General features: G+C 37.3%; 42 protein-coding genes and 1 pseudogene (1 of these 43 cut by a window edge). 21 read left to right on the top strand and 22 right to left on the bottom strand.

Annotated features, from left to right (window positions below; genetic code table 11):
* Both F6K23_RS03625 and F6K23_RS03620 read left to right on the top strand, forming a co-directional pair.
* A protein-coding gene (locus F6K23_RS03625) for a tetratricopeptide repeat protein (RefSeq protein ID WP_293150670.1) crosses the window boundary here: on the top strand, nt 1-260 show its end. The gene continues 1,858 nt to the left of window position 1, outside the view; the window shows 260 of its 2,118 coding nt (coding positions 1,859-2,118); the start codon falls outside the window, past its left edge; its stop codon occupies nt 258-260.
* Between the two features lie 743 nt (nt 261-1,003).
* Nucleotides 1,004-1,690, top strand: coding sequence for a response regulator transcription factor (locus tag F6K23_RS03620; protein ID WP_293150667.1), 687 nt, complete (start codon nt 1,004-1,006; stop codon nt 1,688-1,690).
* A gap of 492 nt (nt 1,691-2,182) precedes the next feature.
* Here the strand turns inward: F6K23_RS03620 and hemG are convergent, their stop codons facing one another.
* From hemG to F6K23_RS03605, 3 genes are all read right to left on the bottom strand, one after another.
* Entirely contained in the window at nt 2,183-3,619 is a 1,437-nt protein-coding gene (gene hemG, locus F6K23_RS03615; protein ID WP_293150664.1) for a protoporphyrinogen oxidase, read from the bottom strand.
* Nucleotides 3,620-3,971: 352 nt separating this feature from the next.
* Nucleotides 3,972-4,208: a DUF2811 domain-containing protein gene (locus tag F6K23_RS03610; protein ID WP_287273163.1), complete on the bottom strand. Its 237-nt coding sequence runs from the start codon at nt 4,206-4,208 to the stop codon at nt 3,972-3,974.
* A gap of 863 nt (nt 4,209-5,071) precedes the next feature.
* Entirely contained in the window at nt 5,072-6,607 is a 1,536-nt protein-coding gene (locus F6K23_RS03605) for a cryptochrome/photolyase family protein (RefSeq protein ID WP_293150659.1), read from the bottom strand.
* Nucleotides 6,608-7,490: 883 nt separating this feature from the next.
* Here F6K23_RS03605 and F6K23_RS03600 point away from each other — a divergent pair.
* On the top strand, nt 7,491-9,554 hold the full coding sequence (locus tag F6K23_RS03600; RefSeq protein ID WP_293150657.1) for an ATP-binding protein: 2,064 nt from the start codon (nt 7,491-7,493) through the stop codon (nt 9,552-9,554).
* A gap of 750 nt (nt 9,555-10,304) precedes the next feature.
* Here F6K23_RS03600 and F6K23_RS03595 read toward each other — a convergent pair.
* The 4 genes from F6K23_RS03595 to F6K23_RS03580 form a co-directional block, all read right to left on the bottom strand.
* On the bottom strand, nt 10,305-11,321 hold the full coding sequence (locus F6K23_RS03595) for a Gfo/Idh/MocA family protein (RefSeq protein ID WP_293150655.1): 1,017 nt from the start codon (nt 11,319-11,321) through the stop codon (nt 10,305-10,307).
* Between the two features lie 1,001 nt (nt 11,322-12,322).
* Nucleotides 12,323-13,810 (bottom strand): SulP family inorganic anion transporter, encoded by a 1,488-nt coding sequence (locus F6K23_RS03590; protein ID WP_293150653.1) that lies wholly within the window; start codon nt 13,808-13,810, stop codon nt 12,323-12,325.
* A 228-nt stretch (nt 13,811-14,038) separates the two neighbouring features.
* Nucleotides 14,039-14,194, bottom strand: a complete 156-nt coding sequence (locus F6K23_RS03585) for a hypothetical protein (protein ID WP_293150651.1) — start codon at nt 14,192-14,194, stop codon at nt 14,039-14,041.
* Between the two features lie 126 nt (nt 14,195-14,320).
* On the bottom strand, nt 14,321-14,662 hold the full coding sequence (locus F6K23_RS03580) for a CU044_2847 family protein (RefSeq protein WP_293150649.1): 342 nt from the start codon (nt 14,660-14,662) through the stop codon (nt 14,321-14,323).
* A 335-nt stretch (nt 14,663-14,997) separates the two neighbouring features.
* Here F6K23_RS03580 and F6K23_RS03575 point away from each other — a divergent pair, with 335 nt between their 5' ends.
* Nucleotides 14,998-15,129, top strand: coding sequence for a hypothetical protein (locus tag F6K23_RS03575; protein WP_293150648.1), 132 nt, complete (start codon nt 14,998-15,000; stop codon nt 15,127-15,129).
* A gap of 198 nt (nt 15,130-15,327) precedes the next feature.
* Here the strand turns inward: F6K23_RS03575 and sufU are convergent, their stop codons facing one another.
* From sufU to F6K23_RS03540, 7 genes are all read right to left on the bottom strand, one after another.
* Nucleotides 15,328-15,768 (bottom strand): Fe-S cluster assembly sulfur transfer protein SufU, encoded by a 441-nt coding sequence (gene sufU, locus F6K23_RS03570; protein ID WP_293150646.1) that lies wholly within the window; start codon nt 15,766-15,768, stop codon nt 15,328-15,330.
* 515 nt (nt 15,769-16,283) lie between these two features.
* A complete protein-coding gene (locus tag F6K23_RS03565; RefSeq protein ID WP_293150644.1) occupies nt 16,284-16,877 on the bottom strand; it encodes a nucleotidyltransferase family protein in 594 nt (197 codons plus the stop codon).
* A complete protein-coding gene (locus F6K23_RS03560) occupies nt 16,870-17,964 on the bottom strand; it encodes an XdhC family protein (RefSeq protein WP_293150642.1) in 1,095 nt (364 codons plus the stop codon). The genes F6K23_RS03565 and F6K23_RS03560 overlap by 8 nt, the downstream gene beginning before the upstream one ends.
* A 710-nt stretch (nt 17,965-18,674) precedes the next feature.
* Nucleotides 18,675-19,244: a hypothetical protein gene (locus F6K23_RS03555; RefSeq protein WP_293150640.1), complete on the bottom strand. Its 570-nt coding sequence runs from the start codon at nt 19,242-19,244 to the stop codon at nt 18,675-18,677.
* 807 nt (nt 19,245-20,051) lie between these two features.
* A complete protein-coding gene (locus tag F6K23_RS03550) occupies nt 20,052-22,259 on the bottom strand; it encodes a xanthine dehydrogenase family protein molybdopterin-binding subunit (protein ID WP_293150637.1) in 2,208 nt (735 codons plus the stop codon).
* A 528-nt stretch (nt 22,260-22,787) separates the two neighbouring features.
* Complete coding sequence (locus tag F6K23_RS03545; RefSeq protein ID WP_293150634.1) at nt 22,788-23,825, bottom strand: xanthine dehydrogenase family protein subunit M; 1,038 nt, start codon at nt 23,823-23,825, stop codon at nt 22,788-22,790.
* Nucleotides 23,812-24,306, bottom strand: coding sequence for a (2Fe-2S)-binding protein (locus F6K23_RS03540; RefSeq protein ID WP_293150631.1), 495 nt, complete (start codon nt 24,304-24,306; stop codon nt 23,812-23,814). The genes F6K23_RS03545 and F6K23_RS03540 overlap by 14 nt, the downstream gene beginning before the upstream one ends.
* A 383-nt stretch (nt 24,307-24,689) precedes the next feature.
* Between F6K23_RS03540 and F6K23_RS03535 the strand changes: the two genes are divergently transcribed.
* On the top strand, nt 24,690-25,019 hold the full coding sequence (locus F6K23_RS03535) for a hypothetical protein (RefSeq protein WP_293150628.1): 330 nt from the start codon (nt 24,690-24,692) through the stop codon (nt 25,017-25,019).
* Between the two features lie 401 nt (nt 25,020-25,420).
* Nucleotides 25,421-26,206 (top strand): type IV pilin-like G/H family protein, encoded by a 786-nt coding sequence (locus tag F6K23_RS03530; RefSeq protein WP_293150625.1) that lies wholly within the window; start codon nt 25,421-25,423, stop codon nt 26,204-26,206.
* 933 nt (nt 26,207-27,139) lie between these two features.
* Here F6K23_RS03530 and F6K23_RS03525 read toward each other — a convergent pair.
* A complete protein-coding gene (locus tag F6K23_RS03525; protein ID WP_293150622.1) occupies nt 27,140-27,352 on the bottom strand; it encodes a hypothetical protein in 213 nt (70 codons plus the stop codon).
* Entirely contained in the window at nt 27,345-28,988 is a 1,644-nt protein-coding gene (gene dacB, locus F6K23_RS03520; protein ID WP_293150619.1) for a D-alanyl-D-alanine carboxypeptidase/D-alanyl-D-alanine-endopeptidase, read from the bottom strand. The genes F6K23_RS03525 and dacB overlap by 8 nt, the downstream gene beginning before the upstream one ends.
* A 280-nt stretch (nt 28,989-29,268) precedes the next feature.
* Between dacB and F6K23_RS03515 the strand changes: the two genes are divergently transcribed.
* The 3 genes from F6K23_RS03515 to F6K23_RS03505 all read left to right on the top strand — a co-directional run bounded on the left by F6K23_RS03515 (nt 29,269) and on the right by F6K23_RS03505 (nt 31,654).
* Nucleotides 29,269-29,415: a hypothetical protein gene (locus F6K23_RS03515; protein ID WP_293150616.1), complete on the top strand. Its 147-nt coding sequence runs from the start codon at nt 29,269-29,271 to the stop codon at nt 29,413-29,415.
* A 140-nt stretch (nt 29,416-29,555) separates the two neighbouring features.
* Nucleotides 29,556-29,747 (top strand): Uma2 family endonuclease, encoded by a 192-nt coding sequence (locus F6K23_RS03510; protein ID WP_293151035.1) that lies wholly within the window; start codon nt 29,556-29,558, stop codon nt 29,745-29,747.
* Nucleotides 29,748-30,673: 926 nt separating this feature from the next.
* Nucleotides 30,674-31,654 carry an aldo/keto reductase gene (locus F6K23_RS03505; protein ID WP_293150613.1) on the top strand — a complete coding sequence of 327 codons (981 nt, stop codon included), beginning with the start codon at nt 30,674-30,676 and terminating at the stop codon, nt 31,652-31,654.
* A gap of 270 nt (nt 31,655-31,924) precedes the next feature.
* Here F6K23_RS03505 and F6K23_RS03500 read toward each other — a convergent pair whose 3' ends face one another.
* Nucleotides 31,925-33,187 carry a hypothetical protein gene (locus tag F6K23_RS03500; protein ID WP_293150611.1) on the bottom strand — a complete coding sequence of 421 codons (1,263 nt, stop codon included), beginning with the start codon at nt 33,185-33,187 and terminating at the stop codon, nt 31,925-31,927.
* Nucleotides 33,188-33,278: 91 nt separating this feature from the next.
* Nucleotides 33,279-33,545 (bottom strand): annotated as a pseudogene (locus tag F6K23_RS03495) (photosystem II q(b) protein); the annotation flags it as partial.
* A gap of 163 nt (nt 33,546-33,708) precedes the next feature.
* On the opposite strand from F6K23_RS03495, the gene F6K23_RS03490 reads away from it, so the two are divergent.
* Together F6K23_RS03490 and F6K23_RS03485 are read left to right on the top strand one after the other, a co-directional pair.
* Nucleotides 33,709-33,840, top strand: a complete 132-nt coding sequence (locus F6K23_RS03490; protein WP_293150608.1) for a hypothetical protein — start codon at nt 33,709-33,711, stop codon at nt 33,838-33,840.
* A gap of 336 nt (nt 33,841-34,176) precedes the next feature.
* Nucleotides 34,177-34,311, top strand: coding sequence for a hypothetical protein (locus F6K23_RS03485; protein ID WP_293150606.1), 135 nt, complete (start codon nt 34,177-34,179; stop codon nt 34,309-34,311).
* Nucleotides 34,312-34,417: 106 nt separating this feature from the next.
* Here F6K23_RS03485 and F6K23_RS03480 read toward each other — a convergent pair whose 3' ends face one another.
* Together F6K23_RS03480 and F6K23_RS03475 are read right to left on the bottom strand one after the other, a co-directional pair.
* The gene (locus F6K23_RS03480) at nt 34,418-34,621 is read right to left on the bottom strand and encodes a hypothetical protein (RefSeq protein ID WP_293150603.1); all 204 of its coding nucleotides are present in this window, start codon (nt 34,619-34,621) and stop codon (nt 34,418-34,420) included.
* 1 nt (nt 34,622) lies between these two features.
* Nucleotides 34,623-44,822, bottom strand: a complete 10,200-nt coding sequence (locus F6K23_RS03475; protein WP_375340729.1) for a CHAT domain-containing protein — start codon at nt 44,820-44,822, stop codon at nt 34,623-34,625.
* A gap of 372 nt (nt 44,823-45,194) precedes the next feature.
* On the opposite strand from F6K23_RS03475, the gene F6K23_RS03470 reads away from it, so the two are divergent.
* From F6K23_RS03470 to F6K23_RS03455, 4 genes are all read left to right on the top strand, one after another.
* Nucleotides 45,195-45,437 carry a hypothetical protein gene (locus tag F6K23_RS03470; protein ID WP_293150598.1) on the top strand — a complete coding sequence of 81 codons (243 nt, stop codon included), beginning with the start codon at nt 45,195-45,197 and terminating at the stop codon, nt 45,435-45,437.
* A 170-nt stretch (nt 45,438-45,607) separates the two neighbouring features.
* Nucleotides 45,608-46,477, top strand: a complete 870-nt coding sequence (locus F6K23_RS03465; RefSeq protein WP_367267603.1) for a caspase domain-containing protein — start codon at nt 45,608-45,610, stop codon at nt 46,475-46,477.
* Nucleotides 46,478-46,523: 46 nt separating this feature from the next.
* A complete protein-coding gene (locus F6K23_RS03460; protein ID WP_293150595.1) occupies nt 46,524-46,862 on the top strand; it encodes a tetratricopeptide repeat protein in 339 nt (112 codons plus the stop codon).
* Nucleotides 46,859-47,113, top strand: coding sequence for a hypothetical protein (locus F6K23_RS03455; RefSeq protein ID WP_293150592.1), 255 nt, complete (start codon nt 46,859-46,861; stop codon nt 47,111-47,113). The genes F6K23_RS03460 and F6K23_RS03455 overlap by 4 nt, the downstream gene beginning before the upstream one ends.
* Before the next feature lie 493 nt (nt 47,114-47,606).
* Here F6K23_RS03455 and F6K23_RS03450 read toward each other — a convergent pair whose 3' ends face one another.
* Nucleotides 47,607-48,428, bottom strand: a complete 822-nt coding sequence (locus F6K23_RS03450; RefSeq protein ID WP_293150589.1) for a Uma2 family endonuclease — start codon at nt 48,426-48,428, stop codon at nt 47,607-47,609.
* A gap of 177 nt (nt 48,429-48,605) precedes the next feature.
* A complete protein-coding gene (locus F6K23_RS03445; RefSeq protein ID WP_293150586.1) occupies nt 48,606-49,190 on the bottom strand; it encodes a Uma2 family endonuclease in 585 nt (194 codons plus the stop codon).
* Nucleotides 49,191-49,812: 622 nt separating this feature from the next.
* Between F6K23_RS03445 and F6K23_RS03440 the strand changes: the two genes are divergently transcribed.
* From F6K23_RS03440 to F6K23_RS03415, 6 genes are all read left to right on the top strand, one after another.
* Nucleotides 49,813-50,364, top strand: a complete 552-nt coding sequence (locus F6K23_RS03440; protein ID WP_293150583.1) for a hypothetical protein — start codon at nt 49,813-49,815, stop codon at nt 50,362-50,364.
* A 331-nt stretch (nt 50,365-50,695) separates the two neighbouring features.
* Complete coding sequence (locus F6K23_RS03435; protein ID WP_293150580.1) at nt 50,696-51,649, top strand: DUF1822 family protein; 954 nt, start codon at nt 50,696-50,698, stop codon at nt 51,647-51,649.
* Nucleotides 51,650-51,877: 228 nt separating this feature from the next.
* Nucleotides 51,878-52,027, top strand: a complete 150-nt coding sequence (locus tag F6K23_RS03430; RefSeq protein WP_293150577.1) for a hypothetical protein — start codon at nt 51,878-51,880, stop codon at nt 52,025-52,027.
* A 75-nt stretch (nt 52,028-52,102) separates the two neighbouring features.
* Nucleotides 52,103-52,318, top strand: a complete 216-nt coding sequence (locus F6K23_RS03425) for a DUF1036 domain-containing protein (protein ID WP_293150574.1) — start codon at nt 52,103-52,105, stop codon at nt 52,316-52,318.
* A 744-nt stretch (nt 52,319-53,062) separates the two neighbouring features.
* Nucleotides 53,063-53,584 (top strand): hypothetical protein, encoded by a 522-nt coding sequence (locus tag F6K23_RS03420; protein ID WP_293150571.1) that lies wholly within the window; start codon nt 53,063-53,065, stop codon nt 53,582-53,584.
* A gap of 1,187 nt (nt 53,585-54,771) precedes the next feature.
* Nucleotides 54,772-57,671 (top strand): peroxidase family protein (locus F6K23_RS03415; RefSeq protein ID WP_293150568.1); only part of this gene is annotated, 2,900 nt, incomplete at its 3' end.

Below are 57,671 nucleotides of genomic sequence, written 5' to 3'. Positions count from 1 at the left end.
AAATAGTTATAGAAGCCAAAATCACATCAGACAAAGATAGTCAAATGAGTAATTTAGAATCAGCTTTGGATTATCACTTACTGGCTTATACTCGTTGGCAACAAACTAATATTGACGCAGTACAAGGAAAGGAAACTACTGTGAATCATATTGTCAGAACTATTCGTACATTTTACAATAAGTATGGAATACAAAGGCAAAATTTAGCTCTTGCCAAGATTCCTAGCCATTTGTTACCTAAAATTTTAACTATGTTGTAACCCAAAAGACATAAATTATAGTATTATTATTGTATAGGGATGAAATCTACAGATTAGTTCTCGTTGTGCTCAACTCTAATTGAGACTTTGTTTAAGTAAACTACAGTCACTATGATAGAATAGTATAGATATATCTAGTTATAGGTATAAGTAGTTGAGTTATGCTATTACTATAGTTAATAACTAACTATTAACCAAATTTTAACTTCTCGAAAATATATCTAAAAAAAATTGTCTAAAGAAAAAATGTTTAATTTTGTTCTTGATTAGATTAAATAAATGAGTATAATAAACTAATTTACTAATTTAGGGTGTAACTGATTGTTTATCTCAACGTTGGTTGAAGACCCGCGCTCTCCCGAAGGGGAGCTAGGGCATGAATGCGAGCGCATTCCGGAGGAAAAACCAATCAATTTTGAGGCGCATGTCAATAGTATGTTAGAGTTAAAATTTGGCTGCTGGGCTAGCAGTGTCAGTCTGTGGAGCGACCGTAAGACCGAAAAGAGGCTCGACCTTGGAGGCTGGTGCATTGAAGCAGAAAGACCTAATAGCGCGATGGTTAGGAATCCTGCGCTTTCTCGTAGAGCAGCGTCGGGAGGATGTCAATAATAAGCAATCATCAAAACCATGCTTTAGTTTGAAATATAGAACAACCTTTCCACTTTTTTTGAAAATATTGCTAATTCTTAATTGAAAACAGCAATTTAGTTATATCGTACTTAGTTTATCCTGATATTTATGTCATGGCCCCTGTAAAGATCCTTGCGGTTGATGACGACCCAGCCATCCGAACTTTAATTCATCGGTATTTGAGCCAACAAAACTATCAAGTAGAGTCTGCTGGAGATGGTAAAACAGCTCTAGAATTGTTCAATAAATTTTCACCAGACCTAGTAGTGTTAGATGTAAACTTGCCTGATACAACAGGCTTTCAACTTTGCAAAAAAATGCAAAGTAATACAAATGTATTTGTGCTAATGCTAACAAGTCTTGCAGATGAGGATAGTAAATTACACGGTTTTAAAGAGGGTGCAGATGATTACATCACAAAACCTTTTGGTTTAGTAGAATTAGGCGCTCGTGTCGGAGCCATATTAAAACGTCAAAGATTAGTTTCCAACTCACAGCCAGAAGGTCTACAATTAGGAAATCTGACAATTGACCCTCACAGTAGAGAGGTTAAAGTTAATGGAGAATTAATTGCTTTGACGGCCTTGGAATTTGATATATTACACTGCCTAGCAGGTAAACCTGGCCGTGCTTGGAAGCGATCAGATTTAATCCAAGAAGTCTGGGATTATGAATATATGGGAGATGAGCGAGTCGTTGACGTGCATATTGGCCAAATACGCAAAAAACTAGAGAATAATAATGAAAATCCTCCCAAGATCAAAACTGTTAGAGGTATTGGCTATAAGCTTGATGTTTGATTTTGATAGTTATACATACATAGTTCTAGAATCAGTGGAATATTGTCAAGGAAAAAGATAGATTTGAACAAATAATTTCACCAGAGGTAAGGGTGTGAGGGATGCCAAGGTTTCCTTATCATCCCTCAACCATTGAATCAGCGATTCAGTAAATGATAGAGAATTTTGTCAGGGAAGTCACTCCGCATCTATGAACCCACCATCAAAACGAACCACGCGCTTTTCCATCAAAAGTTTAAAACTCAGACAACGTAATATATTTCTTCCTTTGTTTCTTCCTTTTTACTTCTGGTTATATATAAATAAAATAATCATTCAATTCTAGTATTTACAAACAGAAAAAATTAGGATTATAGCAGTCGAAGCAAAGAACTAGTTTCATCGAAATTAAAACTCTAGGTAGTGGTGCATTGTAATTTTTTCGGTAACGGTATAGCAAGCATTTCAGCCGCCATTCACCATTACTATACAGGACTACCAAACTCTAGAATATCAAGTCTGCAAACCTTGATAAATCTCAGTCGCTACTTCTGTGCCACGGCGAACACAATCTCCCAAAGCTATACCACCAATATAATTACTGCACAGATATAGACCAGGCAAAGATTTTAAGCCATTATTAATACCCTCCAATCTAGAATTATGGCCTAAATTATATTGAGGAATAGCACGAGACCATAAATGCACCGCAAGAACTTTTGGTTGTTCAGCATCCTGTTTTAACAGAGTTTGACAAAGATCTTGATGTACCTGTTGCACTATCGCTTCACTATCTAACTGAGCAATTTCCGGGTCTGTTGCACCCCCAATAAAATTAGTAAAAATTTGCCATCCTGGAGGTGTCCTACCAGAAAATAAAGTAGAAGACCAAATAGTACCAAGAGTCCGGATACCTTGACCTCTAGGAATCAAATTACCAAAGCCATCTGTCTTAACCTTGATAGAAGTAACAGGATATGCCAAGACTACACAGGCAACAGTAGGATAATAAAACTCATTGAAGATAGAAGCAATTTCAGGCTGCAAAGTTTTGAATAATTCTGCACAAACACTGGCAGGAGTAGAAAGGGAAATAGTACGAGTTTCTATTTGCTCAGGACCATTAGGAGTAGAAAATTCTGCTATATAAGTTTGTCGTTCAGTCTGACGAATATTAGTAAGATGCCAATTTAATTTAACTGCTTCTCCTAAATAAGAGGCGATCGCTTTTGGTAATGCCTCCAAACCACCTCGAAAAGAACCCAACTCTCCAGTTTTAGTCTTAGGAATATTAGGGTCAGGAGCAACCTTGAACTTACGATTTTTTTTAGCAGACAGCAAAGCACCAGCTAAAAGTCCACCACCCAAGTCAGCCATTCGAGCCACTTTAGCAAAAGCAGCAGTAGCACTCAGTTGACTAGGGTCTCCTGCATAAACACCAGAAACGAAAGGTTCCACCAGTCGCTGCATTACTTCAGGACCAAGATGTCTCTGGAAAAATTGGGATACAGTTTCTTCTCCCCCTTGCTCTGACAGATCGCCAATAGCAGGTGATACAAAACCCAAAGCACCAACCAAGGCGCGTAGCTTACCACCATCACTCAGTAATTTAGACTGTAGCATAGCTGTTGGACTCATTGGCACTGGTAATAATTGACCATTCCAATAAACATAGCGAGGCAGTTTGCGATCGGCAAAGATTAAATCCTCCTTCAGGCCAACATCTACAGCCAACTTTAAAAAATCCGGTGTGGGAGAAAAACTATTCGGCCCTTCTTCCCAAAGAAAGTCTCCTAAAGAAACTGTTGTGATATTTCCCCCTACTCGATTTTGGCTTTCAGCAACTAAAATCTTTAAGGGCGAATTATTACCTAATTTTGTCAGTGCATGGGCTAAACTTAACCCACTAATACCTGCGCCAACAACTAAGACATCTAAAACTTCAGTCATTTTTTCCTAAAAATTTAGTTCTAGTATAGTTTCAAGTTTTAGTATTTCACCATAGCTTTGTCATTTAAACTACTTTAGTTTCAAAGTGTGATACTTTTAGCTCAATTCTGATTTAACTAAGGTAGTGGGAAAATGTTTCAGACTTGCATTAGTTGAAAATAGTACAAACTTATTTCATCTTCCTACTACTCTACATCCCTATTACCTTCCTATTACCTTCGTATTTCAAAATTATTCTCCGTATCGAACTTTGAAATAGCTCTACTCTAAAGCAGAGCTTAAGCCATATAACAATTTAGTAATTTAGAATACATTAGTATCAGCACTAAAGATAGGTTCAATATATGCACCACTAAATGCTGCTTATATCATGATGTTGGAAAAGAGTTTCTAGGTAAACCCTAGCAGCTTGCCGATAACAAAGGGACGTTTCTGGTGTACTGCTATCTCCATTCTGTAACAAGAATAGTGACAAAGCGGCTGAAAATACACGGTCTTGATCCCAGTCAGGGTGGGTTTCTAAGTAGGTTTTAAGAGATTCATGGAGTGCTTCAGGAATTTCGGCCAGAATACTAACGCTTAGGTTCATGTTTAAGTAAGATTCTCTCTATATTTTTTCTTCTTCATAGTCCTTAGTTGTGGCCACAAACCACTGACTTTGAACTACCAATGTCGCACTATTGTGTACTAAGGGGGGGTATGGTTGTCAATGTAGAGAAATGTTACAGCAAACTTTCAAAAAATAAAAGATTTACGAAGTAATCAGTATTTCGTGCCACTTTTTGTTATAAAACTTTATAAAAACTGGCTAATATGAAGCTGTTTACTACCCACTGAACAAAATCCCCAATTCATTTGTAAGAGTATGATGATGTCGTTGAAGTCTGTGGAAAAACCTGTTTAATCTGTGGAAAACATTGAACTTGCTTGTGGAAATGCTGTGGAATCTATGTGGAAAATTATGGCAAAAAATAAGAATTCTGAACTCTTTGCTAAGGTCAAATTTCAAAAGTCAAAAGTCATATATAGCAGGGAACAGGGAACAGTTCATTAATAGATAATGGATAATTGATAATTACCTTGGGTTTTAACTGTTACGGAATTGAATATAGGGAAATATTATTTCTTCTCTTGGTCTCATAGATATAGTTAGGAAACCCATCCATCCCATCCTAGGTCATGCTGCGCAAACGACCGCTTTTTTCCCCTTAAAAGGGGATAATAAAGAAAAATTTTCATCTCTTTGTCAATCCTCTTCTTTCAAGGAGAGGTAATTATTCATTATTCATTATTCATTATTCATTATTAATTGTTGAATCCTACCCCTTCGCTCATTCCCATTTCTCCTGTCTCCTGTCTCCTGTCTCCTGTCTCCTGTCTCCTGACTCCTACCTCAACAAAAAGACTTTTTCAGCAAACCCTAATTATTAATTGTTGAACTATTCCCTGACTTCAGCAAGAAGTCTTTTGAGAATGCCATTTTTCTGCTTTTAGACGAATATTGTCTAATGTCTCAGAATCCATTTTATCCAAGTTAGCCAAAACAAAGTTCATACGACCCTGGGATTTAAGTTTATCTCGATGCCTGGCCAGAAAATCCCAATAGAAATAATTAAATGGACAAGCTAGTGAATTATTGCCCTGGCCTTGAGGTGATGTAACTCGAACTTTCCAGTCGTAAGTACAGTCTTTACAATAATCGCTCATTTTGTTGATGTAATTTGCAGAAGCAGCATAAGGTTTTGATGCCAGAATACCTCCATCAGCAAATAATCCCATTCCCAGAACATTAGTTTGCATGACCCAATCATAAGCATCAATAAATGCTGCATGAAACCAATTTTCTACCTCTTGAGGAGAAATACCAGAAATCAAAGCAAAATTACTCAAGACCATTAAACGCTGAATATGATGAGCATAACCTGTATTTTGTACTTGAATTAGAACTTGATGTAAACAATTCATATCTGTTTTATTAGCATCCCAGAAAAACTCTGGAAGTGGGTGATTATGGTTAAACCAATTAGATTGAGAATATTCATCATCCATGACAAGATAAACACCCCGCATATATTCTCGCCAACCTAAAACTTGCCGAATAAAACCTTCTACACTATTTAGTTTTAATTGTTGATTGTGATAAGCTGACTCTACTTTTTTAATTACTTCTAAAGGATGTAACAAACCAAGATTAATATATGGAGAAAGTAGAGAATGCCATAAGGTTTCTTCTCCTGTTACCATAGCATCTTGATAATCACCAAAATTAGGTAAGCTATATTGAATAAAATTTTCTAGTACTTGCAGTGCTTGTTGACGAGTTACCGCCCAACGAAAAGGCTCTATTTCTCCATATTTAGTAAAGTTCAAATCTTTAACTTGATTAATAACTTCTCTAGTAATTTCATCTGGTTTAAACCATAAAGTTTCTGGTGTATTTAATTTGCCTTTGGGGTATTTGCGGTTTTCTTTGTCAAAATTCCATTTTTCTCCTACAGGTTTATTTTGATTCATTAAAATTTTCAAACGTTTACGTCCTTCTCGATAAAAATCTTCCATTAATAAGCGCTTTCTTTTTCTCGCCCATGCTTGAAATTCTGTTTCATGCCAAATAAACAAATTATTAGGAATTATTTTAATACTGCAGGGAACTTGAAGATTTTTAATGACTTCAAGAAAAGGTTTATCATTGGGTTTCATTACCCGTAGTTCAGTAATTTGATTAGTTTCGATCCAGTGTTTAAGTGGTGTTTCAAAATCTGTGGATATTGCGTGTTTCACTTTCCAACCTGCTTGACGCAACTCAACAACAAAATGACGCATAGCTGACCAAATTAATACCAATTTTTGCTGATGATATGGTCGAACTTGGATATATTCTAAGGATTCAATCATAATCACAAAAATGTTATCTTTTTCAGTACAGCTTTGAAGAGCTGCTTGATTAATATTGATTTGGTCTCCTAAGACCCAGATTCCTATATTCATAAGTAGAGTTTGTTGAATTTTAAATTTTGAGAGATGTTTTTCACTAAATTCAAGATTATGACTATAAACTATATTTATTTAACAATTCATCAAAATACTTGTGATGATAAACAAATTTCATTGACGAGGAATTTAAAGTCAAAAAAAATGATTTGTTTCAGAGTATAAGATTAACTATCAAAAACAAATCTACAAAAAACAAATTAAAAGTGTATCCATAGAGGTGACAGAACAAATCTTATTTATACATATTTATCTCATTATTTCTCTTTCTTTTATTCTTCGTTATTTACTTCTTAGCTTTACTATTGTGGTATTGTTTTTTTGAATTGGTATAATATGGCAGTCACCAAATATATCTTTTATAATTAAGGAGAACTACATATAAAAAAAAAATCGTAAGCATTCAGCCGTCAGCTATCAGCCATCAGCTATTGCTTTTTTTAGTTCTAGATCAAAGCTTTACTAATTGAGTGAGAATTAAGTTTTACGCCTAAAAGCTGTCTTTAAAGTCTATATATTAAAATCCCCTCATTAAGAGCTGAGAGCTGACAGCTAATAGCTGAATGCTTACAAAAAATCTATGAACAATATCTAGCATATATAATTTGAAATGTAAGTAGTTATGCGATTAAAGTTAATTTGTATTAATGGCAAAATATCAAATGTTTTTGAGTTTATAACTTTTATATTACCTAGGCAATATTATCAAATGCGGTATACCATAGAAGAGTTAATATATAAAAAACTAAAATCAAATTAACTGAATTCTGATAAATTCTATATTCATAGATAATAATTATAGTTTTCGGAGATTCTCAGAAGTAAAAACACAAATAATTGTCAAAATTACTGCAAGTTGCAGCTTAAGTAAAAAAATCTTATGATTAAGCAAGTTCAATCCTCCTTTCGTAGGATTCTGCTGTCGCGAATTTTACTACTTACTGTACCAGTATTAATACTAGGACAGTATATCATCTACAGAAAAGCACGTTCTACACTTTTAGACACTGCTCGTCAAAATCTGAAAGAAAGCGCAGACAGAAAGGCCGAAGATATTCAACTTTGGGCTAAATCTTTAGAATCTAATCTAATTAATGCTAGCGAAAGTTATGTATTTCAATCTGGTCAAACTCAAGAGTATCAAAAATATATTGAGCAGTTATACCAAATGTTACCGACTCAGGTAAGATGCGTTCAATTGAGTAACTTACAAACTTCTGAGATTATAGCTAATACTTGTGATGATGAATCAATAAATTCCCCATCACTAAATATATGGCCTGCGCAGCAGAGACAGCTAATTAGAGAGAAGTCTAATGTTGATATAAGTTATATATGGCCAGAACAGTTAAACTCGGATAGTTTCTCAAGTGATGATAGGGTTGCTCAGAAAAAACAAGTTAGCTTAGGTTTGAGTGTACCAGTATATGTTGCTGAAGGTAGTGAAAGACAATTGCGTTATGCCTTAAGCATTAAGTCAGATTTACCAATGCAAACAAATCGCACAAGAGGTTCACTGACAGGTTCAACTGTAGTGCTCGACTATCAAGGTACAATATTAGCTAGTCCAGATTCTGATAGAGTAGGGCGCAATATTTCTGATGGACCAGATGCAGAAAGGCTAAAACATATTATCAGAAATGCACAGGAAGGTAGAAAAGATTTTATCCACATATTCTCTTTTGAAGAAATAGATATTTCAAAAAAGAGTAATAGTAATCCTCTGAGAGAATTTATTGATGAATTTAAAAAGATATTGCCTGAATTATTGGGACTCAAATTATCAGCAGATGATGAATTTTTAGTAGGATATGCACCAACTTCTAGTCCTGTAGACCGTGATGATGATCAAAAGTGGATTGTTTTAGCTATTACACCTATAGACTTTGCTTTATCTGGTCTTAGACAAGTTCAAAAAGTTCTAATTATTCTGATTTTTGGTTTAGTTGGTGCTAGTGTTATCGCAACTATTTATTTGGCTCGCGATTTAGCTCGTCCTTTGGAAAAACTTAGAGATTATGCTCTTGCTGTCAATGATTTAGACTCTCCCAATAAAGTGCCTAGAAGTCTAATAATTCGTGAATTTAATCAATTAGCAATTGCATTAGAGAGTATGGTATATAGGCTTAAAAGATGGGCAGATCAATTAGAAATAACTTCTAAAGAGGCTCAAGTTGCTAACCAGTTAAAAAGCGAATTTTTGGCTAATATTTCTCATGAATTAAGAACTCCGCTCAATGGAATCATTGGCTCTATTCAATTGATTTATGATGGATTTTGTGACACGAAAGAAGAAGAAATGGAATTTTTGAAACAAGCTAATGATTCTGCTATTCATTTACTAAGAATTATTGATGATATCCTAGATATTCGTAAAATTGATTCAGGAACTTTATCGATATATTTGAAGGATGTCGATATTATCAAATTATTACACGAAACAATAGATTCATTTAGAGAAGACATTGAACAAAAATCTTTATTATTGAAACTAAATATTCCTGAACAAGCAATAATTGTTAACGCTGACCAAGAAAAGTTGAAGCAAGTGTTTGAAAATGTGATCAGCAATGCAATTAAGTTTACGGAAAAAGGAAGTATTAATATTTATCTTGGCCAAGAATACAATAATTCAATTGTTGCTGAAAGTACAAATAATTTATCTGATAATTATGGTGGGAAAGAAGACCAGGTTTTAGTTAAGATTGAAGATACCGGAATTGGTATTAATCCAGAACAACAAGATAAACTATTTCAGGCTTTTGTGATGGTAGACGGAACAAAAACCCGTAAGTTTGGAGGAAATGGATTAGGATTAGCTATTTCTCGCAGTCTGATGGAAATGATGAATGGCAGTATTAATCTCTATAGTGAGGGAGTAAACCGAGGAACTACAGTTGATATTATTCTGCCAATTAAAGAAAAACAAGGTATTCAAACTTAAATTCAATTAAATTCTCAGAGTGAATTATACCAGTTTGAAAAAAGAATGCTATAAAAAGTACATCTCGATCAGATCTGCTTAAAAATAACTTCTCCAGTTAATTTTAGATGGTTATATCTCTCGTTTTCCCTTTTTTTTTCAATATTTATTCCTTCTTCCTTCTTGCTTCTTCCTTCTTTCGTACGGACGTTGCATGCAACGTCTCTACTATTTGTAACAAACGTTGATCAAATTGGTATTAAAGGTTGCAAAAAATACAAGAAATTACGGCGTTGGTAAAGCGCGTGTATGATATTAATCTTAATTACTTAGGAGTCAGGAGTCAGGAGTCAGGAGTCAGGAGAGAAGAAAGAAGAAGAAAGAGGAATAGAAGGAGAAAGTTTTTTGCTAGGGTAAAGGTCACGGAGTTCTATAGCGCTCTTCTCCGGACATGATATCATACCTCAAATTACCAATGCCGAAATTACTAAAGCAGTAAAAAAATCAGGGGTTGCTGAGTGAGTGTATGATATTAATCTTAAATTATTTAGGAGTCAGGAGTCAGGGGTCAGGGGTCAGGGGTCAGGGGTCAGGGGTCAGGAGTCAGGAGGGCAGAAATAAGAAGAAAGAGTAGTAGAAGAGAAAGTTTTTTATTAGCACTCTTATCCAAACATCATATCATACCTCAAGTCACCAACACCAAAAATCATTCACTTAATCTATTTTTTTGTTATCCAGTTTCTTTAGTTTGAATAGTCAAAATTTAAGATTTTAAGAACGATTGCATTGGACTATTTTTCCTCCTTGCTCAAGAGAATTATTTAAAGCGCATAAAATTCCCACTAATTCAGCACCCACCCAACCAGAAGAAATTTGTGAAGCAGTATTCTGACGAATACAATTTAAAAATTCATTGCATACTTGAGCTAAAGGTTCAGCTTTGGCGATCGCTAGAACTTCCCTACTGACATCTACTGCTTTCCAGCGATTATTTTGCTCTTCTAAATGACCATGCTGAATAACTAAAGGTGCATCTGCTGACATTTCATCAAAAATCAATGTTCCTTGAGTACCTACTACTCCTAAACGACGTTGTTTATCAGGATTTAGCCAACATAAATGTAAAAAAGCTTGAAAACCACTAGGATAAGTCAGTTTAGCCATAACTAAATCTGATTGTGGGGGTTGTTGGGGTAGCCAAACCGTACCATTTGCTTGTACCTCCACAGGTTTTTGGTTTAGCCAACTGTTCAAAATACAGATATCGTGAATTGCTAAATCCCAGAGAGCATCTACATCTGGACGCACAGGTTCAATATGAGTGCGTGTAGCATACCCATAGCGTAACTCTCCTAATTTACCTTCTGCTACAATAGCTTGACCACTTTGGACAACTGGATTAAATAAATAAGTATGATCGATAAAAAGTTGACGTTGTTGTTGTTCAGCTAATTTGCATAATTCCACTGACTCTGAATATTCAAGAGTCAAAGGTTTTTCCGAAAGAACATGATAGCTTTTTTTGAGAGCAGCACTAATAATTTCGTAGTGGGTAGAAGCAGGAGTAGCGATCGCCACTGCTTCTATTCCTGGTAACTCTAAAGCTTCTGTCCAATCTTCTAATAATGCGATATCTTGGTCCAATTGCAAGCGTTTTTGAACTGCTTGTAACTGTTCTAGGTTAGGGTCTACTATGGCAATAACACGAGATTGAGGATGATTGCAGAAGTTACGAATTAGGTGAGTTCCCCAACGACCTGCACCAAATATAGCAATTCCTATTTCCATTGGTTTTGATGTAAAAATATAGCTGATTTAATCGGAGTTTCTCCACCCTATCATATTCAGGCTAATATGGCAATTATAGCGCTGTGCGCAGGCAACAGCTCCGGAAGGCAACAGCTCATTTGGGGGAATAAATTGCCGTTTGCGCAGCATCTCCGTTGGAATAATATAAGACTTTTAGCGATTGGGCACCTCCTGCAATTTGTAAATATACCAGCGCACACTGCTATATAGCAATTCCCATGTTGATGAGGTACGGGTATTCCTTGGTTTTAGGGAACAGGGAAAAGGGAAAAGGGAATAGAATACAAGTTAAAGATAGGTGTACCTCATTAGGCTGAGAAACACTATAGCGTTCAATTAACAGGTTATATCAAATCCGGTTATATCAAATCCGGTAGCATCAGTGTTATTCAGTATTTAAAGATAAGAGTCCATATTGTAGGGGCGAATGGCATTCGCCCCTAACCATTGTATGACGACGACAGAGTTATATTACTCCGAAGAAAAAGCTATGTCATCCGCTTGGATCAAAGCAGAAGTCATCTTTAGATGACTAAAGATAGCTCATTTATTATGGCTAATTAATGAGGTTTAATATTATATCATGTCCGCTCAGGTTCGGTCTAAAAAAATATTCCATCTTTGCGCCATTGCCAAATCTTTCTCGATCTCTTCATCTCTCCACGTTCCCCTACTCCCTCTTTTCCAGAGATATAGCAATGTGTGCTGGCATATTTACAAATTACAGGAACTGTCCAATAGCTAAAAGTTTGGGGTTGCACATTATGGAATGATATTGCCAAAAATTAGTTTAGACTTTGACTAAAAATAACCATTAATTAATCATTCTAGCAATTGATTAATCCACAATCCAATTCAATCAAAAATCTCAAATCATTCGTCGCTGTGCAACGCCAAAAGTTTTATCTGATCAGCTTTTTATTCCCCCTGTTGCCTGTTGCCTGTTGCCTATTGCCTGTTGCCTGCGCACAGCGCTATATCTAATGAATAACCCGTCCCTCTTTAAAAATTGTTTGTTTACTAGAATGAGTAGTCAAACGGTCTAATAAAGTTGCACTCGCCTCATTCAAACCAATTAAATGTACTTTAATACCCCGTCTGCGAAAACGTAATACAACCTTATCTACTGCATCTACAGCAGATTGATCCCATAAATGAGCATGAGTTAGGTCAATAGTCACAGATTCTATATGTTCGCGAAAATCAAAGGTGTTGAGAAAATTTTCCACAGACACAAAAAATACTTGACCATTAACGCTGTAAATACGCTCCACACCATTTTCTTTTAAATAAGAGTCAACGAAAATCAGCGCAGCAATTTTACGACTGAAGAAAATTGCACTCAACGCCACCCCAACAACTACTCCAATAGCTAAGTTATGAGTTAAAACTGTCATAAACACAGTTGTCATCATCACCGCTGTTTCACTCTTGGGAACTCGACGAAGATTGCGAATAGAATCCCAATGGAAGGTGCTTATAGACACCATAATCATTACTGCAACTAAAGCCGCCATTGGAATACGCGCCACCCAATTATTGAGCAGAATAATACAAACAAACAGAAAAATGCCTGCACTCAGAGACGAGAGTCGCGTCCGTCCACCAGACCCAATATTAATCATCGACTGACCGATCATCGCACATCCCGCCATTCCACCAAAACATCCGGCGACAATATTAGCAATTCCTTGTCCTACTGCTTCCTGATTTTTATCACTAGAAGTATCGGTGAGGTCATCAATAACATTAGCTGTTAAGAATGATTCTAGTAACCCCACTAAAGAAAGTGCTAAAGCATAAGGCAGAATAATATCGAGGGTTTCAAAGTTGAGCGGTACTATTGGTAGGGCAAAACTAGGTAGAGCATCAGGCAATGTTCCCATGTCTCCTACAGTGGGTATGTCTAATCCCGTAGTTAGTGCGAACCCAGTGATAACAACAATAGCAACTAAAGGAGAAGGTATTGCCTTAGTGATGCGAGGCAACCCGTAAATAATGCCTAATCCTGCTGCCACCATTATATAAACCCAGATAGAAGCATCTTCAAACTGAGTTAGTTGAGCATCAAAAATTAATATTGCCAGAGCATTGACAAATCCTAACATGACTGCTCTAGGAACAAATCTCATTTGATTTCCTAACTTAATCCATCCTAGAAAAATTTGCAGGATACCTGTGAGAATAGTGGTTGCGAATAGATAATTTAAACCATAATCTTTAACTAAGTTTGTCATCAGCAACGCCATAGCTCCGGTTGCTGCGGAAATCATTCCCGGTCGCCCACCCAAAAAAGCTGTCACAATAGCAATACAAAATGAAGCATACAACCCTACTTTCGGATCGACACCAGCAATAATAGAAAAACCAATGGCTTCAGGAATTAAGGCTAAAGCGACTACAGCGCCTGCTAATAAATCTTTTTGGACATTGGAAAACCAGGCTTGTTTTGTTAGTATATCTTTCATTTTCCCCATTTCTAGCACAATAATAGTTAATACTTTTCCCTGGAAGTCAGAGGCACATTTTGCTCCGCGAAGAGTCTACAGTTAGGCGTGGTATCTCAACATGATTCATCATATCCCTAAGTAAATTAGGTAAAGTAATCAAATTAGACAGATTTATGGGGAAATATTTGCTATTAATGACTTTTCTAATGTGGCAATGATATTAACTTTTATCTTGTTATAGCCTTGTTATAGCAAGGGAATATTCGAGGGAATATTATTTACCAATACATTCTCTTTTCTACCCACATTTTCAACAACATGGGCAAAAGTTAGAAAATCAGTATAATTTTGCTCCCGATAAAAAGGAAACCCAGTACCAATAACATTTGCTTTATTTGTCAATAGTACTGGTAACTAAAACAATAGATTGTTCTAAATCCTTCTATGATAGTAGAGTAAAAATTGCATAGAAATAAATGTCTAAAGTAGCCAATATAGCCCTTTATTTGTTGAATTATTCTTAGCTTTTTAATCTACTTTTTTAAGAGAGATTTGGTATGATTTTTTCGGTTTAAGCACTAATTTAACTTTTAAATTTGTACCAGTTGTTCCTTTTGGAATATATAGATTACCTTCCCCTTCAAAGTTAAGATTAACTTCCACCTCAGCTTGTTCAATTTCCATATCTTTGTTAATTTCTTGCCAAGCCTCAGTAATTGGGCGACTAATATTTATTAATATAGGTTTAACTTTAGCAAAACTAGATTTAACTTTTTTAATAACATTAGTAGAAATTGGTTTAGCTTCATTGTCTGGAACTTCTGCTTCAACTAAAATCCCATCTTCTAGTTTAATTAATCTGGTGGCCATATATGTTTATTACTAGATTTAGTTGCTATTCTATTGTAAGCATTCAGCCGTCAGCTATCAGCTAGCCTCCTCCGGAGGAACTGCGAACTTCAGCTATTGCTTTTAATTTAGGATAAAAGCTTTATTAATTGTCTTACTACAAAAATTGGCTCCCTTGCCTTTAAAGTCAGTTGTTAATTTAAACACTGTCCTTAAAGGAGAGAGTCTTGTTGCTGATAGCTAACAGCTAATAGTTGTTTGCGCAGCATTCCGTAGGAAATGCTTACATTCTATTCAAGCACATTTTAGGGATTTTCAGAATAATACCGATTTAAAAAAAGGTGGTGGTGCTAGTAATGGTAAAGGAAGTGTGGGGAGATGGGGACCCACCCGCGCACCCCTCCGGTGGAGGGGAATGTGGGGAGATCGGGAGTGTGGGAAAAATTAAAAAATATATATCCTCACCATTACCATGCAGGACTACCTAAAAAAATAATGTTATTAATAATAAGGGCAATGAAAAGAATCTACAGAAAATGTTCTTTTAACTAAAAAGATAAATTACGACCTAAAAAATTGGATCAAAGCTATTCATTCTGACTCCTGACTCCTAATAAATAGCCTAGCTATTTGTAGCAAACAGTTGTAAAAAAAGCTGACCGCTGATTGCTGAACTGCTGAATGCTTTAATTTAGTGATTCTAGCGCTTTTTTCAGGGTGTGCCAGCTTAGTAAAACACATTTAATTCTGATGGGAAATTGGGCAACTCCTTGAAATATATTTAGCTTTGGTAAATTATCGGAAAGACTAATTTCTCCTTTGAGCATTTGACGAAATTGTTCTGTTATTTCTAATGCTTCTTCTCTAGTTTTTCCTAACAATATTTCTGCCATTAAATCTGCGGAAGCAATGCTTAAGGCACAACCTTTTCCTTGAAATTTTATATCTTCTATAATTTGCTTTTTTTGACTGAATTTTATTGTCAGTTCAATGCGATCGCCACATGAGGGGTTATCTCCTATTTGATAGCGGTCTATAGGGTTGGTTTTTCCTTGATTTTTTGGATATTTAGCCCGTTCAAGAATTGTTTGATGTTGGAGGTTACGAAGATGGTTTTGAGTATTCATAATTATCCGAATTTGAGTGAATAATTTTACAAATAATATAATAATCCGGGAGTCATATCAAATCCGGTAGCATCGGTGTTATTCAGTCTTTAAAGATAAGAGTCTATAGAACCCATTTGAGATCTATATAATTATGGTAGCCAAGTCTTTTCGCCCATCAATGAGTGAGGAAAAATCTGAAAAGGAGTGTTGAATTTTTTGTATTATTTCTCCCCACATCTTCCCTCTTCCCTCTTCCCTCTTCCCTCCTGTCTCCTGTCTCCTGTCTCCTAGCTAGAAAAATTTAATATTTATGAAGATACGCTTAGGGGTTCTATACTGTAGGGGCGAATGGCCATTCGCCCTTACCGATTGTATGACTATCAACAGAATTATATTACTCCGAAGCCAACGGATTTGATATCAGGAGTCAGGAGTCAGAAGGGAAGGGAATTTAGAAACCCATATTCCCCTCCACCGGAGGGGTTAGGGGTGGGTCCTCCCACTCCCCTACTCCCCTATTCCCCACTCCCTTCTTAGAGAATTTTTAATCTTTCATAATCAGCAAAAGTATCAATATCTATTTCTCCTCTAGGAAAATCAACTGTTGCTACTTGACAAGCATATTTATTGATTATTTGTTTAGCACCTTTGTCTGTTTTTAAGTTAAGAATTTCTGGAAAAAGACTAGAACTAAATAAAGCCGGAACTCCTACAACACCAGAATATTCAGAAGCAACTATTGGATTTGATTTTAAATAATAAATATCAATCATTTTCTGGATTAAGTTAGTAGATAAAAAAGGCTGGTCGCAAACCATTATTATTACTGCTTCTATAATTTCTTGAGTAGTTTGCAAAGTATTAATACCAGCTCTGATTGAAGTATTCATTCCCTCCTGCCAATCAGAATTTTCGACAATTTTTACTGGAAAATTACTAATCTCAGGAAGTATTAGATTGCCATAAGCACCAAGCACTACAATAATTGGCGAACAACCAGAATTAACAGCAATTTCAACAGTATTGAAAATCAAACTATTCCCTTTGTAAATCAACAATTGTTTGGGCTGACCCAAGCGAGTTGATGCACCAGCAGCTAAAATTATAATTCCTATAGATTTATTCATTATTTTGACTATGAATTGGTAGGTTACGATAGCGTAAAAAACCTGCTGAACGGTTAGAAATTACTGCTTGAATTTCTGCAATAATTGCTAAAGCAATTTCTTGGGGATTATCAGCACCAATATCTAGACCGACTGGAGCATATAAACATTTTTTGTATTGCTCATCTATGGGAATTTCTGCTAATAATTTTTCTGTTCTTCTGCGGGGTCCTAGTATTCCTAAATAACGTAAGGGCAAAGGTAAAATATTTTTGAGAATTGTCAAATCATAAAGATAGTTATGAGTCATTACAACTACTACAGTTTTTTCATCTAAAATTACAGATTTTGGTAGTTTTTCATATTCGGAAATAACTATAGAATTTGCTTCTGGAAATCTAGTAGATGTGGCATAGGTAGAACGACAGTCTAATACTGTGACATACCATCCTAATTGTTTGGCAAAAGATGTTACAGGTATGGCATCGTGACCAGCACCAAATATTACTAGAGATAGGGGTGGATGAATGACCTCAATAAAAGCTTCTATATTATTAATAGATATTTGACATGACTTACCCGAACTCTGAGCTGTTTTGGCACGATCTACTAATAGTTGAACGAGGGAATTATCAGTTATTTTAGTAGTAAAATTACCATCGGGAGATAACATCAAATGATATTGCTCCGCAGTTTTACTTCTAAATACTGTAACTAAAACTCCTGGTTGCCTATGCTGAAGACAGTCAGCAAAAAATGACATTAAGTCTATTCCGTTTTCACCGGATAGAGGTTCGATGAATATATCAACTATTCCCTGACAACCCATTCCTAAACCCCAGATAATATCTGCTTCAGAAGTTGTGTCGTAGGTAACAAGGCGATACTTACCGGAACTCATTACCTCTTGCCCTTGTTCCAAAACATCACCTTCGAGACAACCACCACTGAGGGAACCGACCATTTCACCTTTAGCAGTCATCAACATTCGTGCCCCAGCTCGGCGATATGTTGAACCCGCAACTTTGACAATAGTGGCGAGGGCGAGGGTTTCACTAGAGTTTTTGAGTTTGGCGTAACTTGCAATAATGTCTTGTAATTCTTTCATTAATAAAAAATTTAGGGAACAGACAACAGGGGGTTCAACAATTAATAATTAATAATTAACAATTATTTGGTAAGAGTTTTAGACCTTTTATGTATAGCAACTACCATTACTATTAGGACTTATGGAACGTAAGCATTTCCTGCGGACTGCTGCGCAAACAGCTATTAGCAGTTAGCTATTTCTTTGGAATGCTACCCAAACAGCAATTAATAATTACTTATCAGGTTGGGGAAAGAGATTTTGGCATTAACTTTTTATTATTTCTCAATTTCAAAAGTTCCTTTTGCCTTTCCCAACATTCATAACTGATAGCTAATAGCTGACAGCTGAATGCTTACTATAAAACAGTTGTTTACCGAATAATTAATAATTAAATAATTAAATAATTAAACAATTCGGCTAATTCCGCCTCCCCTTTCAAGGGGAAAGAAGCGGTCGATCTTCGCAGCTTCCCGAAGGGTGGGATAGCGCAGGTTTCCTGCGCTGTCCGACCATCGACCAAGAGAATAAATTTTTTCCTTATTTGTCAATCCTCTCCCTTTTAGGAAGAGGTAATTATCAATTATCAATTATCCATTAATGAAGTAGCACTCCGCAGGAGAAACAATCAAATATCAATAATCAAACTTCTTCCTTTTTTCTTTTTACTGATGCTATATATTTTGGCAGTTTGATAAATTTTATATGGACAGCTATAAAAATTTAAACTATTAAAATTGCCGTCCTATTTTATAATTTTTTCGATTAATTCTGAATTCTGACTCCTGACTCCTGACTCCTGACTCCTTCGATAATGGCAGGTACTTAACTTTAGCCCACGCAGCAATAACATTACCTAGCCATTTAGTTTTGTCATAAGATTGATAGGAAAGAACATTATACTCTCGATTTGCTGTTTTGATTAATAAGCCCCATGATGCAAATCTATTGCCTTTAAAACCACTGGTTTTGACTTGTTGTACATATTGAATTTTTGACCGTTTAATTTCTTGTATTTCATTTGTTAAAATACCTATATCTTTGGTAAAAATTAAGCAATTGAATCTAAAGTCAAAACTTAATTTTCCTAGAAAAAAATAGAGAATTATATAGATTTGATTGAATATTTTAGCAGCAAAAAAATACAAAACTAAAGGGATGAAAAAAAATAGAAAAGTTAAAATACTAATCACATAATCTTGAGTCAGGATAAATGAACTTATTAGCAATGTAGCAATAAAAAAACAAAATAATATCCAGATAAAACAGCAGATAATTGAGAATATAAGTAAGTATGTCATACCGTTTGGACGGTAAACTAATAGGAGGTCGCTGTTAGGCAAATAAAATATTCTGAACCCTTTCGGAGGTGGAATAATTGGTAACATGAAAACACCAAAAATAACAAAGGAAGTAAGTTCAACAATTAATAATTAGGGTTTGCGTATGGAAAGTCTGTTGGTAGGGGTAGGAGACAGGAGACAGGAGGCAGGAGATAGGAGACAGGAGACAACCCACCCCTCGCCCCTCCCCCTCCCAGGAGGAGAAGACAGGATAAATGGGAATTATAGAAGAAGTAGTCGGAAAATTGTCCCTTAATTTTTCTGCCATAATCATCCCAAAATCCTAGCTTTATGCAGCTCTTACTACCGAAAAACTGACACTTTTTTAGACCAAAAAATGCTACAACCAATATCAGTTAATGCTTTGATATTTAATCAGCAAGCCCTAATTAATAATTAATAATTAAATAATTCGCGCCTTGAAGCCTCTCCTTTTAAGGGGAGGCTTTAAACCACAATTTTTCCGTAAAAGTAAAAGCAGTTGATGATTTGTGTATCATAATTTATTTACTTTCAGTTTTTCAAGTGAAAATTATAGTAGGTAACAGAGAACAGTGAGAAAAATATTTCCCTGTCTGGTAGTCCTGCATAGTAATGGTATACAAGGAACAAGGGATGCTTGGCACGGGAGCAAGATGCTCCCACTGCTGTACCTCGTAAAAAAATAATGCAATGCACTACCACTTCTTCCTTATTTTTCCCTCCTGACTCCTGTACGAGCGAATGCCATTCCCCCCTACTGACTCCTGACTCCTCCCTTCAACCCTATTCTAATAACTTATCTGGAGTAATAGGTAAATCTCGAATACGCTTACCTGTGGCATGATAAACAGCATTAGCGATCGCTGCTGCAACTCCCACGATAGAAAGTTCCCCAATACCCTTAGTTCCCAGAGCATTAACATAGGGGTCTTCCTCCTCCACAAACTGCACCTGAATATCAGGCACATCTAGCTGGACAGGAATCAAATAATCTGAAAGATTATGATTCAGAATACGTCCATAGTGGGGAGACATTACCGTATGCTCCATCAACGCCATACCAATACCCCAAGTAATACCGCCAATCATTTGACTGCGGGCAGTCTTAGCATTGAGAATGCGTCCAGCACCATAAACACCAACACACCGTGTCACTCGTACTTCTCCCAACAAACGGTCTACTCGCACCTCCACAAAAGTTGCTCCAAAAGAATATTTGGCATATTCCTGCTGTTGCTGTTTCGATACATTATCACCAACCGCTTCAATATTTTCTAAACTATGACGAGTGAGAATTTCCTGATAACTTTCCCCGACCACAGGATTATTTTTCAACAATAATTTCCCAGACTCAAAAATTACCTCCTCCGGTTTTGCCTGATAAAGGGGTGAGTCAGAATCAGAAATTGCCATCTCTACCACTTTACTCCTAGCTTTCATTGCTGCTGCTTGTACTGCCGTACCCACACTACTAGCTGTAGTAGAATTTCCGGTAAGTGGCGCTTTGGATAATTTAGTGTCGCCAAGTTTAAATTCTACCTTCTCCACAGATACGCCTAAAACTTCGGCAGTAACCTGTGTCATCACAGTATAAGTTCCTGTACCTAAGTCGTGTGTAGCACTTTCGACCAATATTTCCCCACTATTATATATAGTTACTTTAGCAGTAGCAGGAAAACTGTTAGCAGGAAAAGTAGCACTGGCCATGCCCCAACCAATTAGACTTTCGCCGTCACTCATAGACCCTGGTTTGGGGTTGCGGTGTTTCCAGCCAAATATTTCTGCTCCTCGCTGATAACATTCTTTGAGAGATTTACTGGACCATGGATGCCCGGTAGCAGGGTCTACATCTGCATGGTTGCGGACTCGGAGTTCGATGGGGTCTAACTCTAGAGCGTAACTAAGTTCATCCATTGCTGACTCTAAGGCAAACATTCCCGGTGCTTCCCCTGGTGCCCGCATAAAAGTGGGAGTGCCAGCATTGATACGGCCAAGGCGATAGTTGGTATCAACGTTGGGGCAGCTATACATCATATTTGTTGCCATTGCTACGGGTTCGGTAAATTCGTCAAAGGGTGACGTTATAGTTTCGCCGATGTGTTTGATGAGTCTAAGTTTACCGTCTTTAGTTGCGCCGAGGGTCAGATGTTGGCGGGTGGGGGCGCGATATCCGACAGAGGTATACATTTGAGCGCGGGTAAGTACGAGTTTAACTGGGTGCTTCACATAACGCGCCGCCAGAGTAGCCAGAATAGCGTGAGACCAAACAAATGCTTTACAACCAAACCCACCGCCGAGAAATTCAGAAATGACTCGGATGTTTTCTGGGGGAATGTCGAAAACTTTAGCCATCGCTTCTTGTGCAGAACAAACTCCTTGAGTTGTTTCGTAGAGAGTGAGGCGGTCGTCTTCCCAAACTGCGGTAGTTGCTGAGGGTTCGATGGGGTTATGGTTTTCCATCGGAGTGCTGTAGGTTTTTTCGACTAATATCTCTGCTTGGGAATGCCCGGAGGTAATATCGCCCCGGAGTGAGTGAGCGGGTAACATCCCCAGAAAAATTCTTTCTGGATCGTATCCTTGTTGGAGTGCTTCATCTATATCTATTGTTGGTTGTTCGGTTTGATATTCAACTTTAACTAAGGTAGCTGCATATTGAGCTTGCTCTAAAGTTTTTGCCACTACTATCCCAATGTGCTGTCCTTGATAATAGATATTCTCATCCTGGAGAATGGGGAGACTTTGTCCGCCAGGAAAAAAGGTAATTTGATTAAATTTGGGAACGTTGCGGTGGGTAATGACTGCCAATACTCCGGGGGCGGTTTCTGCTGCGGTAGTTTCGAGCTTGGTAATTTTGCCTTTAGCAATGGTGCTTTCTATTAATACGCCGTAAGTCAAATTTTCAACTGGCATATCAGCGGTATAACGTGCGCCACCTGTAACTTTAAGTTTTCCGTCTACACGGTTGATGGGTTTTCCGATAACTTTATTCATGTTTGGTGTTTACTTAAATAGTTCGTAATAGTTATTTTTTTGCCTTTAGTGAAGCAAAAGCGTTAACGTTTGCGGTAGCATTCCGACAAGAAAGTTGTGCGCTAGCTCAACAAAAAATTTTCTCCTTCTACTGGGGGTTTCTTATTGTTTCTTCCCTCCTGACTCCTGACTCCTGTTTCATTTACTGAAAATAGGTTCGTAATAGTTAGTTTTTTTTCGGGCATTGGTAATTTGAGATATGATATCATGTCCGGAGAAGAGCGCTATAGAACTCCGTGACCTTTACCCTAGCAAAAAACTTTCTCCTTCTATTCCTGTTTCTTCTTCTTTCTTACCTCCTGACTCCTGACTCCTGAGGACTGACTCCTAAGTAATTAAGATTAATATCATACACTAATTTACCAACGCCGTTTTTTTTGCGTTTCGCGAAGCAAAACCGTTAACGTTTGTGCCCTTTATGACCTTAGTGCAGCTTCGACCCAGGAGATAGGATGCGTTGTACGCCAGCAAACAAAAAATTTTCTCTTTCTACTCCTGTTTCTTCTTCTTTCTTCCCTCCTGACTCCTGACTCCTGACTCCTGACTCCTAAGTAATACAGTTGACAGCGCACGAATAATAGCACGTTTAGCTAGTTCAATTTTAAACTGGTTATGTTGTTGTGGTTTTGCTTGTGTCAAAGCTGCTTCTGCTGCCTTAGAAAAAGTTGCATCATTTATCGGTTTTCCTTCCAATGCTGTTTCTGCTTCCTGGGAACGCCAAGGTTTTGTACCAACTCCTCCTAATGCTAGTCGTGCAGACTTGATAATATTTTGCTCAACTTCCAGAGCAAGAGCTACAGAAACTAGGGCAAATTCATAATTGGCGCGATCGCGTACTTTTAGATAGTAGGAGTTACTAAACCAGGAAACAGCAGGTACTTCCACAGCAATTATTAATTCTCCATGCTCTAAAACATTTTCTCGGTGAGGTGTTTCCCCTGGCAACAGATAAAAATCATTTATCGGCACTCGACGTTGTGCAGTTTTACCCTGAATACAAACTACTGCATCTAAAGCAACTAATGCTACTGCCAAGTCTGAAGGGTGAGTGGCGATGCAATGTTCGCTCGTACCCAAAATAGCGTGCATTCTATTGTAACCTTCCATCGCAGGACAACTCGTACCTGGAATACGACGGTTGCAAGGGAAAACCGGGTCGCGAAAATAATTACAACGGGTACGCTGTAACAAATTTCCTCCCACTGTTGCCATATTCCGCAGTTGAGGAGAAGCACTTTCTAATATTGCCTCTGAAATAACAGGATAGGAATTTTTCACTGTGGGATAACGAGCAACATCACTCAATGTTACCAAAGCACCGATGCGGAGGTTGTTGTCAGCATCAACTTCCACTGAGTCTAAAGGTAGAGGGTTGATATCTACAACTTGCTTTGGTGTTTGTACGCCATCTTTAATTAAACCTATTAAGTCTGTACCACCAGCAATAAAAGATATAGTCTCATCCTCAGAGACTGTGGTTATAGCCTTATTTTCTTCATTAACTCTGGCATAACTAAATGGCTGCATTTTCTGTTTTCTCCACTACTTCACGAACTGCTGCAACGATATGATGATAAGCACCACAACGACAGAGGTTGCCACTCATACCTTCCCGAATTTCTCGATCTGACTTTGGTTGTGTTTCTGCTAGTAAACCTACTGCGGAAACTATTTGACCGGGAGTGCAATAACCACATTGAAAAGCATCATGCTCAATGAAAGCTGTTTGCACTGGGTGTAGTTGTCCATTTTCTTCTGCTAAACCCTCAATAGTAATAATTGACTTTCCCATTTGCATTACTGCCAGAGTCATACAAGCATTAATTCGTTTTCCATCGACTAATACCGTGCAAGCTCCACATTCTCCGCGATCGCATCCTTTTTTTGTTCCTGTTAAACCTAAATATTCTCGCAGTGCATCTAATAATGTCACACGAGGTTCTATATTTAGCTGATGTGGCACTCCATTAATTTTTAATGTTAGTGCTATTTTTTCTTCTCCTAACATTTTAATAACCTCTAAAATAAGATGATTACAATATTAATAGATCGTATCAGAACAGGGCAATTTTGGTCAATTTATCTGATGAGGAAACTGGACCTAGATATCATCAAATAGTGGTTTTGATATTTCATAGATATGCAAAATAGGCGTTGCTGATTCTGGGTATGATTTTGCCCCCCTAGCCCCCTAAATTGGGGAAATAAAACTCTCAAAGTCCCCCATATTGGGGGGGGTTTAGGGGGCTTGACCAGAACAAAACAATCGCACATTCATACTTCAATCCAGCAACGCTGCAAAATATTCTCTAGATTGTTCATTTTAGCTAAAATAGTACTTATATCATTTCCGGTTATTAGACTTTGCTGGAAGGAAGGCAGAAGGCAGCTATGCTGAGGACAGAAGGGAATATTGGTTCAAAGGGAGAAGGTTTTTTGATCACGCTATTATCCGGACATGATATTAGACCATTTTCAAAAAATACTGTTACAGTGCTTTATTCTGTTGGTAGGAGTTTTGAGATTAATACTGTAGCGACCTTTTTTGAATTTGGTATTACGCAGTACAACCTATTTTCGTCCGAAGCGACCCACAGGAAAGCCATCTCAAATCCTCATTTTTCCTACCTCATGCGTAATATCATGTCCGGTGGAATACTTACACTTTGGAGGAAGGAAGGCAGAAGGGAAGAAAAGATTAGAAGGGATAAAGTTTTTTGATCACGCTATTATCCGGACATAATATAAGTCCTATAAAAATTATCATTACCAATAAGTTCTCAATTTGATTGGTAAATTAGATCGATAAACTTATACAACATAATTTATAGCAGTAGAAAAAAAGCGTAGCGCTATAGTAATCGAAAAAAATTAGGAGGCAAAAAATGTCAATAACAGAATATGCTAGTTTCTGGAATAGATTTGCAGCGGCTTTCATAGATGGAGTTATTCTATATATCGGTGGCAGTCTTCTTGGTGGTTTATATCATGTCCGGTAGCATCGGTCTTGTATAGTAAATAGGCAACAGCTCCGGAAGGCAACAGCTCCGGAAGGCAAGAAAAAAACTTAAATTTCCTGTAGATATCCACGCTAACTTTTACACAAACGATTGCCTTCGGACATGATATTATTAGTAGTTTTCTACGGACTTGCTGGTGGCACTAGCGAAGATGCCAGCGTCCTGGTTTTTTTCCTGGGTATTATTTGGAATTGGCTATACTATGCCATTATGGAAAGTTCTGCGAAACAAGCAACTCTAGGCAAAATGGCAATAGGGTTAGTTGTCACCGATAAAAATGATAACAGCCTGACCTTTGGTAGAGCAACTGCTAGATATTTTGCCAAGTGGCTTTCCTTTATACTTCTGATGATTGGTTATATCATGGCAGCATTTACGAAGAAAAAGCAAGCTCTCCATGACATGATAGCAGGTACTGTAGTTTATCAGAGGCAACGATCAAAAGCAGGTGGAATTATTGCTGGGATTTTCGTTGGTTTTATTGGGTTAATTTTTGTGTTAAGTCTCATCGCTTTACCCTTGTTTCTAAATGAGGCAATTAAAGCCAAACAATCAGAGGCAAGAATGTATATTAGTGCAATCAATAAAGGGCAACAAGCTTATTATGCACAAAACGGTGAATTTTCAGATAACATCTCTGATTTAGGATTAGGTATCCAGTTAGAAACTGCAAATTATTCATACGATATTAGCAGAATCAATTCTGGTCCTTATGTCATATCTACTGCTAATGCCAAAGATGGACAATTAAAAAGTTATTCTGGCATAGTCTACCTTAAAGATAGCCGTACCCAAGCAATGATTTGTGCAACTGACAAACCTTCGTCAACAGCACTAGATGATTTTGAATCTGTTGATAGATGTCCGTCTGGTTCTTCTAAGTTATAATCGCTCCTAAATATTTAATACCATTTCTCAAAAATTTTTCTACATTTTGTTGAGTAGGGGAGTGGGGGATAGGTTCTGCTGAAAAAATTGGTTGGTGGGGGTAGGACACGGGGACGCGGAGACACGGGGACGGGTCAATTTGTGGGGGAACAGGCAACGGTTTCGGCCATTTTATGTGAAGAAATTTTCTTGAATTTCAGCAGAAAATTTCAGTATTTTGAGACAAATAAGAGCCATAAAATTGGAGATAAACTGAGTATAAAAAGCTCTATTAGCTTAGCTATCCTGACTTTTAGCTTTATTGAGCAAACCCTAATTAATGGGAAACAAATAAATCTGATTCGCATTGCGGGGGAGTAGGGGAGAGGTCATTTCAGTTATCAGTTATCAGTTATCAGTTATCAGTACTTGTAGCTGTTTGCGCAGCATGACCTAGAAAAGCAAGAGGCTTGAAATCTGAAATATTATCTTTTTTTATCCCCTTAAAAGGGGAGGCGCATACCCAGAATTTTTCGGTAAAAATAAGAATAATTAACAATAACTGGGGTGCTAATTATCAAAAAAATTATTCAATCTGTGTTAATTACTTAGGGTTTGCTGAAAAAGTATTTTTGCTGGGGCTAGGAGACAGGAGTTAGGGGAATTTAGAGTAGGTAGGAGTAAGAACTGTAAGAATGATTTCTCTGCCCAACTTTTGCCTAAAATACGCTCCATGCATGACCATAAAAAGCTGAAAACCAGGCACTTTTTTCGACCTCAAAAAGGCTTTAGCCTTTACTTATCAATACTTTGATAATTAATCAGCAAGCCCTACTTAATAATTGAAGTGTCACTTAAATTAAGTATTCTTTTTTCACCCTTGGTATTAAGGGGGAAAAAAAGAAATAATATTTCCTTATATTTAATCCTCTCGATTTTAACCAGAGGTAATTATCAATTATCAATTAATGAACTTATATCATGTCCGCTGGTATCGTTTGTGTAAACCCAAGGGTGAATATCTACAGGAAATTTAAGTTTTTTTCTTGCTCTTAAGTATTCCGGCCAGATGAGCTGTTGCCAGATGAGCTGTTGCCTACCTTTACTATACAATACCGATGCTACCGGACATGATATTACTTCTATTTTTGTACTTCTTTTAACCACAACTATTTAATTGAGTTAATAACAAAACTATTTCATCAATAGCACTTCTCAAATTTTTTGTTTCTAAGTCAGACTGATTGACAATAATACTAAATACTAAAGGCTCAAAATTAGCAGGTTGAATATATCCTGCTAAACCAGAAACTCCACTAATTGTTCCTGTTTTTGCTTGTACATTTCCCTCGGCAAAACTATTTCTAAAACGTCTACTCAACGTACCACTTACACCAGCTACAGGTAAAGAATTTCTATAAATATTTGCCCAAGGAGAATTAGCCATTATTCTGAGAGTTTGCACCAAAGCTTCCGGACTAACTAAATTATGACGAGACAAACCAGAGCCATCATTTAATACAAAACTATTGGGAGTAACTCCTAACCTAGTTAAAATTACTTTTACCTCCTCCAAACTTTTTGCTAAAGTCTGATTATTAGATTTTTTCCTAGGAATTAATCTACTCCTAACTCCCATTTGCCGTAACAAAGATTCTGCATAAACATTATTACTCTTTCTATTAACTTCCTCCACTAATTCCGCCAATGTTGGAGACTCCACAAAAGCTAATTCAGTCAAATTAATATTAGAAGCAATCTGTGATTTTTTTACTATTTGAGAAACCTGAATTCCTGTTGTTGCTAAAACTTCACTAAATTTATTTAAAAAATTATCCACAGGTTCCACAACAGCCACATAAACAGGTTCCGATGCCGAACCAACTCGTAATTGCCCAGATATTCTAATTATTGGCTGAATAAAATCTCTTCCTACTTCTAAAAATTCTTTTTCATTCTTTCCTACAGTCACCGAATTATTTTCAATCTGCCATTTTTGACCTTCAACAGAATTAACAAAAGTAACTTGTAAAGGCTGACCTAAACTTTGAGGCGACAAAACCAAATCTATAGCATTTTGATTCAGAATTAAACTATTGATTGGTGCGCCATAACCAGCCTGAACATCTTCCCATTCCCAATTAGGATTAACTCCTGTTCCTTCAAAATAACTATCGTCAGCAATTAATTGATTAATAGTTTCTATCCCTTGTTCTTTCAATTGTTTAGCCAAACTTTGCAGTTGAGTTTCTGTTAAACTAGGGTCGCCTCTACCCACAATATATATATTGCCATTCCCATCACCATAAATTGAAGTTCTAATTCTAAATTGAGGGCGAAGTTTTTGTAATACTGCTGCAGTTGTTAACAGTTTAGCCGTAGAAGCAGAAATGAAATAATATTTAGCATCGCGGTTATAAACTGTAGTTTTTTCCGATAAAGTTTCGACTAAAATTCCCCACCGAGAACGATTAAAAATTGGGCGGTTAATTACAGCATCAATCCGATTACTTAATTCAGCCGGACAAATTTTTGTTGTAGCAGTTTCCTGACTAAGTACTATTAATGGATTGAGAAATACTACAATAAAAGTAATTTTCAAGAATTTATAATTAAGAATTAATAATTTAGAGTTACTTCTTCTTATAAATAAGGGGATTGGATAAAAAGATTTTTTTTCTTCTCTTGGTCGATTGGATATGGCAAGGATACCTCGCCATCCCTCGACCGCTTTTTTCTCCATTAATTGAGAAGCTTTATACCTGAATTTTTCGGTGATTTGTTTGACGGAAAATTTAAACATTTGTTATTGACTAAAAATAGAGTGCGATATTAAATCCGCTTTTCTTTAGTATTATTTGGCATTTAGTAATAATAATCAATATCTTAGGGGAAAACGGCCGTTTTTCCCTACTGACGGTATAAATTATATTACTCCGATTTGTTCCTAGTTCATATTACGCAAACGGGAACTGTAGCAAGCAGATTTGATATGATATAAAATGTAATTGGGCTAATTTGATAAAATATTGAATGACTTAATTCAATTATCACAAAAAACTATCACAAAATAGCAGAATAAATTGATAAATATAGCAACCGAAAATAAAATATTAACTGACCAAGAGTTTCAAGAATTCTCAGAAGATGGCAGTCATTATGAATTAATTAATGGAGAAGTTTTCGATATGAGAAACTCCGGAATGGAGCATGGTAATATTGCCAAATAATTAAGGTTTAAAGCCTATCATTTAAAGGATAAACAAGAAAAAAAAATCTCTACCACGTCAATCTTATCCTTGAAAAGAAGAGGTGATTATTAATAATTAATTATTAATAATTAATTATTAATTATTAATTATTACCAGATATTTATTTTGTTTCCAAAGACCGTTTATTAGGATTAAAGCTATTACCTAAAGGTTATTTTCAGGGTGCTACCGATTTAGCAGTAGAGGTAATTTATCCCAATAATACATTTGAAGAACTACATCAAAAAATTGTTGAATACTTTGAAAATAATTGTCGGTTAGTTTGGGTAATTAATCCTGATAAAAAATAAATTTTAGTCTACCATAAACCACAACCACTTAACGAAGTCAGAAGTCAGAAGTCAGAAGTCAGAAGTTATTTTTATAACGGGAATTTGAGCAACTTTCCAAAAATATTTCGCCTTAAAAGGCAGGGTTGCGCGACCCCATTATTTTGATAAATTATTACCGAAAAATTGTGGTTTAAAGCCTCCCCTTTTAAGGGGATAATAAGCGGTCGAGGGATGGCGAGGTCTCCTCGCCATATCCAATCGACCAAGAGAAGAAAAATTTTCATCTCTTTGTCAATCCTCTTCTTTCAACGAGAGGTAATTATTCATTATTCATTATTCATTATTGATTGTTGAAAAGTTGCTGATAATTTAGACGGAGAAGATATTTGACCGAGAAATTGTGGTCTAAAGCCTCCCGTTTTCAGGGGATAAACAAAAGAGAATTCCGTATTTTCGTAGCCTCCTTATTGCAGAGGTACTGATAATTGATAACTGATAACTGATAACTGATAACTGAAATGACCAGGTTTTATATTACCAGTAACAGACTTATTTATGGAGTGGAATTTCTAAAATTAGTGTTAAATTTTAAGCTGCTGTGCATTTAAACCACTTATTTGTTGTGTGTCTAATTAAGGAATGAGGATTTATTAACTTCCAGATTTCCTGTACAGAAGTATTTCAGTGAAATACTCCTAGACAAAAACTTTGGATCTTATTTAATTCTCATTCCTAACAGAATAACCATGATTACTTCTGACTTGCTAAGACACATTTTAAATACTTCTTAGCTGAGAATTTTTATATAGCGCTACGCATTAAGGTGTTTGACATTTCTAAACCCTGTTAGCGGAGTATTTGATCGCCGAAAACCCTTTAACAGTTTACTATTCCCTATTCCCTATTCAAGTAGCGCTATAATATCAAAAAACTTATAGATAACTATGACAAAAAAAACGACTCGACGTAACTTTATAATGACAAGCATTGCTGCTACCAGTAGTATAGTAGGTTGTGCTGCTGTCAATAAAAAATCTCAGACCAAAATAGCATCTGCTGAAAAGCTACCCATCACATCCACAATACCAGAACGAGTGTTAGGTAAAACTGGTGTCAAAGTACCACTTTTAGGTTTAGGTGGAGCAGGAAAAACACCTGTAGGTAAGAGTGAGAAAGAAAAAGAGGCTATGGCAGTAATTGAGGCGGCTCTGTCTCTAGGAATTAGATATTTTGATACTGCTGCTAGTTATGGTGCAAGTGAAGAACAGTTTGGAAAAGTTTTACCCGCTTATAGAAAAGATATATTTTTGGCAAGTAAGACCGGAATACGCGATCGCGACGGAGCATGGAGAGAATTAGAGCGATCGCTAAAACGGTTGAATACAGATTATCTCGACTCGTGGCAGTTACACCATGTTTCCTTTACAGAAACTTTAGATCAAATATTCAGTTCCCAAGGTGCTATCAAAGCAATGGAAGAAGCAAAAGAACAAGGTATAGTCAAATTTTCGGGAATTACAGGTCATCACGAACCTGATGTTATAGCTGAAGGACTACGTCGCTATCCATTTGACACTACCCTGGTTACTATTAATGCTGCTGACAAACATCATCCCCGACCATTTGCTCCTACTGTGTTACCTGTTGCGCAACAAAAAAATGTGGGTGTTATTGGAATGAAAATACCAGCTTACGGTAAGTTACTCCAACCGGGGATATTGAATATGCAGGAAGCGATGGGATATGTATTGTCCTTAGAAGGCGTACATTGTTGTATCGTAGCGACAGAATCTGTGGAAATGTTGCAGTCTAATGTTAGGGTAGCCCAAACGTTTCAGCAGTTAACTCAACAGGACATGGGAGCGATCGAACAAAAAACTGCTAGTGTTTGGCAAGAAAATACTTTCTTCCGTGCTTGGACTTGAAGAAAGTTGTAGGTTTGAAGAAGGTTGTAATGCTGCGACATACCTAAAATAATTCATGATTGTAGTGGACTGACACAGCTAAAATAGTGTATTAGAATAGTCAGCAAAAATTTGTTATTAAAGAAATAGGCGATCGCTATTAGTTGACAGTAAAAAACAGGCGATCGCTATTAATTGATAGTGCTGATGTCTTCCCCTCCTGGGAGGGGTTAGGGGTGGGTTGTCTCCTACCCCTACTAAAAGACTTATTCAGCAAACCCTAATTATTGCTTAACTTACTATGAAAAAGTATTCAGGATACTGTTTAGCTACAAGTGCTGATAAATATAAAATTATAGCCAAACCTAAAGTTACCCAAGCAGCGTATTCTTTTTTCCAAGGAATCTCAAAATATTTTTCAATCAGATACAAGAAAAAGAATGTACCCCCAATCCTTTGTAATAGTAAAACTTGCCAAACTGAACCAATATAAAGAGCAGCAACACCTGATATTATGGCCATAAATTGTAACCATAGATAGTTGTTAATATTAAACTTTCCAGACTGATACCATTTGTTAGAAATAATTAAAGTTCCAATAAAATAAACAAAACTCCCAATAAATAAAATTCCCGTAGAAAAAACTTCAATATAGGGAAATTCAAAATTTACTATTTCAGCACTAACATATATAGTTAATAAAATCAAAGAAGCAGACATTGCCCTGGGAATTACATCTCTTTCGGTAAAACCTATCATGTAACGAAGAGGAGTAACTATTATCGAAAAACCAAGAGAAGTTTCCAAGGCAATAATAGCAATAAAACCCAGTAGAGAACTTTGATAAAAAATTCCAGCGATCGCCCAAATTATGAACAATATTAAACTATCAAGATAAATGAAATTATAAATATTATCACGATAACTTTTTTTCCCATCAACAAGCTTTTGGAAAAAATTTCTATGTACATAGTGGCTGAAACTAATAGCGCCAGTTAACCCTAAGCAACCAGGAAAAGCAATAAATTCACCTATTCCATTAACAAAATTTCCTCCAACAATAGCACCAAAACAAGCTAAGTAAATAATAATTTCATAACCCCATGATGGAATTAGTTTGAGAATAGGAATTAAATATAGAGTAGCTAAGGATGTCAATGCGAAAACGAGTAAAATTGCTGCAGCAGTCAAGATAATATTTGTAAAAGTGACAAAACCAGCAATTTTTTGAATTATATTTCTTTGGCTTTCCAGTGTAACTATGTAGTTATTAGTTAATTGTATAATCTGTTCTAAGGTTAACTTTTCTCCAACAATAAGTTGAGATTTTTCCAAGTAATATTTTGTTTCTGTTGTTGCCTGAGTTTCTGAAAGTACATCCCTTTTTGCTAGGTCGTTAATAGTAGTAATACTGTATCGAATAGAAATTAATTCTTTAACTTTTTCTTGCGAGAGGTTATCAAAGTTATCCATATTATTTTGAGCAATACTCAAACCAGGAGTAGAAACCCAAAATATAACTACTAAAAATACACTAATAAGCTGACGCATCATAGTATTTTGATTTATTTTTATTGAAAACAAAAAACGCCCCCCAATAAAATTGGAGAGCGTTTATATTAGCTAACTAAAGCTAACTCAAAAATTAACCATTGATAGAAGGAGCTTCTACAGCAGCCAAATCTAGAGGGAAGTTGTGAGCGTTACGCTCGTGCATTACTTCCATTCCTAAGTTTGCACGGTTGATGATGTCTGCCCAAGTATTTACCACACGACCACTGGAGTCGATGATGGACTGGTTGAAGTTGAAACCATTCAAGTTAAAGGCCATTGTTGATACACCTAGAGCGGTGAACCATATTCCTACTACTGGCCATGCTCCTAAGAAGAAGTGTAAGGAACGGCTGTTAGAAAGAAATTCCCAGGGGCATTTACTGCCGAGGGAATAGTGAGCTGTGCCGTACAGCCAGTATTGGTTAATCCAATATCAAGATAAAAGCTGTTTCATTTTTCTACAGTTTTTTTCGTACGGTATGATTACCAAGAAAAATCATTAAATTTAATTAGAAAGCTATATGGAACCAATTCAACTGCAAATTCTTCATGCTGCCGATCAAGAAGCGGGTATTCCGGCGATCGAAGATGCTGTTAATTTTTCCGCAGTTATGAATGCTCTAGAAGATGATTTTGATAATACCTTTTACTGAGGAGTAACGAGTAACGAGTAAGGAGTAAGGAGTAATATCATGTCCGGTTGAACAGTTATAAATAAATAACTACGGAGGAGTCAGGAGTCAGGAGTCAGGAGTCAGGAGGGAAGAAAGAAGAAGGAAGAAGGAAGAGTAAGAACTGGAGTTGAAGGAGAAAGTTTTTTTTATAACTAATTATCCGGACATGATATAATATCAAATCCAGTTGAATACTTAATTGTATTGTTGGGGGAGATGGGGAGATGGGGAGATGGGGAGATTGAATAATGAACATATACTATATAACCGGATTCTATATCAGGAGTTCCAGAAATCGGATAGGAGAAAAAGCGGATGCGACCCCGCGACGACGCTAGCGCAGCTCCTCTGAAGGAGGCAAGTCACAAGCGGTCAGACCCCGCGTTGCCGTCAGCTCCCTTGGGGAATGCTGACTCCTTTTCGGGAATGCGCACCAAGCAGGTAGAATAATGCTTCCATCTCCCCACACTCCCCACCCTTCCCACACTTCCCACACTCCCTTTTAAATAGAACCCCTAAGCGGATCTATATGTTTATTTCTATCCACACTTCAATATTAAACCTCCCAATCTCCCAATCTCCCAATCTCCCAATCTCCCAATCTCCCAATCTCCCCATCTCCCAATCTCCCAATCTCCCCATCTCCCAATCTCCCCATCTCCCAATCTCCCAATCTCCCAATCTCCCAATCTCCCAATCTCCCCATCTCCCAATCTCCCAATCTCCCAATCTCCCAATCTCCCACTCCCCTACTCCGCATACTACCAGGGACTACCAACCATGGTAAACCCTGCCCAATAATAAGGATGGGAAAAATTTTGATTTTTCTGATGTGCCAACTCAGGAGGCAAAGGCACTTCCCCACGACTACCAGACCCCCTCAAAATTCCATCTTCGATCGCAACTTCACCCCTCAACATTGCCAACTGGGTCTGTCGCAACACTTCTGCCTTAATATTGAGATTACCCAAATGAGAATAAAATTCTGTCATCAATCCTAATGTTCCTTCATCGCTAACCAACCATAAACTTGCCAATACGGACTTAACTCCTGTTGCCACTGCAAAGCCAGCAAAACCTAATTCTGCTTCTTTATTTCCTACTGCGGTTTGACAAGCGGACAATACTAATAATTCCACTGGTGGTTGACTCCAACCTAATTTTCTGACTTGATTTAATCGCAATTTTTCATTCCACAACTGAATATATGAATTACTTATATTTCCACCATTAAATTTAGCATGAGTAGCCAAATGAATTATCGGATAAGGATAATTTTGACGTTGATTAATTAAATTTTTCAGAGTAAATTCTTCATTGAGAAACATATTACCCTGCCATAAATTTTGAGAAATAGTTTCTAACTCCACAGGTACAGCAAATAAGGGCGCTTGTTTTGTAAATTCACTGGCTCCCATAGCTAATAAAGTAGTATTATGAACAGAACTATAACGACTATCCATTAAACTGACACTAGGAATACTACTAATGCTGTATTTTTCTATTAAAAATTGTTCTCCATCGTGTAAAGCTGCTAAGGGTAATAAACGAAATCCTACATCCAGACTAAATAAAATTGTATCAATATTTGCTGCTTCTAATTCGGTAGCAATGGGGGCTATTAATAATTGATATAATTGTTGAGATGCTGCTAAATAACTTGTGGTTTTGCGTTGTTTTTTATCTGTGATTTCTAGCATTAATTCTATGGTGGCTAGTTTTAGTTTCTCGCGATTTGCTGTAGAAATTGTTTTGAGGATTGGTTGACCTTCTTTGGTAAATAAGATTATCTGTAATTGGTCTGAGTAAGCATTGATATAAACAACAGCAGATTCTTTTCCGGTTTGATTTGCTATATCTGTTAAAATATTTCGGACATTCTGTGTGGAAAGTAATTTTTCGTCAAAATCTTCTCCGAAGTAATCTGAATATTCGTTGATGCGCTGTTGTTCTAACATTGTTACTATTTTTTCTGAACCTGTGGCTACTGTCAGGGTATTGGTATTAATAGTATCAATGATATTTAATATTTTTTTTGTGTCGGTGGTTTTGTTGATAGATTCTTCAGTTTGCTCTTTAGCAGTGCCAGTATTTGTTGTTTGGTCGTTGTTACTAGGGGTAATATTTGAAATTAAATTGGAAGTAGAAGGGATTTCTGGACTATTTGTATCTAAAGAATTTGTGGGAGTATTGGAATTATTGGAATTATTCGTATTTTCTCCATCAATGAGAGGATTATTAATCGGGGTATTGTCATTAGGAGATGCAGAAATTTCTGCTATGTTTTGATTAGTTCCATCGTTCTGAATATTGATAGATTCATTGCTGGTATTTGGAGTGACATTACCAATATTTTGATTAGTTCCATCGTTCTGAATATTGATAGATTCATTGCTGGTATTTGGAGTGGCATTACCAATAGTTTGATTACCTTCTGCAATAGCAATATTAGTGGCATCATCCCCAGCATTTTGATTAATATCTCCTATAGTTTGATTACCTTCTGCAATAGCAATATTAGTGGCATCATCCCCAGCATTTTGATTAATATCTCCTATAGTTTGATTACCTTCTGCAATAGCAATATTAGTGGCATCATCCCCAGCATTTTGATTAATATCTCCTATAGTTTGATTACCTTCTGCAATAGCAATATTAGTGGCATCGCCGTCTGCATTTTGATTAATTTCTTCTATATCCTGGTCTCCTCCAGAATCAATATTAATATTTGCATCTCCATCTCCCGTATCCTGACTAATACCTCCAGTATTAACATCCTCGGTTGCTCTGAGTATTAAATTTCCTATGGTGCCATCAGAGCTAATTTCAATATCATAAGTTGTAATTGAACCATCTGTAGCTTCCACATTTATTGCACCTGCGCTCGTTGTACCAATAGAAGTTAAGTCTCCCGTACCTACTTCCTCTCCGTTGATAACTATACTGCCACTACTTCCTGCTGGCGCTTGTGTAGTCACATTACCTGTATTCACTGTTGCTGTACGACTCTGTATCCTCAAATTACCGCTTTCAGTCGCACCAAAAGATGACACATTTGCTAAATTCACACTTTCTGGAGCATTCAGATCGATATTTCCTCCCCTGCCTTGCTCTGAAAAAGAGTCAATATTCCCAGTTGAGTTAATTTCACCTATTTCACTTTCTACCGTGACATTACCTCCCTGTTCCCTTCCCTGAGAACGAATGCCACTAATACTTATATTTCCAGGAGATGTAAGAGTGACATTTCCAGCCATTCCTTCTGTGGAAAAAGTGTTTAATTCTCCTTGAGCATCTATACTATTTTCACTGCGACTTTCTATAGTAATATCCCCTCCTCCTTCTGCTCCCTGAGATAAAATATTTTCTAGATGAATGTGTTCCTCCGCCATAATAGTCACATTTCCAGCAGTACCTCTTTCTGAAAAAGTTTCTATAGCTGTTGTGGCATTTATTTCTCCAGTTTGACTGGCGATCGTAATATCTCCTCCTGTAGTTGGTTTTTCTGGGTTAAGAGCGCTAGCTCTTAGTAGACCGATAGTAATATTATCTCTAGCATTGAGAGTAATATCACCGGAACCATCAGGAGAACGAGAATTGATAACTCCAGCGGTGGTATCTATTGCGCCATTGTTACTGGTGATAGTGATATTTTCTGCAACTCCTCTGGTTGCTTCTCCTTGAGGTATGGGTATAAGAGTAAAGTTGTCATTTACTGGTTGTTGTTGTCTGACAAAACCTGATGCTAGGTCTATTTGACCTACTTCTATTGCGCTATCCGCAATAATATCAATTTTGCCCGTGTCGCCAATATCTGCTCCGGAATATATTCTCGCTGTTGCTGTATTAATATTGTTGCCTGCTTCCAGAATAATGTCTCCTCCTTGACCTTGGTTGTTAATGTCGCTGTTATCTGGAGGTTCTGACGCTGAGATAATATCACTGTTTTGCCTGATATTGATATCGCCTCCAGCTTTGAGAAATATTTGACCTCCATCTGCATCAGCGAAAGAGTAAATATTGCTGCTGGTAATATCTCCTTGGGGTGCTTCTATAGTAACGTTGCCTCCGTTGCCATCTCCAGAATAATTTGCCAAAAAGCCTTGAGATGTATTGACGTTTCCGGTTTCTGTGGTGATAGTTATTTGACCACCTTGTTGTTGACCGTGAGAACTAATAGTGTTGGTGGTAATGTCTGTTTTAGCTTGGAGAGTGACATCTCCAGCGTTACCTTTTTCTGAAAATGACTGGATGGGTTGGGTCGCATCAATTTCTCCTTGTTCACTAATGATGCTGATATTACCTCCGTCAGCAGTTTCTTGTGACTCTGAGGCAGAAGATTGAATAATACCTGTAGCGATATTTTCTTGAGCTGTAATTTCTATTGCGCCTGCGTTTCCTGCATCGGTGCTTTTGGCTGAAATAGTACTATTTTCGGCTTGGAGAGACCCTGTATTAATAGTGATTTTTCCTCCGTTTCCTGTGCCTGTAGTTTCTGTAATAATTTGACCTTCTAATTGAAATGTTTCGCTAGGAGTAATATTGATGCGGCCTCCATCTCCGCTGTCGGATGTAGCTGCTGATATAGTAGTATTTTCAGCTATGGTGAGGTGTTCTGTTTCTATGTTGATGATGCCTGCGTCTCCACTGCCTTCTGTTTCAACTGTTATTCTGCCTTCCCCTGTAATATTAATGTTTTCTGGAGCAAATATATTGATATTACCTCCGTCTCCACTGGAAGTAGTGCGGGCAGAGATAAAGCCATTTTCGGTAAAAGTAATATTGAGGTTCGGGTCAATTCGAGCGGAATAATTTTCTCTTCTCCCCATCTCCCCATCTCCCCATCTCCCCATCTCCCCATCTCCCCATCTCCCCTTCCCCCCATCTCTGTTATAGGGTTTAAGAGTAAGAGTACCTGCGGGAGTTTCTCCTGCTGTTTCGGCGAATATTCCCAGTCGGCCTGAAATTAGTAAGTCTGTAGCATTGATAGTAATATTACCTCCTGCTTCAGTGTTAGTTGCCCCTTCTCTTGCTGTAGCACTAATTTGGGCATTTTCTCCAATAGTTAGTTGTCTAGTGTTTATTTCTATGTTTCCCGCTTGACCTTTGTTATTAGTTTCTGTGGTTAGGGTTGTTCCGGTTTCTAAAGTGAAGTTTTGAGTATTAATATTGATAGCTCCAGCGTTGCCTTTATCTTCTGTAGAAGCTGATATAGCTACTCCATCGGAGAGCGTCAGGTTTTGAGTATTGATATTGATAGCTCCAGCATTTCCTTCATCTGTAGTTTCCACAGAAATACTACCATCCCCTATAATATTTATACTTTCTGGAGCACTGAGATTGATATTTCCTCCGTTACCTGTGGAACTGGTAGAGGCAGAGATGAAGCCATTATTTGTGAAAGTTATTTCTAGGTTGGGGTCAGTTTTGTAAGGGTTGAGGGTGAGAGTGCCTGCATCTGCTGTTGCTTCAGTTTCGGCAAATATTCCCAGTTCCCCTGAGATGTTTAATTCATTGGTATTGATGGTGATATTTCCACCTGGGTCGGTTGTAGTTGCTCCGAGGTTAACTGTGGCACTAATTTGGGCATCTTTTCCTATTGTTAGTTGGGGAGTTGTGATTTCTATATTTCCAGCTTTTCCGCCTCTGTTGGTTTCCACTGATAGTTGGGTTTCTGCTTCTAAGTTGAGTATTTCTGTGGCTTTGACTGTGATGTTACCTCCATCTCCAGTAGTTTCGGTGAAAGCTAGTATTTGGGTATTGGGTTGAATGTTAATTTGGTCGCCTTCTAGGTTGATGTTGCCAGCGTTGCCTGGACCTGCTGTGAAGGCTGTGATATCTATGCCGCCAGAGAGGGTGATGTTAGGGCTGAGGATGTCAATTTGGCCAGCGTTGCCTGCTCCGCTGCTGCGGACTGTTATTTGTCCGTTGCCAGTAATGTTGAGGGTTTCTGGGGCAAATAGGATGATGTTGCCTCCTGTGCCACTGCTTTCAGTGAAGGCTGAGATTTGGGCGTTTTCGTTGAGGGTGAGTTGGGTGTCTGTTGTGATAAATATATTGCCTGCGCTTCCTTGACCCAGGGTACTGGCATCTATTACTGCACCGTTGGTAACTGCTAGAGAATCTGTGGTAATACTTACATCCCCCGCTTTCCCTTCTGCCTCTTCTCCCACCCTGCTAAATACTCCACTGGGGAAACCATCTGGAGATATCCCATCAATGACTACAGTATCCTTTGCTGTAATATCAATAGTGCCTGCATTTCCTGTGCCAAGGGTACTGGCATCTATTACAGCAACATTAGTAACTTCCAGAGAACCTGTGGTAATCCTCACACCACCTGCATTCCCTTCTGCTGTAACTTCGACTGTACTGTATGCTCCACTGGAGAAGCCAAAGTCAGATTCTCCATCAAATACTACAGTACCCTTTGCTGTAATATCAACGCTTCCTGCATTCCCTTTGCTAAAGGTACTAGCAGATATTTGAGCACCATTAGTAACTTCCAGAGAACCAGTAGTAATTATCACACCACCTGCATCCCCTTCTGCTGTACCTTCGACTGTACTGTATGCTCCACTAATGATGATAAAGGGTTCTTGAATCGATCCATCAAACACAACAGTTTCTTCTGCAGTAATATTAATACTTCCTGCATCTCCTTGACCACGGGTACTGGCAGATATTAGAGCACCATTGGTAACTGTCAGGGAGCCAGTTTCTATTGTCACACCTCCAGCATTCCCTTTTGCCCCTTGTCTCACTTGACTAAATGCTGTACCGGGTAAGCCAAACTCATTTTCTCTGTCAAACACTACAGAATCTTCTGCTGTGATATTAATTTTTCCTGCATCTCCTTGACCACGGGTACTGGTAGATATTTGAGCGCCATTAGTGACTTTTAGAGAACCTGTGGAAATGCTTATGCCCTCGACATCACCTTCTGCTCCTAATTCTACTTCGCTAAATGCGCCACCTAAAGTACCATGTGGAGATACCCCATCAAAAACCACAGTATCATCTGCTGTGATATTAATTTTTCCTGCATTTCCTTGACCACGGGTACTGGCAGATATTTGAGCACCATTTTTCACCTCCAGAGACCCGGTGGTAATAGTTACACCCCCCGCATCCCCTTCTGCTGTTTTTTCCACACGGCTAGTTACTCCAGTGAGACCTTCTGGGTCTCCTCCTCCTCCATCCAAAACTACAGTTTCAGTAGCATTAATCTCCACAGTCCCTGCATTCCCTTTTCCTTCGGTAGTGGCAAATATCTCACCTTCATTTTTAACTTCCAGAGACCTAGTGTTAATAGTTACTTTCCCCCCATTCCCTTCTGCTCTTGGTTCTACTTCGGCAGATACATCAGCACCATTTTTAACTTCCAGAGACCTGGTGGTAATAGTGACACTTCCCCCATCCCCTTTTGCTTCTCCTGCCACAGTGCTACTTGCTGCACTCGGCGTACCTTCTGAGTCTTCTCCCTCCAAGACCACAGTCTCAGTAGCATGAATCTCCACAGCCCCTGCATTCCCATTACCAAAGGTATTGGCTAGTATTTGAGCACCATTTTTCACCTCCAGAGACCTGGTGGTAATAGTTACACTCCCTGCATTTCCTTCTGCTCCTTCTTCCACACTGCTAGTTACTCCAGTCAAACCTTCTGAGTCTTCTCCCTCCAAGACAACAGTCTCAGTAGCATGAATCTCCACAGTCCCTGCATTCCCATTACCAAAGGTACTCGCAGATACTTGAGCACCATTTTTCACCTCCAGAGACCCGGTGGTAATAGTTACACCTCCCCCATTACCTGTGCTATAGGTATCGGAAGATATCTCAGCACCATTTTTAACTTCCAGAGACCCGGTGGTAATAGTTACACCTCCCCTATTCCCTTCTGTTCCTTCTTCCACACTGCTAATTACTCCAGTGGGATATTCTGAGTCTTTTCCATCCAAGACCACAGTGTCAGTAGCATTAATCTCCACAGTCCCTGCATTCCCTGTGCCCAAGTTACTGGCAAATATCTTACCTTCATTTTTAACTTCCAGAGACCTGGTGGTAATAATTACATCCCCCCCATTCCCTTCTGCTCCTTCTTCTACTTCGGCAGATACATCAGCACCATTTTTAACTTCCAGAGACCCGGTGGTAATAGTGACAGTTCCCCCATTCCCTTTTGCTCCTTCTGCCACAGTGCTACTTGCTGCACTCGGCGTACCTTCTGAGTCTTCTCCCTCCAAGACCACAGTCTCAGTAGCATGAATCTCTACATTCCCTGCATTCCCATTACCAAAAGTATTGGCTAGTATTTGAGCACCATTTTTAACTTCCAGAGACCTGGTGGTAATAGTTACATCTCCGGCATTCCCTTCTGCTCCTTCTGCCACACCACTAACTACTCCGGTGAAACTGTCTGAGTTTCCTCCATCAAAGACTACAGTATCAGTAGCATGAATCTCCACGCTCCCTGCATCCCCTTTGGCAAGGGTACTTGCAGATATCTCAGTACCATCAATAACAGAAAGGTTTTTAGCCGCGATATTAATATCACCTCCTGTTTCACCATCAGTAACAACATCAGCAGAAATGTCTTCAGTAACAGTCACATCTCCTCTACTATCAAGAATAATATCTCCCCCATCAATAGTCTTAATACCATCCACATCCTCACTCACACCACCAATATTCACATTTCCTACATCAAAAAATACTCCACCACTGCCAGAAACTGCCTCTAAATTACCCACCTCTAACCGCAATGGTGCACCCGCTAAACCTATTCCTCCATTGCCATTTGTTTCAAATAAAACACTACCCGCATTAATAATTGAATTGTCAGAAACTCGGGCAATATTTCCCCCATTAGCATTAACTAAAACTTGCCCTGTTGTAGTTAAATTTGCCAGATTTATATCCCCAACTTCTCCTAAATTTCCTAACTGAATATTAATCGTGCCACTGCCTGCATTTAATGTCGTTCCATCTAATTGATTTATCGAAGCTTTCCCCTCACTCCGATTAGCAAAATTCATCTCATCATTATTGCCAAGTAAATCAATATTTCCATTACCAATTGATGTGTCAATATCGGCATTTATATTAATACTTCGTCCGGCTTTTAATTCTACAGATGAGTCAGTTTCTATTTTTTCATTGATTGTTATATCGTTGTCGGCAAATAAAATTATATCTCCTGATAACTCCCCAATATTTTCTGCGGAAATTGTCACATCAGAATTTTTATCTTGAGCAAAGGGGTCTATTGGTATTTCTGTTTCTGTTGTTTCTGAGTTATCGGCAATTTCTGTAGAAGTAACTTCTGTCTCTGAATTTGTATTTTCTGTGGTTTCTGAATTATCGACATTTTCTTCTGTACTTTCTGCAGATGCTACTTCCGAATTATTATCTACTGTTTCTGTTTCTGAATTTTCAGTATTTTCTGTAGTGGGAGAATCTGTACTTTCTGCAGATGCTACTTCCGAATTATTATCTACTGTTTCTGTTTCTGAATTTTCAGTATTTTCTGTGGTGGAAGAATCTGTATTTTCTGTAGATGCTACTTCCGAATTATTATCTACTGTTTCTGTTTCTGAATTTTCAGTATTTTCTGACTCTCCCACTGTGATATTTTCTGGGTCTAATAATATTGTTCCTTGGGTACCAAATGCGGCACTAACATTGACATTTCCATCAAATATTAATTCTTGTTTTCCAGATACTTCAACAAACCCTCCATTACCAGAAAAATCTCCCCCTTTAGCACTAATATTTCCGGCAAAATTAGTTACTCCATCTGACCAAATTATTACTCTTCCTCCGTCACCATTTATAATAGCATCAGCAGAAATAAATGAGTTATTGTTTACAAATGTCTGCTGAGAGTTACTCACTATTCCATTGCCTTGAAAGTCGCCTCCAATTAATACTGTTCCACCTCCGTTGATACCATCAGCATGAATATTAGCATCAATAATTGCTACGCGATCGCCCAACACATTAATCTGTCCACCAAGATTATTATTTCCCTCCTCATAAAGGTAACTAGGAAGGGTCGATACATCTATATTCCCAGAGGCAAGCACATCTCCTGGAGTATCAGCAACCAAAGTATTTGCATCTATCAACACTACATCACCATCAGCATTAATACTCATAGAGGTAGCATGAGTTTCATCCCCACCTGTCAATAATTCTGGTAATGATAAGGGTGTGAAATTTGTTTCTTCTGTAATTCCGACTGATGAGGATACATCTAAACTTAACAAATGTCCTGGTTGAGATATTCTCAGAGTGCTGCCACCTTCCACTGCTGCAATAGTAACATTACCTCCTGCGGTAGAGAGTTCCCCGGTGTTGATGACTGTGCCACCCAATAAGGTCAAATTCTCCCCTGGGTTTAAACTTAAATTTCCTTCATTAACTATTGCGCCTGGGTTTGATACATTAAAACGATAACCACTGGGATTTCCCACTAGGTTTGAGTAGTCATTTGTTCCTATAGCTTGAAACCAGAAGTTGTTGCTGTTGAAACCAATACCTGTGGCAGTAGTCACGCTGAATGAAGCGGGTAGGTTAAGAGTGGCATTGGGGCCAAATATCATTCCAGCAGGGTTCATCAACAAGAGGTTAGAATTGCTGCCAATGACTTGAATAAGACCGTTAATAATAGAAGCATTACCACCTGTAACTCTACCCAGAATATTGCGGGTATCTGGGGTGGTGAGGAAGTTAGCGGTTTGACCGGAGTTGACGTTGAATTGGTCGAAGCTGTGGAAAAGGTTTCTGCCACTACGGGTGCCTCCTTGAATGTTAAATTGGTTGCCGTTTTGGTTGACGGTTGTACCTGTGCCATCATTAGCAGGGGTGATGGGTTGTGCTTTCCCAGGAGTCGCCACTACTATTGGGAGTAGAGGTATCAACAGAGACAAAGGATAATATGCAACTCTGAAGGTTTTCATCATGGTGATTGAAACTGGGTTAGATTTAATTGAAATTTTGAGAAAGATAGAATAAAGTGATAACTACAACCTTGCTAGGGAGCTTCCATGGAAGGTCTTTACGCTAGTATACCTAAATAAAAATTAATATAAATAATATTCATATATTTCGCGTAGTATACCAATTATGCGTTCTTCTAAATTTTAAAGTTTGTATAGTTTATTTGTATAATTTTTTCTATTGTCATCGTATATATTATTAAGAAAGGAGTCAGGAGACAGGAGTCAGGAGTCAGAATGGAATTCTTGACTGTTAACGCAGTTCTGACCATAGGAGGCTAACTGATAACTGATCTCAAATCCGGTTGAATACTTATTATATGAGATAGGGGGATGGGGAGATGGGGAGATGGGGGGATGGGGAGATGGGGGGATGGGGAGATGGGGAGATGGGGAGATTTAAGGCGAGAAAGTGTGGATAGAATTATAAACATATACTGTATAACCGGATTCTATATGATAACTGAAATGACTCTTTCTCCAATACAATTATGGAGTAATAATATAAAATTATGCCTAAATCAGCAGGTAATTCTAATGTGGAAAAACTCAAAACTGGTGAAGCCCAACTTTTAATTCTTTTAGTGGGAATTAATCAATATGATGATACTGGAATAACCAACCTTAATTATTGTGTTAATGATTGTCAATAATTAAAGGCTGCACTAGAAATATCTACAAAATTATTCACCTATAAAACTATTATTATCCATCACGATAATACTCGTGAATCTCCTCATCTTGATGTGGTGAAAAATAGCTTAGAAAAATTAGTCAATCAAGCTACTAAAGAAGATACTATCTTAATTTATTTTTCTGGTCATGGTTTTTTAGACAAACAAACTCAGCAACCAATATTATGTCTGAAAAATACTGAAACTAATAATTTAACTACAACGGGTTTGCCTGTGGCAGAAATTCTGCAAAAGTTGGCAGCAAGTGGTGCTAAATATCAATTGATTTTTATTGATGCTTGTCATAGTGGTGGAACAAGTATTAATTTTCAGCATTTATCTCAAAGTAAGAAATTATCTGAATCTGAAACATCTAGTATTGCTCCACAATTAATAGAATTATTTTGGCAAAGGGCTGCTAAAAGTAAGGGTTTCTATGCGCTTTTGTCTTGCGATAAGCATGAACAATCTGAAGAATGGAAAAATTTAAAACATGGATTATTTACTTATTATTTGATTCAAGGTTTTTTGGGGAAAGCTGCGGATAAGTCGGGAGTAATTGAGGCGGATAGTTTATATAAATATGTCTATCATCGCACTTTAGAATATATTGATAAAACTAATCAGCAAATTCGTTTGACTAATCAACAAAAAGCTAATCGTGGTGAATCAAATATTCAGTCGGAGTCTCCTGGGCAAACTCCTCTAAGAATTGTGGAAGGAGCGGGAGAGTTTGTGTTAGGAATTGTGCCGATTAATAGTAATGAAAATAGTCGGCGACAGGCTGTAATTATTAATGGTTTAGCAGGATGTGAGGAGACTGTTTCTTTATCAGGTGTTTTGCACAGTCGGGGTGAATTTGTTGTGAGATATTGGCCACGAACAGACAGCTCTTGGCAAAGTCAAAAAGGGAGTAAAACTGGCAACAGAGGGAAAAATTGAGTCGGCAATTAGTCTTTACAAGGAAGCTCAGGAATTAGATTCAGATGTGGAAATAACTGCTTGGAATTGGAATAGACTTTGTTGGTATGGCAACCTAAACAAGCAAGCTGATAAGGTGATGTTTGCTTGCGAGAAAGCTGTTCAACTTAGACCTAATTATGGATGGAATCATCATAACCGAGGTTTAGCGCGGGCATTAACGGGGGATTTTCCGGGAGCTATTTCTGATTTTCAAGCATACGTTGAATGGACGACAAATGATAAAGAGAAAGCAAAACGTCAAGGTTGGATTGATAGTTTAAAAAAAGGTGAAAATCCATTTACCGAAAAATTGGGTTTAAAGCCTCGCCCTTGTAGGGCGACTTTTTATTTGATTTGCAAGTGAATTGGATATATGCTAAACTGTTATTAGTTGCCGGGGGGCACTCGGAAACTCTAAACGGACGTGGAGGGAAGCATCAGACTACCGCCAAGGAAGCAGCACCCTGTGTTAGCGGCAGCTATGCGAAGCAAAGCGTCAACCCGCCGAAGAGCTACGGCTCAGTAGGAATCCCCGCGCCTTTAGGCCGGGGAGGATGTCAAGGAACTAATAGAGAGGGGCAGCAAACAGTGATTTTGGCACGGATATACGGATGAATTCTCGGTTTGTCATTGCGACTGGAACGGAGTGGAAGGAAGCAATCTCAAGGATGTGCGGAGATTGCTTCGGCTGAGTTAAAACTTTTTCCAGAAGGTTAACTGTTTGTTCACCGCCTCGCAATGACAAGCTCAGATTCTATGTCTTGGCGATCGCCATAGGAAGTCAGAAGTCAGAAGTCAGAAGTAAAATTATTACTGTGACTATATTTGAGAGGAACAATAATTTCCTAATAGTAAACTTTGTAGGTTGGGTTTCCGTAAACGTCAACCCAACAAAATACCAGTATGCTGTTGGGTGTTGGGTTGCGAGATACGCTTAACCCAACCTACGGTGTTTTTTCTAAAATTGAGCGATCGCCATAGGAAGTCAGAAGTCAGAAGTTAGAAGTCAGAAGTAATGTTATGTCCAGTTGTAATTATTTTTGTCATCAGAAATGGCAGTGGGAGCATCTTGCTCCCATGCTAGGCATTCCTTGTTCATATTTTTCAACTACTCAGAATATAGTTTTCGCAATTCATCCATTGAAGAAACCTGGGGAATTTGAGTAACAATTCTCTCTAATAATTTCACATCATTAATTGCTGAAATCTCGGATAATATACCCAGATATTCATCACCAAACTTGAATTTTAATCCCATTTCAATTGCCAATAATAACACCTGTTTAATTTGAGCATCCTTTTGGGATAGCTCCAGATTTTTTTCTGCTGCTATTTCATCTCCTGTTTGAATTACATTCCCATCAGCATCGCACCAACGTAACCAAGTACCATTAATATTTTCAAACCTACCATTCCACAGAGTTAATCCCAGATTTATATCCGTAAACCAAGCATCATTTTTAGGAATATAAGAATTAAATTGAAGTTGAAATACTTGCAGTACAGTTTCACTTAGTTTTTGCAATGGATCGTAGACAACATAATAAGGAATTTTTAACTGCGCGTAGTCTGTTAATTTACTTCCTAATTCATTGCCAGGAGTAGGAGAAACAATTTCAATTACAACATCTGGTGGCTTGCCAAATTCCCAGAATAAATAAGAACTAACATTTCTTTCCCACCATTCTTCACTGCCAATAATATTTAAGCTTAAAAACACATCCGGCACAATTCCTGAATCTCGGACATGGGAAAATAAACCGACATTAGCAGCAACAATAAAAGGAACATTTATAGGTATTTCAGCACCACTATAAAATACAGTTGCAAGTAAACGTTGTTGTTTTTCATTAATAAAACTATCCAAGGGAGTATCATCCTCCAGAATCATATTACTGGTGTCTGGATATTCATGGGGCAGAAGTTTCATTTCAGTTATCAGTTATCAGTTATCAGTTATCAGTAAACTTTGTAGGTTGGGTTAAGCGACAGCGCAACCCAACAACTATAAATTTGTGTTGGGTTTCCTTAAGGTCAACCCAACCTACGATAGTAAATATTCTAGCAACTATACTGAACTTTTTTTAGATATCTAAATGAATCTTTTCTAAAGATTGGAAACAATTTTATTAGCAATTTCAGCTTTTTTAAATACTTGTTCAGCAGTTAACTCTAATCCGGCAAATAAAGAATCTATCAGTAGAGTATCTCCCATATAAGTTTGTGGCGGTGCATCTGGATAAAAAACTGTAATACTCCTAGCCTTACTATCAACAACCCATACTCTTAATACACCCGCATCTAAATAATCTTTAGCTTTAGCATTCAGTTGACCATAAGTTTGACCAGGAGAAATAATTTCTATTACTAAATCTGGCGGTACGGAACAAGCAACATCTTCTTCCCAATCTTCAGGAAAACGTTCAGCAGCAAGATACAATAATTCTGGAACAGGCATCCAATCTTTTCCTTTTCTGATTAATTTAACTGCTAATTCTGGGTAAACCTCTCCCTTTCCTGGACACCATTCATCAATTAAATATAGTAAAGCACGAGTCAGTTTAGAATGAAATTTTTTTGGCGACATTTTTGCTACTGCTATTCCATCAATAAATTCATAAGTAATATCTCCTTCTCCTGGTGGAAGTTCGATAAATTCTTGTAATGTGAGTTGATTTTTTACCTGTACCATTTTTCACCTCTAATTCCAAATTTAAAAAAGATAGTTACCAAATAATTAATAATTAATAATTAATAATTAATAATTAAGGTTTAAAGTCTCTCCTTAAAAAGAGAGGGAAGAATATTTTTCTCCTTTCTCTTGTAAAGAAGGGGGTTGGGGAGTTAAATTTTTTTACGCCACAATTTTAGCCTAGATACACTATTACGCCTAATTTCCCACTTTCTCCTCTAAATATGAATAACTTTTCCCAGAGATATCGATATTCAAATAATTAATAATTAATAATTAATAATTAATAATTAATAATTAAGGTTTAAAGTCTCTCCTTAAAAAGAGAGGGAAGAATATTTTTCTCCTTTCTCTTGTAAAGAAGGGGGTTGGGGAGTTAAATTTTTTTACGCCACAATTTTAGCCTAGATACACTATTACGCCTAATTTCCCACTTTCTCCTCTAAATATGAATAACTTTTCCCAGAGATATCGATATTAAAGATATAGCGGTTGCTATTACTAGCGCGGACATTCTCAGTCCTATCAAATATAGTCACAGCAAGAATTTTACTTCTGACTTCTGACTTCTGACTTCAGCTATAGAGACACTCAAACTCTAATATTCTATGAAACTCAAATTATGGACAAAGATGCAAAAACCAAACAACTATTAACCGATATTAAAAATCAAAGGGGAGACCAAAGAAACCAAACCATTGACAGTTTACTAAATATTACTCCCAAGTTGCCAGGAATTCGTCAAGACAAACATCCAGATTATTTACACGCAGTTAATAACACTTTATTCTCTGTCAAACACAATATTGATAAGTTTTTCCAGGAATACAAAAAAAGATGGAGAATTGATATTAGTCAAAATTCACCTCTACTGGTGCGACAGCGTTATGTAATGTGGATAAATGGATTTTTAAAATATGACATTTTTGACTTATACAGAAAAACAAATCAAGAAATTAGTCTTGATACTCCAGTAGGTGAGGAGCAAAAAGAAGATTGGATAGACTTATTAGCTAATGAAGGATTTAATATTTCTACATCAGATGGTTTTGAGACTTATATTACCCATATACAAAATCAGAAAACTCAAATAAAAGGTCTAATTTTAGAACTTTACATTGAGAACTATCCAGAAGGAAAATTACAGAAAATTCATCCCAAAGGATATCCATAATGTAACGCTCAAGCAAGAATTAAGTATTTTTATTTGAGCAATCCAGGCGACAAAATAACAGTTAAATAAAACTGGGTTATTGTTGATAATCCCAAGGAAAAATACATCATAAAAAGCAAAAAAATAACCAATTTTTCTGAACCGGAGAATAAAAATAATTGGACAAATTTTGCTAAGGAGCATGATGTTAAATATCAAACTCTCAAAACCTATTGGAGCAGACATGATGAGAGCGTATTTAAAGAAATTAATCAGGATATCGAGCGGAATTTCGACAAGTACTCCAAACTATTTGCACAACAAATTAAAGAAATATTAGGAGAAAATGACAATGATAAATAGAACAGAATTACAACCAGTTTTTGTAACTTTAGATGCTGAAACACATCAACAAGCTGCCAGTGTAGCATCCGAACAATCTAACCCAGAAATTGGCAAACAAACTTATTTGAATATTCTAGCTGTTAAGGCTGTTAATAATTTATTGACATGCTTAGATTTTTCTACAGATTTACAACAAGTTAAAAGTTTAAATCCAATTCTGAGCGGAGTGTTAAATACCACAGACTTAGTAGTAGAAAACAAGAGATTATTTTGTATTCCAATTTTGCCTGGAAAAACTGAATTTTCCGTACCTCCAGATATACCAGAAAACATCATTGGTTTTGTGGCAGTGCAGTTCGAGCAAATTTTAGATAAAGCAAAAGTCTTAGGATATTTCCCTGTAAAAAATGTAGATAATTTACCCGAAACTATTCCTCTGGAAAAACTACAACCTCTGGATAATTTATTTGCCATTTTAGAAGAATTAAAACTGCAAAATGAGTCAGAAGTATCAGAAATCAATGTCTTAGAATTCCTCAAACAAGGAATTGACGAACTAGCTGAACAAATTGGTTGGCTATTACGCAACAAAAAAGCAGATTTAGCATTTGACAAGGAAGTAGGCACAAAAGAATTAGAAATTCCCACAGATAAAATTTTATCCAAACAACTCAAAATAGCCGGACAATATTTTACTTTACAGGTAATTATTCGAGTGAAAGATGGTGAAATAATCTGGCGATTTGAACTGCAAAATGTAGCTGTGGGAGGTTTAATTCCGGCAGGCTTTAAGTTGCGATTATTGACAGAGTATGGAGACAATTTTGAAAATAATGAAGCTGTATCTACCCATGCTGTGGAAAAGCTGTATGTAGATGTAATTTTAGAACCAGGGGAAGGTTTAATCTGGGAAATTGAGCCGATTCCTGATGATTTTAGTCGGGAAATTTTGCGGTTTTAGTTTGACATTTAATAGGATAAAAACCAAATCCTTGTAGGGACGTTCCATGGAACGTCCTTACTATTTTGATGTCAGCATTTTGAATAATATTTCATCAATTTTACAGGGTAATAAATATCACAATAAATCACAGTCAAAAAAATGACTTGAGGATTTTTTTTCAACATTTTATCTCAGGAGCAAAGTTGATGATTAATATTTTCCCAATTCATCTCAATGACGAAGAAGATGACCCTCTTATTCCACCAAAATATTGAGGCAATTCAGTTTCATAACTTGTCAATAAACAGGAAGGCGATCGCTCAACAAGAACCTATATTTGATATCAGTCTGATAAGCTTAATTGTCACGCAGAAAATTTTCTACAAAACTGAATAAAAAATTCCCACCTAAACGACTAATAAGTAACAGCTAACAAACATTCTTCACTGTTATTAGAGGAGAAAATTCAAGATGTTTAAATTTAATTTAGTTACTCGTTTAACTGCTATTAGTCTCTTTGCTACTACTTCAATTCCTTTAGTTTCTTTACCAGTTCATGCCAGAATTCGAGGTTTAAAAGTTTGTAATGATTCCCATGAGCGAGTCAGCGTTGTTTTAGGTAAAAAATCAGGAGACCAATGGATTACTTCAGGGTGGTGGAACATAGACCCAGGTGACTTTCATTAATGGATAATGGATAATGGATAATTGATAATTACCTCTGGTTAAAACCGCTACGGAATTGAATATAAGGAATATTTTCTTTTCTTGGTCGATGGTCGGACAGCGCAGGTTTCGGAGCCATCCCACCCAACGGGTGCGCTCCGCTAACGACCGCTGTCTTGGTCGATTGGATATGGCGAGGGGACCTCGCCATCCCTCGACCGCTTTTTTTCCCCTTAAAAGGGGAGGCTTCAAGGCGCGAATTATTTAATTATTAATTATTAATTATTCGGTAAAAAACTTGTGGATGGGAAAGTAAAAAACCGAACTTATGGCATTTATGCAAGAGGTAATTGAGGAGGAAAATGGTTAGGAAATAAGCCTTTATGTGTAGAAAATAGTCGATTTGAATATCATTATGCTGATTCAAGTTGTGCCTATGGAAAGTGGGTAAATTTTAGTGTAATTCGACCAGGGAAAATGAAGTACACTTATCGTTTAACACCTAGAATGTAGAAATTTGTCTAACTGGTAATTTATGATTTTTTTGGGTTTTAATTTACCTGAGATATCTAAAAAGTTTTGTTTCCAGTAAGGATTAAATATTCTGATTTAAAATCCTTGCTGAAAAACAAAATTTTTTTTAGTAAAACCGAGAAAAACTGAGTTATTAATCCTCTATAAGTAGTTGAATTTTAGGAGGGTTTAAATCCTCTTCTAAAAAGCTGACCGCTGATTGTTGAACTGCTGAAAGCTTATTAAAAAATCATGGATAATAAAATTATTGGTACTTTTCTAATACTTCTGGGTACCTCAATAATTTTTCCTCAAACAGCTATTCCTATTATAGAAATAATGACACCAATTATCAAACTTATGGAAGAAATTTATGATAATCCAAATCCCTACCAAGAACCGGAAAGTAAAAACTATAGACAAGAATCTCCAGTTATTAATTCTGTTGAAAAAAATTCATCTTTCAACTTAAGCAAATCCAGCCAAAAACTTCGGTATATAAATGGAAAAAAAGTTACTTCCTCTGGTCAAAGCGGACAGTTTTTGGGAAAAGTTGACAGAATCAGGATTCAGAAAAAAACAAGTAGTCAAGATAGCGGAGTAGTTGCGATTATTTGTTGGAATGATGGAATTCAATCCAATGTTTTATTCTTAGAAAATTCCCGCGTTCGCCTGTGGACAAATAGTATAGAATATGGTGGCAAATGGTATTGGGATACAGCAGGTTATTTGCGTATCAAAATGGATCGGGGTTCTCAATATATTTTTAATTAAATAGACATCTCCAGAAAATAAACTTTCCCTTTATTTGCGATAAACTAGAGTGTAAGAACTCAAAAAATCATTTTCCGCGTTTTTTTCCTAAAAACATCTTCCCTATTCCCTATTCCCTACTTTTACAAAAAGTCTATATCTTTTTTGGAGATGTCTAATGGAGTTTAAATAACAACTGATACTTTTGATGAACTTAGGCGATGTGTATTAATCCAACAACAGGCAACAAGAATTTCATTTTCAAAATTAAATGAGTTTTTTAGTCCGGATATCTTTATTTATTCCTAGTATTGATGAATATAATTTAATATTAGGAAGGAAAAACTATAATTATCCACCAACTGTTACAGGGTAGTAGGGAATATCTAACTGTTTTCTCATTTTTTTACTACCCTTGTTTAATATTCCATACCTCACCTGCACTGTCTAATTGGGAACTAAACCCTAACTAACTAATTGAACCTACACCACCACCTACTTCAAAGATATAGCAATTATCTCTGAGCTATTATGTATAATTTTTGCAGCACAATTTTAATCTGGTATATGTTTTTGAGCGCTGCATCAATCACAACAATTCTTCTGTAAGAACGAGAAAAATATTCTTGCTAATTTTAGTACCTTCCTTGACGATCCACTTCAACAAAATCTCTAGATATCAACCCTAAAAATTGCGATATTTTTATCCTGATTTCCTAGGTAGATTCCGCAATTATCTATATAGAACCCCCGATCGTATCTTCATAAATATGCGCGTTTTTTTAGCCTTGAGACAGGAGACAACCCACTCCTAACCCCTCCCAGGAGGGGAAGACAGGAGGTAATTTCAGTTATCAGTTATCAGTTATCAGTTATCAGTACCTCTGCAATAAGGAGGCTTGAAATCTGAAATATTCTCTTTTTTTATCCCCTTAAAAGGGGAGGCGCATACCCAGAATTTTTCGGTAAGAGGGAAAATGTGGGGAGAAATAATACAAAAAATTAAACACTCCTTCAGATGATTTTTCCTCAAAATTGATGGGCGAAAAGACTTGACTACCATAATTATATAGCGATCAAATGGGTTCTATATAAATATAGCAGGGAACAGTAGGAAAAATATTTCCCTGTCTAAAGAACATTATCAGCATAAATCTTAACCTATCTGTCTATTGCTATATATTCTACAATTTACTCTGAAATAAACTATGAATTTTCGTGAAATTAACGGCAGTAATAATAATCAAAATAATCCCGAATATGGTCAAACTGGTGAAAATTTACTTCGCTTTACACCAGCTGCTTATGCAGATGGAATAGAACAATTAGCTAATCCTAATAACCCTAATCCTCGCAATATTAGTAATATCCTATTCGACCAACAAGAATCTATTCCAGACCCACGAAATTTAAGTGATTATGTCTGGGCATGGGGACAATTTGTTGACCATGATATTACTTTGACTCACTTACAGTCCGGTAACAATGCTGAAAGTGCAAACATTTTCATTCCTCAAGGTGACTCAGTTTACACCCCTGGGTCATTTATTCCCGTTACCCGATCGCTATTTGATGAGAATACTGGCACTGATATTAACAACCCCCGGGAACACGCCAATGAACTCACTGCTTGGTTGGATGCAAGTCAAGTATATGGTAGTGATGAAGACCGTGCTAACTGGTTACGCAGTTTCGATGGCGGAAAGTTGAAAGTTACTGCCCATTCTACAGGAGATTTGCTACCTACTAGGGGAAATGACCCAAATGCTCCTGCTATGGCGATGGAAGAAAGTATTGGTGAAAACACTTTTGTGGCAGGGGACGAACGGGCAAACGAACACGCAGTCTTAACTTCGTTGCATACCTTATTTGTGCGGGAACATAACCGTTTAGCAGAAATTATTGATGCCACCCACACAGACTTACCCTCAAATACTACTGCTCGCGATGAAGAGATTTATCAACGAGCGCGTAAAATAGTAGGGGCAGAAATTCAAGCGATTACATATAAAGAATTTTTACCTTCTCTAGGCGTAACTCTCGATCCTTATAATGGTTACGATGCAAATGTTAATCCTGGTATCAATACAGAATTTTCTACTGCTGGTTTCCGTTTGGGTCACACTCTAGTTAGCGGTACTGTGCCACGTCTCAACGAAGATGGTACTACTGCTCCCGTTGGTGAATTAGATTTATTTCAAGGCTTTTTCCAACCAGAGCGCATTACCGAAGATGGAGGAATAGAACCTGTTTTGCGGGGTTTAGCTACCCAGGTACAGCAGCAAACAGATGCGAAAATAGTGGATGATTTGCGGAATTTGTTGTTTACTGGGGCACCCGGTGGCGGACCTGTGGCAAATGGTACAGATTTGGCAGCGTTGAATATCCAGCGCGGTCGCGACCATGGTTTGGCAAATTATAATGAAGTGCGGGAAGCACTGGGTTTATCAAGAGTGAATGATTTTAGTGAAATTTCTTCTGACCCGGAAGTTGTCGCAGCATTAGAAGAACTTTATGGTGATGTTGATAATATTGACCAGTGGGTGGGGATGTTGTCAGAGAAGACTTTGCCAAATTCTAGTATTGGTGAATTGAATGAAGCAATTTTAGAAGACCAGTTTGAACGCTTGCGAGATGGCGATCGCTTCTGGTATGAAAATGATGTTGACCTTGCTCAGTGGCAGTTAGGGGAAAATGGTACTGTTTCAGATTGGTTAGAGAATCTTAATTTATCGGATATTGTCAAGTTAAATACTGAGATTGATAATATTTCAGATAATGTTTTCTTTGTGCCCGATATTGTTGTCACAAATACTAACGATAGTGGTCAGGGTTCCTTAAGAGAGGCGATCGCTAATGCTGACTCTGGCGATACTATTGTATTTGACCCTAGTATTGCTGGTGAAACTATAAATCTGACCAGTGGGGAACTGAGAATAGATAAAGACCTTCATATTGATGGTTATGAAAATAACCCGGTTAATATAAATGCTGGGGGTAACTCCCGTGTCTTTCAGATCGATGATGGCAATAATAGCATTCAAAGTCAGGTATCTATAGATGGAGTTGTTATCGGAGGTGGCAACGTTACTGGTAATGGTGATGATGGAGGTGGTATTTTTAACCGAGAAAATCTCACACTAAGTAACAGTACTATTACAGGTAACACTGCAAATGAGGATGGTGGTGGTATTTTCAATGCTCAAACAGGTAATATTACCATTTCCAACACTACTATTAGCAATAACGAGACAAAAGAAGGATTAGCTTCTGGTGGTGGTATTTTTAATGGTGGAGAAATTAATATTTCCCACAGTGAAATTTCTAATAATTTTGCTAACGATACTGGAGGAGGTATTTACAACTGGAGTCCGGGAAATATTACGATTACTAATAGCACCATTACTGGTAACACAGTGAATAATGATGGTGGCGGTATATTTGTATATGGTGACACTAAAATTCTCGACAGTACCATCAGTGATAATGTAGCTCTTTCCGCTACTGCTGATGGTGGAGGGGTCGCCGTTTTCGGTAATGCAGAAATCACAAACAGTACCATTAGTGGTAATAGTGCGAGAGATGATGGCGGTGGTGTTTATATCAAAGATAATGTTTTTGGCAATATTCCCACTGCCGTTATTACCAATAGCACAATTATTGAAAATACTGCGGTTTCAGATGGTGGGGGTATTTTCAATTTCGGTGTAGTTGAAATCGAAAATACCACTATTATCCAAAATAATGCTCCTGATGGTCGTGGTAGTGGTATTGCTAGTTTCGGAAATACTTCTATTACCTCAACAACTGTTACTTCTAGCACTGTTGCTGATAATGAAAATAGCGATATTGATTTTGTAACTCAGTCGCAAAACTCCTTTATCAGTGGTGGTAATAATGTTATTGGTACAGGAAATGCTGTAGGTAACTTCAATGCTAGCACAGACCAAACTGGAGTTGAGAATTGGGAAGAATCTTCAAAAGACGAAGAAATTATCGGCACTCATCAAAATGATACCCTCATTGGCAATGAAGGAAATGACCAAATTACAGGTCGTCAAGGAAATGATTTATTAATAGGTGTCAATCCTGATAGTAATACTCCCGG

Origin of the sequence: Okeania sp. SIO2C9 (genome assembly GCF_010672455.1) — a bacterium.
In the GTDB taxonomy this organism is placed as follows: Bacteria; Cyanobacteriota; Cyanobacteriia; order Cyanobacteriales; family Microcoleaceae; genus Okeania.
The sequence above is the reverse complement of the archived record's forward strand: the minus strand, read 5'-3'. Positions and strand labels throughout refer to the sequence as shown.

Bases quoted from the DNA above. Each gene is read 5' to 3' on its own strand.
- F6K23_RS03620 (WP_293150667.1), top strand. From the start codon at position 1,004: ATGGCCCCTGTAAAGATCCTTGCGGTTGATGACGACCCAGCCATCCGA.
- hemG (WP_293150664.1), bottom strand. From the start codon at position 3,619: ATGACTGAAGTTTTAGATGTCTTAGTTGTTGGCGCAGGTATTAGTGGG.
- F6K23_RS03610 (WP_287273163.1), bottom strand. From the start codon at position 4,208: ATGAACCTAAGCGTTAGTATTCTGGCCGAAATTCCTGAAGCACTCCAT.
- F6K23_RS03605 (WP_293150659.1), bottom strand. From the start codon at position 6,607: ATGAATATAGGAATCTGGGTCTTAGGAGACCAAATCAATATTAATCAA.
- F6K23_RS03600 (WP_293150657.1), top strand. From the start codon at position 7,491: ATGATTAAGCAAGTTCAATCCTCCTTTCGTAGGATTCTGCTGTCGCGA.
- F6K23_RS03595 (WP_293150655.1), bottom strand. From the start codon at position 11,321: ATGGAAATAGGAATTGCTATATTTGGTGCAGGTCGTTGGGGAACTCAC.
- F6K23_RS03590 (WP_293150653.1), bottom strand. From the start codon at position 13,810: ATGAAAGATATACTAACAAAACAAGCCTGGTTTTCCAATGTCCAAAAA.
- F6K23_RS03580 (WP_293150649.1), bottom strand. From the start codon at position 14,662: ATGGCCACCAGATTAATTAAACTAGAAGATGGGATTTTAGTTGAAGCA.
- F6K23_RS03575 (WP_293150648.1), top strand. From the start codon at position 14,998: ATGGTAAAGGAAGTGTGGGGAGATGGGGACCCACCCGCGCACCCCTCC.
- sufU (WP_293150646.1), bottom strand. From the start codon at position 15,768: ATGAATACTCAAAACCATCTTCGTAACCTCCAACATCAAACAATTCTT.
- F6K23_RS03565 (WP_293150644.1), bottom strand. From the start codon at position 16,877: ATGAATAAATCTATAGGAATTATAATTTTAGCTGCTGGTGCATCAACT.
- F6K23_RS03560 (WP_293150642.1), bottom strand. From the start codon at position 17,964: ATGAAAGAATTACAAGACATTATTGCAAGTTACGCCAAACTCAAAAAC.
- F6K23_RS03555 (WP_293150640.1), bottom strand. From the start codon at position 19,244: ATGACATACTTACTTATATTCTCAATTATCTGCTGTTTTATCTGGATA.
- F6K23_RS03550 (WP_293150637.1), bottom strand. From the start codon at position 22,259: ATGAATAAAGTTATCGGAAAACCCATCAACCGTGTAGACGGAAAACTT.
- F6K23_RS03545 (WP_293150634.1), bottom strand. From the start codon at position 23,825: ATGCAGCCATTTAGTTATGCCAGAGTTAATGAAGAAAATAAGGCTATA.
- F6K23_RS03540 (WP_293150631.1), bottom strand. From the start codon at position 24,306: ATGTTAGGAGAAGAAAAAATAGCACTAACATTAAAAATTAATGGAGTG.
- F6K23_RS03535 (WP_293150628.1), top strand. From the start codon at position 24,690: ATGCTGAGGACAGAAGGGAATATTGGTTCAAAGGGAGAAGGTTTTTTG.
- F6K23_RS03530 (WP_293150625.1), top strand. From the start codon at position 25,421: ATGATATTATTAGTAGTTTTCTACGGACTTGCTGGTGGCACTAGCGAA.
- dacB (WP_293150619.1), bottom strand. From the start codon at position 28,988: ATGTTTAAATTTTCCGTCAAACAAATCACCGAAAAATTCAGGTATAAA.
- F6K23_RS03505 (WP_293150613.1), top strand. From the start codon at position 30,674: ATGACAAAAAAAACGACTCGACGTAACTTTATAATGACAAGCATTGCT.
- F6K23_RS03500 (WP_293150611.1), bottom strand. From the start codon at position 33,187: ATGATGCGTCAGCTTATTAGTGTATTTTTAGTAGTTATATTTTGGGTT.
- F6K23_RS03490 (WP_293150608.1), top strand. From the start codon at position 33,709: ATGGAACCAATTCAACTGCAAATTCTTCATGCTGCCGATCAAGAAGCG.
- F6K23_RS03485 (WP_293150606.1), top strand. From the start codon at position 34,177: ATGCGACCCCGCGACGACGCTAGCGCAGCTCCTCTGAAGGAGGCAAGT.
- F6K23_RS03480 (WP_293150603.1), bottom strand. From the start codon at position 34,621: ATGCGGAGTAGGGGAGTGGGAGATTGGGAGATTGGGAGATTGGGAGAT.
- F6K23_RS03475 (WP_375340729.1), bottom strand. From the start codon at position 44,822: ATGAAAACCTTCAGAGTTGCATATTATCCTTTGTCTCTGTTGATACCT.
- F6K23_RS03470 (WP_293150598.1), top strand. From the start codon at position 45,195: ATGGGGAGATGGGGAGATGGGGGGATGGGGAGATGGGGGGATGGGGAG.
- F6K23_RS03450 (WP_293150589.1), bottom strand. From the start codon at position 48,428: ATGAAACTTCTGCCCCATGAATATCCAGACACCAGTAATATGATTCTG.
- F6K23_RS03445 (WP_293150586.1), bottom strand. From the start codon at position 49,190: ATGGTACAGGTAAAAAATCAACTCACATTACAAGAATTTATCGAACTT.
- F6K23_RS03440 (WP_293150583.1), top strand. From the start codon at position 49,813: ATGGACAAAGATGCAAAAACCAAACAACTATTAACCGATATTAAAAAT.
- F6K23_RS03435 (WP_293150580.1), top strand. From the start codon at position 50,696: ATGATAAATAGAACAGAATTACAACCAGTTTTTGTAACTTTAGATGCT.
- F6K23_RS03430 (WP_293150577.1), top strand. From the start codon at position 51,878: ATGACCCTCTTATTCCACCAAAATATTGAGGCAATTCAGTTTCATAAC.
- F6K23_RS03425 (WP_293150574.1), top strand. From the start codon at position 52,103: ATGTTTAAATTTAATTTAGTTACTCGTTTAACTGCTATTAGTCTCTTT.
- F6K23_RS03420 (WP_293150571.1), top strand. From the start codon at position 53,063: ATGGATAATAAAATTATTGGTACTTTTCTAATACTTCTGGGTACCTCA.